Genomic DNA, 57,671 nt, shown 5'->3' with positions numbered 1-57,671 from the left:
GGACGGGCAGAAGACCGCCACGACCGACGCCGACGGCAACCGCGTCACCCAACTCCTCGACGCCCGCGGCAAGGTGGTCGAGAACCAGGTACCGCACAGCCGAAGCGGCGACGACATCAAGTACAACCGCACCCGCTTCGAGTACGACGAAGTCGGCAACCAGACCAAGGAGATCACGCCGCGCGGCGTCAACACCCCGGGGAAACCTGATGACTTCGCGTCGCAGACCGTCTACGACGAGCTGAACCGCGTCAAGGAGACCCGCACTCCCTACGACCCGGGCGACGCCACGTACAACAAGCCCGACCGCACCAGCTACAGCTATGACGAGGTCGGCAATGTCACCAAGGTGAGCGCCCCACCGTCCGAGGGGCAGAACGTCCGCAATGACACCACGTACTCGTACTTCGACAACGGCTGGACCAAAAAGTCCACCGATCCGCACGGCATCGTCAGCTCGTACGAGTACAACAAGCTGGGGCAGCAGATCCAGACGACGCTGACCAGCGCGGGCGGTTCGGTGTCCCGCACCATGGACACCGCGTTCTACCCGAGCGGAGCCATGAAGTCCCGCTCCGACGACGGCGTCCCGGTCGGCCTCGACGCCGTGCTCGTCGACAACTCCGACACCAACAACACCGCCGAACAAGGCGATTGGACGGCCTCGCGGCCCGACAAGGCGTACGGGTACAACACGCACAGCCACCCGCGCGGCGACGGCCGGGCCCGCTTCGCCTGGCAGCTCAACATCCCCAGGAACGGCACCTACGAGGTCTTCACCCGCAACCCGAAGACCGAGGGCGCCGCCACCGACGCCACGTACGAGATCGAGCACAAGGACGGCAAGGCGAAGCGTCAGGTCGACCAGAGTGCCAATCCCGGCAAGTGGCGCTCCCTCGGCTCCTACTCCTTCACCGAGGGCGGCAAGCACGCCGTCACCGTCACCGACAAGGCCAATGGCACCGTCCTCGCCGACGCCGTCCGCCTCGTGCGCGACAACTCCGGTGACACCGACCGGGAGTCCAAGGACTTCACGTACCGCTACGACGCCAACGGCAACCGCACCGAGGTCACCGACAACAGCCCCGGCGCCAGGACCGACCGGCACACCATGAGCTACGACGGCGTCAACCGGCTCACCGAGGTCCAGGAACGCGCGGGCGGCGACGTACGGGACACCACGCGGCTCACGTACGACGCCAACGGCAACACACTGACCACGAAGCACGACCTGACCTGGAGCAAGCTGGAGTACGACGCCCTCGACCGGGTCAGCGAGGTCACCAACGCCGACTCCCCGGACGCCGGGGACCAGCAGGTCACCCGCGTCTCCTACACCGACCGCGGCGAACTCGCCCGCCAGGTCAAGCCGAACGGCAACGTCGCCACCTACGACTACTACCTGGACGGCGCCACCCGGCAGCAGACCGAGAAGACCGACGACGGACGCACCGTCGCCCAGCACCGCCTGTCGTACAACGCCAACGGCCACAAGACCAAGGACGTCCTGCGACTCATGGACGCCGACGGCGGCGGCACCAAGGACAACACCTACGACTACGCCTACGACCCGCAGGACCGGATCTCCCGCGTCGACAAGAGCGGCGACTCCGACGCCGCCGAGCGCTACGAGCACGACGCGGCGGGCAACGTCGTCGAGCAGACCACGGACGGCACCACGACCCGCCACAGCTACGACCGCAACCGACTGCTCTCCTCCACGGCCGACGGCGTCTCCTCGACGTACAACTACGATCCGCTCGGCCGCCTCGACACCGTCTCCTCCGCGGGCGAGACCGTCACGAAGCACCGCTACGACGGCTTCGACCGCAAGGCCTCCACCACGACCGGCACCGGGGACGCCGCGCGCACCAAGACCTTCAGCTACGACGCCTTCGACCGCACCATCCGCGAACACACCGACGGCGACGACCCCAAGACCAAGAACTTCACCTACCTCGGCATCACCTCCAAGGAACTGCGCGAACAGACCGAGGGCGGGGACACCAACTCCTTCCAGTACGCGCCCTGGGGCCAGAAGCTCACCCAGGTGAAGAAGCCGGACGGGAAGGACGAGGAGACGGCGCAGTACGTCTACCACCCGCACGGCGACGTCGAGGCGCTGACCGAACGCGACGGCACCACCAAGTCCACGTACGGCTACACCGCCTACGGGCAGAACGACCAGGAGCAGTTCAGCGGCGCCGACAAGCCGGACGAGGACGGACAGGAGAAGGAGGACCCGTACAACTCCTACCGCTACAACTCCATGCGGTACGACACCGCGTCCGGCGACTACGACATGGGCTTCCGCAATTACGATCCGGGCCTCAACCGCTTCCTGACGCGCGACATGTACGGCGGCGCCCTCGCCGACATGAGCCTGACCACCGACCCGTTCACCGGCAACCGCTACGCCTTCGCGGGCGGCAACCCCGTCTCCTTCGTCGAGATCGACGGCCACCTCTTCGGCCTCTCGTGGTCGGACATCGGGCACGGCGCGCTCGACGTCGCCGGCCTCATCCCGGTCGTCGGCGAGGTCGCCGACCTGGGCAACTGCGCCTGGTACGGCGCCGAGGGCAACGCCACCGACGCGGCGCTCTCCTGCGCGGGGGCGATTCCCTTCGTCGGCTGGGGCGCGGCCGGAACCAAGTTCGCCAAGTACGGCGGAAAGGCCTGGGACGCCCTCTCGGGAGGCAAGAAGGCCGACAACGCGGGCGACGCGGCGGGCAACGCGGGCAAGGCCAACGGCGGCAACGGCAATGGCGGAAATGGGAATGGCGGCGGCAATAACGGGGGCGGCAACAACGGAGGTGGCAATAACGGCGGGAGCAATAACGGAGGCAATGGCAATGGGGGCGGCAATAACGGCGGTAGTAACAACGGCGGGAACAGCAACGGGGGAAGTAACAACGGAGGCGGCAACAACGGAGGCGGCAGCAACGGAGGAAGCGGCAACGGCGGTGGCAGCAGCGGTGGTTCCACGGGTGGACCGGCTGCGGCCCCTGCCCCGGCCAAGCAGGCGAAGCCGGAGGGTGACGCCCCAAGTGGCGGCGCGTGCAAGGTCAACAGCTTCGTCGGAGGCACCCGTGTCCTGATGGCGGACGGCAGCGCCGTACCCATCGAGGACGTGAAGAAGGGCGACCGGGTCGCCGCCACCGACGTGGAGACGGAACACGCGAGCACCCGCCGGGTCACCGGCACCATCACCGGCGAGGGCACCAAGAAGCTGGTCGAGATCACCGTCACCGGCGACGACCGCGGCACGGACCGGCACGGCACCGACAAGCTGACCGCCACCGAGGGACACCCGTTCTGGGTGCCGGACGTGGGCCGCTGGGTGGACGCGGGCGAACTGCGGCCGGGGCAGTGGCTGAGGACCGGCAGCGGAACCTGGACCCAGGTCGAGGCCGTCGAGCACACCGAGCGCACGGAGCGGGTCCACAACCTCACGGTCGAGGGCCAGCAGACGTACTACGTGGTGGCGGGCGACACCCCGCTCCTCGTCCACAACGCGACGCCGGCCTCCGCACCCGTCCCCTCCGCACCCGCGGGCGTCGTCTATCTGCGGACCGACATCGCCACCGGCGCCGAGTACGTCGGGCAGGCGAAGAGCTGGGGCCGCTACGTGGCGCGCATGCAGGAGCACAACCGCAAGCGAGGCGGAGCCGGTTACAACTTCGAGGTCCTGGGCAGGGCGAATCCCGGGCAGGCCCTCGATGTGCTGGAGGAGGACTGGATGCGGGCCGGCGGTGGTAAGAGTTCCGTTCCGGGAAGTGTCCTGGAGAACAAGCGAGTGCAGATGAACGACGCCCGCTACAAGGGTGCCGGAGGGTCCGTGTGCTGAGGAGATTCGAGAGCGGCGACGTCCTGACCGTGCCGGTCGGCGAGGGCCGGAAGGCCGTGGCCCAAGTCGTCGAGAAGATGCGGGGGATGGTGCTCCTGGCGGTGTTCCCCGAGCTCTACGACGCCGACGCGGCCCTCGACGTGGGAACCCTCGGACTCGACGAGCCGATCTTCCTCGTGGAGACCATGGACCAGCGCCTCAAGAAGGGCGAATGGCCCGTCATCGGGAACCGCGAGGTGTCGCCCGGCATCCGCGTCCCCGTCTACAAGGTGTGGGTCGAGCCACCGGGCGAGTTCCGCACTCAGGACATCCACGGCAACGTCGGAGACACCATCACCGCGGCGCGGGCCGAGGAGCTGAAGCGCCCGACGTCGTTCACGAACACGGCGGTCGAGGAGGCCATCCGCGGGATGCACGGACTGGCGCCGTGGTACGAGGCGTTCGAGAAGATGGTGTATCCGTGACGCCCCCGGGCGACCTCTTCGGGGCTCAAGACCGCACCGCCGTCCCGCACTTGTCGTCCCCGGCGCCCCGCATCCGCTCGTCCATCGTCGTGCTCCGGTCGTACGGATCCACGGCGGGCCCTTCGCCGGTGGCACGGTCGTCCGTGAACGGGGGCGTGAGATAGCCGTCGTAGGTGTCGCAGCCGGCGTTGGTGGTGTCCAGGCGGTTCGAGACGACGGAGAAGGTGCCCGGCTCGGTCACCACCTTCTCCGGGTCGTCCCAGTTCATGACCACTTCCCGGCGGACGATGACCCGCGTGACACGGCCGTCCGCCGACCCGGCGCGGACGACCGGATACACGTACGTGACATCGGTGGTGACCTCCAGGGCGCCCTGCCCGCCCGCGCGGAACGAGACGCGGCCACGGGTCTTCACCACGTCGCCGACCATCCGCACCCGCCCGGTGTCGAAGCGGCTGAACAGCAGGAGCGGGTTGTACTTCTCGCTCGGCGTGCTCAGCGACCGGTCAAGGAACGTCCGTTCCTTCGGCTGGTGGGGGTTGATGAGGGCGATGGCCTCGGTGGGGCGCTCGCCGCGCAGCACGCCGCGGTCCAGGCTGGACGCGACGAGGAAGTCACGGGACCGTTCGAGCGCCCGCGCCACCTGCGCCCTGGTCATCCAGCCGGTGGCACGGGCGGGCGGCAGGCCGATCCCGGCAAAACCGTCGGCCCAGCGCGCGGCGGGCGAGCCACGGAACGGGTCGTCCAGCGTGGCGCGCCCCGCCACCTCGCTCGGCGGCGGCCCCGTGGGACGCACGCTCTCCGTGGCGAGCGGCGCCCCGGAGCCTGAGTCCGCGTCGTCCCCGAACCAGTTCGCCGGATTCGTCAGCTCCGTCACCCGCGCAGGGGAGAGCGCCACGATCAGCAGGGCCAGCACCGCCACCAGACCGACCGCGTACCAGCCCGACCGCAGGGGCCGCCGGGTCCGCGGCCTGCGCACCCGCCGCACCCGCCGCAGCCGGGACCGCGAGGAGGAAGCGGCAACGGCGGCAGCGGCGTCCTCCTCCCGCAACCGGCGCGTCACCATGCGTGCACGCGCCGACGGCTCCTTCGGCGCGTCCCGGACTCCGTCCTCGGACTCGATGAGGAAGCGCTCCCACTCCTCGTCCGACGGCGACGAACCGCCCCGTATCCCGCCCGCGTCCCCACCCGAAGTCACCGGTGAACTCCCCTTTGTCCCCTACGGATTCCGCGCGTCCGGCCCCTCCCCAGGGCAGACCGCCGACGACGGATAATCGCACACCGCGCGAGCCCGCCCCCACCCACCCGCACACCCCACGCACACCCACCCCCGTCACCGCGTTACCCTGGCCGCTGTACCGGACACGGGGTGCCCCGCCGAGGGCTGAGAACACACCCGTCGAACCTGAACCAGTTCGTACTGGCGGAGGGATGTCTCATGCCTTTGACGCATGTTTCCAGCGGCCCGACCGCCGACCGCGAGGTCGGCGCCTTCGACGGGCGGATGCCCGCGGCACCCGGCGACCTCGGCATCGAGGGGCACGGCATCGAACCCGTCCCCGAGGGCAACCGCTACGGCGGCGCCGGACGCCTGTTCACCGTGTGGTTCGCCCCGAACCTGACGATGACCGGCGTCTTCACCGGCACCGTCGGCATCACGCTCGGCCTCGACTTCACCACGGCGCTCGTCGCCGTCGTGCTCGGGACGCTGATCGGCGCCGTGCCGACCGCGTACCTGGGGACCTGGGGGAGCAGGACCGGCGCGGGGCAACTGCCGCTCGCGGGGCTCGCGTTCGGGCGGGGCGTCGTGCTGCCGGGCGTGCTGCAGTGGCTGTCGTCGATCGCGTGGGACGCGCTGATCGGCCTGTTCGGCGGCGACGCGCTGGCCCGGCTGTTCGGCTGGCCGTTCTGGGCGGGCGTCGTCGTCATGCTGCTCGCCCAGGGGCTGCTCGGCGTCTTCGGGTACGAGGCGATCCACCGCTTGCAGATCGTCATGACGTTCGTGCTCGGCGCCGCGTTCCTGCTCATCGCGTGGCGGCTGCTCGACGGCGTGCACCCGGCGGCCCACGGCACCGTGCACGGCGCCGACCGCGCCGGAGCCATCGCCTTGACCAGCACCGTCGCACTGAGCCTCAGCCTGTCCTGGGCGCCGTACGCCAGCGACTTCAGCCGGTACCTGCCCGCCACCACCTCCCGTACCCGCATGTTCTGGTACACCCTGCTCGGCCTGCTGGTGTCGTTCGTGGTCGTGCAGACGCTCGGGCTTTGGGGCGCCTCCGTGCTGACCGATCAGACGGCGGCCGGGGTGGACGAGCTGCTCGGCGGGGGAGTGGTGGGTGCGTTCGGGCTGCTGGCCGTGGCGCTCGCCGCGCTGTGCAGCAACGCCATGAACGACTACAGCGGCTCCCTGGCCCTCCAGACCATCGGGGTGCGCATCCCGCGCCCGGTGGCCGCCGCACTCGCCGCCGTGCTCGGCTTCCCGCTCGTGCTGTGGATGCACGCCGCCGACACCACCGCGCGGTTCCAGAACGTGCTGCTGTTCGTCGGGTACTGGATCCCCGGTTTCGTGGCGATCGTCCTCGTCGACTGGCGGGCGCGGGCCAAGGAACGCGCGGGTGCGCCGCTCGACCTCGCCGCGGAGCGCGAGCGGCGTCAACCCGCCTGGCCCGCGCTGCTCGCCTTCGCGGCGGCCTTCGCCTCCGCGGTCCCGTTCATGGACACCAGCCTGTACGTGGGGCCGGTCGCGGAGGCCCTGCACGGCGCCGACCTGTCGTACTACGTGGCGTTCCTCGTCGCCGCCGCCGTGTATACGCCGCTGCGGCTGCGGCGGCGCGGCTGACTTCCCACTCTCGTAAGAACCACGGCACCTCCCGCGTTTGGAGTGACACCTCCCATGCCCACCGAGACACCAACCGGCAGCCCCGACCTCGCCGCCTTCGCGGCGCGGGCGCTCGACCGCGTACGGGACACCTCACCCCTGGTGCAGTGCCTGACCAACGCGGTGGTCACCGGATTCACCGCCAACGTCCTGCTGGCCGTGGGCGCCGCGCCCGCCATGGTCGACATCCCGGACGAGGCGGGTCCCTTCGCCCGCGTGGCCTCCGGGGTGCTGGTCAACCTCGGCACCCCGCGCGCCGAGCAGCGCGCCGCGATGCCGGAGGCGGCGCGGGCCGCCGCCGACGCGGGCACACCGTGGGTCCTCGACCCGGTGGCCGTCGGCGCGCTGCCCGTCCGCACGGCGCTCGCCGCGGAGCTGCTCGCGCTCCGGCCCACCGTGATCCGCGGCAACGCCTCCGAGATCATCGCGCTCGCGGGCGCGGGCGGCGGCGGCCGGGGCGTGGACGCGGCCCACGGTGTCGAGGACGCGGAAGCCGTGGCCGACGGACTCGCACGCTCGACGGGCGGCGTCGTCGCCGTGTCCGGACCCGTGGACTACGTCACCGACGGCACGCGCGCCGCCCGTGTCGCCAACGGGGACGCCCTGCTGACCCGGGTGACCGGCGGCGGCTGCGCGCTCGGCGCGGTCATGGCCGCGTTCGCGGCGGTGGACGAGGACCGGTTCGCCACGACGGTCGCCGCCGCCACCGCGTACACCGTCGCCGCCGAGTCCGCGGCCCGGAAGGCGGCGGGACCCGGCAGCTTCGCCGTCGAGTTCCTGGACGCGCTCGCCGCCCTCACCCCGGAGGAGCTCGCGCGGCGGGCGGAGGTGTCATGACGGCCGCCCGTACGAGCCGTCAACTGGCCGACACATCACCCGACTTGTCGGTGTACCTCGTCACCGATCCGGACCAGTGCGCCGCCCTCGGCCGCACCGTGGCGGACACCGTCGCGCGGGCCGTGGCCGGAGGTGTCACCGCCGTGCAGGTCAGGGAGAAGCGCGCGGGCGGACGGGAATTCCTCCGTACCGTCCTCGACGTCGCCGAGGTCCTGCCCGAACACGTCGCGCTCATCGTCAACGACCGCGTCGACGTCTTCCTGGCCGCACGGGCGAGCGGCGCGCGCGTCACCGGCGTCCACGTAGGACAGTCGGACCTGCCCGCCGCCTCCGTACGCCAACTCATCGGCGACGACGCCGTGTTGGGCCTGAGCGCGGCCACCCGCGAGGAGGTGCGCGCCGCCGCGAAGGACCCGGCGCGCGTCGACCACATCGGTATCGGCGCCCTGCACGCCACCCGCACCAAGGCCGACGCCCCGGCGCCGCTCGGCCACGAAGGCTTCGCCGAACTCGTCCGGGGAAGCCCGCTGCCCGCCGTGGCCATCGGCGGCGTCACACCCGAAGACCTGCCGCACCTGCGGGCCGCGGGCGCGGCGGGAGCCGCCGTCGTGTCCGGCATCTGCGCCGCCGACGACCCCCGCACCGCCGCGCGCACCTACGCCGACGCCTGGTCGCACGACCCCCACCCACGTACCCGTACAAGCCCCCGAAAGGATGTCTCCGCATGACCGACGAGACGCCCGCGGTCGCGCCGCCCCGCGTGCTGACCATCGCCGGATCCGACTCCGGCGGAGGCGCCGGTATCCAGGCCGACCTCAAGACGATGCTGGCCCTCGGCGCGCACGGCATGAGCGTGCTCACGGCGGTCACGGCACAGAACTCCCTTGGCGTACAAGGCGCTTGGAGCCTGCCCCTGGAGGCCGTACGCGCCCAGTACCGCAGCGTCGTCGACGACATCGGCGTCCAGGCGCTCAAGACCGGGATGCTCGCCGACCCCGACATGGTCGTGACGGTCGCCGAGCTGCTGTCCGACGCACCCGCCCCGGTGGTCGTGGACCCCGTGAGTGTGTCGAAGCACGGCGACCGGCTGCTCGCCGACGACGCGGTCGACGCGGTACGCGAGCGGCTGCTGCCGGTGGCGACGGTGGTCACGCCGAACCTCGACGAGGTCGCCGAACTCACCGGTGTCACCGTGGCCGCGCAGGCGCCGGAGCGTGACATGCGGCGCGCCGCCGAGCGGCTGCTCGGGTACGGGCCGCGCTGGGTGCTGGTCAAGGGCGGTCACCTGCCGGGCGAGGCGGTCGACCTGCTCACGGACGGCACCAGCGAGCACTGGCTGCGCTCCCCGCGCCACGACAACGCCCACACCCACGGCACCGGCTGCACCCTCGCCTCCGCCGTCGCCGTCGGCCTGGCCCAGGGTCACCCCGTACCGGAGGCGGTGCGCAGGGCGAAGGAGTACGTGACCGGGGCCATCGCGGCGGGGTTCGCGCTGGGCGCCGGGATCGGCCCGGTCGACCACGGGTGGCTGTCGCGCGGGCAGGCGTGACACCGGCGAAGGGGAGGGTCCGATGCCTCGGGCCCTCCCCACGACACACCAGTGTCAGACGCGGTCCGCCGCGATCAGCAGGTACTGGAACGAGCCGTCCCTGTACGAGTTGATGAACGCGTCCTCGATGCCCGTGACCAGCGACGACGTCGCCCGCAGCTCCCAGTAGGGCAGCGTGTCGGGGGTGAGGTCAATGACGGTCTGCGGGACGAGGCGGTTGTCGGCCATGGCGCGCAGATACTCCCGGCGGGAGTGGATATTGCACTCGAAGTGCGCGTTGATCTGGGACACCCACTTCGACGGCTGGCCGTAGCGCGGGTTCCAGCAGCCGGTGATGGTCACGTACCGGCCGCCGACCTGGAGGATGCGGGAGTGCTCCGCGAACAGGTCGTGCAGGTCGACGTACATGGTCGACTCGTTGTTCCACGACGCCGAGATCTGCCCGGTCTCGAAGGGCGTCGCCAGCATGTTGCAGACCCGGGCCCGGACGTGGTCGTCGATGCCGAGCTCCTCCGCACGGCCGTTGGCGAAGTCGGCCTGCTTGGCGGAGAGCGTGACACCCTCGACCTGACACCCGAAGCGCTGGTGTGCCATCACCATCGAGCCACCACGGCCGCAGCCGGCGTCCATCAGGGTGTCGTCGCGCCCGATGTCACCGAGGTTCCCCAGGAGGAACGAGGCCTGCGCCGACTCCAGGCGGTGCAGCTCGGCGATCAGTTTCTGCTCGTTCGCGTCGTCCGACGCGCCACCGAGCGCGCTGTGGTCGACCGCGCCGATGCCGTAGTGGTGGTGGTAGAGGCCGTCGACATCGCCGAGCCGCAGGTTCACCGGCCGGGCCTCGCCGTCCCAGTAGCGTGCGATGTCTCCCTGGTAGGGAGTGGCGGGTTCGGGAATGTAGAGCGACGTGCCGTTGGCGGTGAGTTCGGTACTGGTCACGAAGGGGTCCAATCTCTTACCAGAAGTCGGGCAGGCTGTAGCGGTAGGTGTTGTTCTGGTGCCAGTGGTGGTTGCCGTCCACCCACGCGGCCACGCCCCGCAGGAAGCGCTGGACGCTGGGCAGCGGGCAGGCGGCGGCCAGTTCGGCGGCCTCGGACTCGAAGGCGTGCATGAGGTCGTTGTGGACCTCGACCGCCTTCAAATAGGCCTCCCGCTCGGAGAGGTCCTCCCGTTCCGCGATCACGACCGGCAGATTCAAGTGCCGTCCAGGGGCGTCGAGTTCCTTCGTGTACGAGTACAGATCATTGACGATCGTCGTCGCGTTCCCGGCGAGCGCGATGACCTTCTGCATGTCCGGCCGGGCGTGCAGATCGGCCGGCAGTTCGTAGCCGCCGACGGTGTCGGTGATGGTGGGACAGGGCCGGAAGTTGTTGAACTGGCGCATCGCCAGGTACTCCCACACCTCCGGTACGTGGTCCTGCTCGGCCCAGGCGGCCTCGGCGAGGTACCCCATGTGCAGCCGGGCCATGTCGTGCCGGTACCGGTCGGCCTGCGAGGCGCTGCCCGCCTCGACGAAGTACGCCATGGCCGAGGTGTACGCGCGCCGGGGCGCGTCCGCGTGCAGCGAACTCGCCCACCGCGGCTGGTACTCCGCCGTCGTGTACAGCGGGTCGAGGGCGGTGTGCGCGAGCAGCAGGCGGGAGCCGAGGCCCACGGGCGAGCCGCCGTGGTCCTCGCAGTAGCAGTCGTCCAGCGCGTTCTCGGCCACCATGAGGCGGGTCGCGATCATCACGTGGTCGACGGTGGGCGCGTCGGGGTGGCAGCCGACCATGTAGCTGCCCACGGAGAAGCCGTCGAACTCCTCCTCCCAGTCGTCCGGGTACAGGTCGACCTCGTCGAGCGCCCACGCCTTGATCCGACGGCTGACCTCCTCGACCCGTACGGGATCGGGGTCGGGGACCTGGTGGTGGTACAGGCCGGGGACGGGCCGGCCCCGCGGGGCGTCGGCCGCCCGCTCCGCGGCGGCTTGTGTCGGGGGTTCGGCGGGCGGCGGGGCAAGCCGCAGGCCCGCCGTGCCGAGACCGGTGGGGCCGCTCAGCAGCCGGTCCAAGTCGCCGTGGGTGAACGGTACTTCGGTGTCCGTCGGAGGTGCGGCCGGTGGCGCGGCGTCGGCGAGGACCTGCGGCCCGAAGAGGGAGCCCGCATCCGGCGGGCCCGGCAGGCCGGGCGGGTCCGGCCGGCTCGGCTGCGGAGGTGTCGGCTCGGGCGGTGGCATCCGAGACTCCTTTACCTGCTGGGTTGGCTGCCGGACTACCTGCGGGACTACCTGCCGGGCCAGCGGCCGATCTGCACGTTCTCCAGCACACCGACCGCGTCGGGCACGAGGATCGCGGCGGAGTAGTACGTACTGACGAGGTACTTCGTGATCGCCTGGTCGTCGATGCCCATGAACCGGACCGAGAGCCCAGGCTCGTACTCGTCCGGCAGCCCCGTCTGGTGCAGCCCGACGACACCCTGGTTGTCCTCGCCGGTACGCATGCAGAGGATCGAGCTGGTCCGCTCCTTGGTGATCGGGATCTTGTTGCAGGGCAGGATCGGGACCCCGCGCCAGGCCGGGACGCTCTGGCCGCCGAGATCGACGTGGTCGGGGTAGAGCCCGCGCGCGTTGAACTCGCGGCCCATCGCCGCGATCGTGCGGGGGTGTGCCAGGAAGAACTTCGAGCCGCGGCGGCGGCACAGCAGCTCGTCCAGGTCGTCCGGGGTCGGCGGGCCGGAGTGCGGCTGGATGCGCTGCTTGAAGTCGGCGTTGTGGAGCAGGCCGAACTCCCGGTCGTTGACGAGCTCGTGCTCCTGCCGTTCGCGCAACGCCTCGATGGTCAGCCGGAGTTGTTCCTTGGTCTGGTTCATCGGCTGGTTGTAGAGGTCGGCGACCCTGGTGTGCACCCGCAGGATCGTCTGGGCGACCGAGAGTTCGTACTCGCGGGGCTTCGACTCGTAGTCGACGAACCCACCGGGCAGCTCCTGCTCGCCGACGTGACCGGCCGACATCGGGATCTCCGCCTCGCCCCGGTGGTTCTGGCGCCGGCTCGCGCGCGCCTTGAACTCCTCGATGTGCGCCCGTAGTTGAGGCGCGGAGTCGGCCACGGCCGCGAAGTCGGCGTGCGAGAGGGTGAGGAGGGTGCCCGAGGTCTCGGCGACCGCGGTCTGCTCCCAGCGGGCGTCGTCGGTCAGCAGGGCGTGGTCGCCGAACCGGTCGCCGTCGGCGAGCACGTCGAGCGCGACCTCGTCGCCGTACTCGCCCTCGGTGAGCTGGCTGATCCGGCCATGGGCGATCAGGTGCAGGCGGTCCGCCGGGGCCCCGCGCTCCACGAGTGTCTCGCCGGCCCGGAAGTCGCGCTGCACGCACCGGTCGGCGATGGCGGTCAGCACCTCCACGTCGTCGAAGCCGCGCAGCAGGGCCAGTTCGCCGAGTTCGCGGGGGATCACCCGGACGTCGGCGCCGTCCTGGACGAACTCCACGCTGCCGTCGCCGACGGTGTAGGCGAGGCGGCGGTTCACCCGGTAGACACCGCCCTTGGTCTCCACCCACGGCAACATCCGCAGCAGCCACCGGGAGGTGATCTCCTGCATCTGCGGGGCGGACTTGGTCGTGGTCGCGAGCTGGCGGGCGGCCGCCGTGCCGAGGCTGGTCTGCCGGGGCGGGGACTGTGGCGCTTGTGGGGCCGATTCGGTGGCGTCGGTCGAGTCAACTGTCATCGGAGGAGGGCTCCTTGGTCGGGCTATGGCACGCGCACCTGGGCATGACCGTGCAACAGGTGAAGAAATCCTGCTATCTGTAGCGAACCCCTCCGGATCCGCCCGAACCCTCCTGGATCCGTCCGGACCCGTTCGGATCCGGAGTCACCGTAGGGTCCTTCGCGCCCGCCGGGCCAAGGAAAGTCGGTGACATTAGCTCGATAAGCTGATCGGGCCCGCCCCGTGTTTGAGCGGACACCGACGGAACTTGGCCGCGTTGTGACAAGGTCGCCGATCGAACGGCTGACCTGGCGCGCCCGGTTCGAGCCCGCGCCGCCAAGGCGTCTCGCGCGCGCCGTAAGGCCAGTTCACGGTGCCCGTACGGCCCGGTGGCGGGGCCCGCCCCCGGCCACCGCCACCCCAGATGCCACGCCTGTTCGAACATCACGTGGGCGCCGACCGGCATGCCTCGGCCAGTCGGCGCCGAAGGGGCGTTGCGGACTCCGTGCCGCGCGCGATATACGCCCCGGAGCGCCCCGGTCCGCCGCCGTGCCGGGGCGCGCGTCAGCCCCCGTACACGTCCTCTACGTAGCGGCCTTGCGCCATGAGTTCCGTGAGCCACGCCTCGGCCGCGGGCTCGTCCGCGCCGGGCGTGCGCTCGCGGTACAGCGCGCGGAACGCGGCGCGTACGCCGGGAGCCATCCGGGCGCCGTCCCCGCACACGTAGACCCGAGCGCCCGCGTCGAGGAGTCGGCCGAGCTCGGTGCCCTCGGCGGCGACGCGGTGCTGCACGAAGGCGTGGCCGTCGGTGGGTGCCTCGCTGTGCACCGGCCGCAGCGAGACCGCGCCCGCGGCGTCGGCGGCGCGCAGCTCCTCGGCGTGCAGGAAGTCCCGCTCGGGGTGGTCGCAGCCGAAGTAGAGGACGGCGGGCGGCAGTTGGGTACCGCGTGCGGCGAGGGCGGCCCGTTCGGCGACCACCGCGCGGAACGGGGCGAGGCCCGTGCCCGCCGCGACCATGACGACCGGCTCGGCGGTGTCCGCGTCGATGCGGAAGGCGTCGCGGCAGGGCTGGACGCGGCCGAGTACCGTGTCGCCGGGCTTCAGGGACGCCAGGTGGTGCGAGCCCGTGCCGCGGTGCCGGCCGGTGCCGGATGCGGCGGGGGCGTCGAGCACGGACACCATCAGGTCGACGTGGCCCGGGAGTTCGGCCGCGCTGGACGACACGGAGTAGTGGCGCGGGCGCAACGGCGGCAGCAGCCCAAGGAGTCGGTCCCAGCCGAGGGCGCCGCACAGCGCAGGGTGGTCCTCCACCAGCTCCACGAACGTGCGCGGGTCGTCGGCGTCAAGGGCCCGCAGCGCGGCGGCCTCGGGCGGGCACGGGTTGGCGGCGGCGAGCACCGCGACCTCGTCAGGGCCCGGCCGGTGCTGCAACTCGACGTGGTACGTGAGCAGTTCACGCGCCGTCAGGGGCCGGTCGACGGGGAGGGCGTCGCGCCGCGGCCGGGCGTCACGGATGTCGAGGACCGCCCCGGGGTCCAGACCGAGGCCCTTCAGCGCGCGGTCGACGAGCCCGTCCTCGTGCGCGGGCAGCACCGCGAGATGGTCCCCGGTCCGGTACGACACACCGTCCGGCAGCGCGAGCCGCACGAACCGCTTGACGCGCGGGTGGCCGGGCGCGGTCAGGTCGCGAGCCTCCGTCACGGTCAGCGGCGCGAGCCCGTGACGGGCGGCCGCGGCGTCCAGCGGCCCGCCGGTGATCTCGCGGATCTCGTACGGGGATGTGGGCTCGGCGGGCGTGTTCGCGGCGGTGGCCTCCGGGTCCCCGTACCGCTCCAGGAGCGAGGTGCGCAGGTCGGCGGTGAACGCGCGGACGGTGCCGCCCAGGTCGCCGGAGGCGTCGGCGGCGGCCCGCGCGCACAGCCGCTCGGCGCCGAGTTCGGACAGGCGCTCGTCGACGCGGGTCGGCACGTGCTGGTAGGTGGCCGCCCAGTTGCGGTCGCCGACACCGAGCACCGCGTAGGTGACACCGTCGAAGGGGGTGCCGGTGGCGTCGAGTCCGGCGACGAACTCCCCGGCGTCGTCGGTGGGCCGACCGTTGTAGGAGGAGGCGACGACGACCACGGGCCGGTCGGCCGGCAGCGCCCCCGCGTAGGCGTCCAGCGGCGCCACCTCGGTCTCGCAGCCGAACGCGGCGGCCTCGTCGGAGAGTTGGGCGGCGAGCGCGGCGCAGGTGCCGTAGTTGCTGCCGTGCAGGAACAGGGCGCGGGTGCCGGGGCGTACCCGCACCGGAAGTGTGTCGCCCGACGGGCCCTGCGTGTCCTGGGCCGTGGCCCCGGGCAGGGGTGTGTGGCGGCGGTCGGCCCCGGTGCGCCGGGCGAGGGCGAGGGTGAAGCCGTCCGGCTTCAGCGTGAGGGTCTCCTTCACGGAGAGCTGGTAGTCGGTGTGGTCGACGAGCCGGTAGCGGTGCACGAGCATCGCGAGCAGCATCGTCGCCTCGTGCAGCGCGAACTGCCGCCCGATACAGGCCCGTTCACCGGTGCCGAACGGTTTGAACGCGTGCGGGGAGCGCGCCGCCTCAGCCTCCGGCGTGAACCGGTTCGGGTCGAATCGCTCGGGGTTGTCACCCCACACCGGCTGCCGGTGCAGCATCGCCGACAGCACGGTCACCCCCTGCCCCGCGCGCACGGGCACGCGCCCGCCGAGCAGGGTGTCCTCGCGGGCCTCCCGGCTGAACGCCGCGGCCGTCGGCCACAGGCGCAGCGCCTCGTTGAGCACCTGCCGGGTGTAGGTGAGCCGCCCAACCTCGTCGAAGTCCGGCTCCGGGTCGGCGGTGTCACCCCACAGGGCGTCCACCTCGCGGCGTACGAGATCGAGGACGGCCGGATTCTTGGCGAGGTAGTACAGGGCGAAGGACATGGCGCCGGACGTCGTCTCGTGCCCGGCGATCAGGAACGTGATGACCTGGTTGCGGATGTTCGCGGTGTCCAACGTGCCGCCGTCCTGCGGGTGTTCGGCGGTCAGCATCAGACCCAGCAGGTCGTCGGTGTGCCGCTCCCCGCTCTCCACCCGCGCGCTGATCACCTCGTCGACGACCTGCGCGAGATAGTCGGCGTCGGCACGGAACGCGGCGTCGGCGGCCTCGTAGTCACCACCCGGCACGCGCGCCAGGCGCGTCATGCTCCACTCCAGACAGCGCACCATCGCCTCCACGAACGGGTGCGGCTCGCTGCTCGCGAAGGAGGCGAAGTCGTAGCCGAATCCGGCGAGTCCGATGGTGTCGAGCGTCATGCGGGTCATGTCACCGGGTACGTCGACGGGGGCGCCGTCGCGGGCGGCGCGGTCCCAGGACTCGACGAGGCGGCGCGCCACCCGGTACATCACCGGGTGGTACGTACGCATCGAGCCGAGCGCGAAGGCCGGCATGAGGATGTCGTGGGCGCGCGACCAGTTCGGCTCGTCGTTGTACGCGGTGAACAGGCCGTCGGCGGCGAACTCGCGGACATTCCGCAGCGCCGGGCCGACGTTCTTGCTGAAGCGGGACTCGTCGGCGAGCTCGGTGACCAGGTCGAGGTCGGCGACGAACAGGGCGTCCCGCCCGTGGATGCGCCGCACCAGCAGCGGACCGTGCTCCCGCATCAGGCCCATGACCTGCTGCAGAGGCCCGGGTCCCAGACCGGTGCCGGTGACGTCGACGACGGGCACGCCGGCGCGGGCGTACGCGGAGTCGTCGGGGCCGTCGTGGGGTGTGGGGGAGGCGGGTACGGAGTCCGGCATGGTGGGGCGTGCCTTTCGCTCGCGGAGGCGGGAGTCTGCGGCCTCCAGCTTGATCCGCCGCCCCTGCCGGTCGGGCCCGCCGCACTACATGATTGTGTAGTGGCTGACGGTGCATCGGGACTTGTGCCCGGGTGCCGGACGTGGCAGGCCGACGGGTACGTGTGGTGGGAGGCGGGGCGCTGGTGGAGAGCGGGGACGGGGTGGTGTGGCGCAATCGCGCGATGGTGCTCTTCGACCGGATCCCGATGCCTGTCGCGGTGTGCGATCCGCACGGCACCGTACGGCTGGTGAACGCCGCCTTCGCCCTGGAGTGGGGCACCACGGCGGGCCGCCTCAAGGGCCGCGCGATCCTCGACCTGTTCCGGCCCGTCGACGCGGCGCAGGTCGACCGGATCGCGCAGGCGCAGAAGCAGCGGCGCCGCTCGCGCTACACGGTGGCGGTGGCCTGGCGCGGCGGCGACGGGGTGTGCCGCAGGGGCGAGTTGATCGTCGACACGGTCAGCGACACCTCGGACCGGACGCCCGACCTGCTGGTGACGGTACGCGTCGGCGATGTCGCGGCGCCCGTGTCCGAGCGCCCGCCGTCCGCCGCCACCGCGCCGCACCCCCAGGAGGCCCGCATCCTGGCCCTGCTCGCCGCGGGCGCCACCACCGCCCGCGCCGCCCGCGAGACCGGCCTGACGACGGACGGAGTCACGTACCACCTGCGCCAACTGTCGCGCCGCTGGGGCGCGTCGAACCGGACGGAGCTGGTCGCGCGGGCGTACGCGGAGGGGGTGCTGGTGGCGGGGGTGTGGCCGCCGAGGGTGGCGTCCGCGAGGTGACCGCGCGACACGGGGCGGCCGGGCTCTGAGCGGCGCGCGGGGCGCGGTGTGGGGGTCAGCCGGGCGTGTCCGTGAGCTGCGTGCCGACCACCGCAAGCAGCTCCAGCTTGTCCGCGCTGTCCGTGCCCAGTGCCGGTGTGAACCACAGCAGCCGCTGCCGGCCGTCCTCGCTGAACAGGTGGAGGCAGTTGACCTCCAGCGTGCCGAGCGAGGGGTGGTTGATGCGCTTGGAGTCGTTGCGGCGCACCCGCACCTCGTGCCGGTCCCACAGGTCGGCGAACTCCGGTGACCGTGTCCTCAGCTCCTCGATCAGCGTGCGGGCCTCCGGATCCTTCGCGTCACGGCGCGCCGCGGCGGCCCGCAGATCGGCGACGAACGAGCGGGACTGCGCGTCGTGGTCCTCCTCCGGATAGCGGCGGCGGGCGCCGGGGTCGGTGAACCAGCGGTGGACGAAACTCACGTTGGCGCCGCTGTGCACCGAGTCGTCGCCGAGGAGGGCGACGGCGAGCGGGTTCTGCACGAGCGTGACGTGCAGGTCGGTGATGACCTGCGCAGGCGTCGACGTGAGCCGGGTCAGCAGATCCAGCATTCCGGGGTGCACGTGCGCCTGCGGCCCGCCCTGCGACGGCAGCGGCCGGTCGGCGAGGCGGTACAGGTAGTCGCGCTCGTCCGACGTCAGGCGCAGCGCGCGGGCCAGCGCCGCGAGCATCTGCTCCGACGGCTGGGAGCCCGCGCCGCGCTCCATCTCGTTGTAGTAGTCGACCGACGCGCCCGCGAGCTGCGCCACCTCCTCGCGGCGCAGTCCCGGCACCCGGCGGCGCGGGCCCGCGACGAGGCCGACGTCCTCGGGGCGGATGCGCTCGCGGCGGGAGCGGAGGAAGGCGCCGAGTTCGGTGTATTTGAGGGAAGCCACCCCCCGATTCTGCGCGATGGCCGCCCGCCGTGGGGCCGCTGACCCAGGGGATGGCATCCCCTGGCACACGTCGCGCGGGCCACGCATCGTAGGACACATGAATCACCACACCGACAGTCCCGCAGACACCAACGCCACCCGCCGTGTCGCCGTCGTCACCGGCGGCTCGCGCGGCATCGGGCGCGCCGTGTCCGAGCGCCTCGCCCGCGACGGCCTGACCGTGGCCGTGAACTACGCGGGCGACACCGCGGCCGCCGAGGAAACGGTCAAGACGATCACCGCGGCGGGCGGCCGGGCGATCGCGGTCCGGGCCGACGTCGCCGACGAGGAAGCCGTGTCCGCCCTGTTCGACCGGGTGGAGGCCGACTTCGGCGGCGTGGACGTCGTCGTGAACTGCGCCGGGCGGATGTCGCTCTCCACCATCGCGGACCTCGACCTGAGCGTCCTCGACTCCCTGCACCGCACCAACATCCGCGGCGCGTTCGTCGTCGCGCAGCAGGCCGCGCGCCGGCTGCGGGCGGGCGGGGCCTTCGTCGGCTTCTCGACCTCCGTCGTCGCGACCCAGTTCCCCACGTACGGCGCGTACACCGCCAGCAAGGGCGCCGTCGAGGCGATGACCCTGATCCTCGCGCGCGAGCTGCGCGGCCGGGACATCACCGTCAACACGGTCGCGCCGGGACCCACGGCCACCGACCTGTTCCTCGACGGCAAGACGGACGACCAGGTCGCGGCGCTGACCAAGGCGCCGCCGCTGGAGCGCCTCGGCGCGCCGGACGACATCGCCCACGTGGTCGCCTTCCTGGCGAGCGCGGAGGGGCACTGGGTCAACGGCCAGATCCTGCGGGCGAACGGCGGCCTCGCCTGAGAGCGACCGCCCGCCGATCCACCCACCCACGTGAAGGGAACGAACCCCATGCCGTACGCCAACCTCAAGGTGCCCGCCGACACACTCACGGCGGAGTCGAAGAAAAAGCTCCAGGACGCCGTCACGGACGCGTTCGCCGACGTGTACGGCGAACGCGCCCGTGCCAATACCCTCGTGATCCTCGAAGAGGTCGCCGACGGCGGTTGGAGCCTCGGTGGCACCGTCCTCAACGCCGAGCTCCTCGGCCGCAGTTGAGGCCCATCCCGTGGTGCCCGTGGTGACGGCGGCGGCTACACCGGGCTCTCGCCCGAGCCCAGCTCCACGTCCTTCGTCTCCTTCGAGCACAGCAGCGCGACGAAGGTGAGGACGGCCATCGCCGACAGATAGACGCCGACCAGCCACGGCGAGCCGTCGCCCGCCTCCCACAGCGCCACCGCGATGAAGGGGGCGACGGCCGCGCCGAGCACGGAGCTGACGTTGTACGAGATGCCGGATCCGGTGTAGCGCACGGACGTCGGGAACATCTCCGGGAGCAGCGCGCCCATCGGGCCGAAGGTGAGGCCCATCAGCGTGAAGCCGAGGACCAGCCACAGGACGACGCCGAGCGTGCCGAGGCCGATCAGCGGCACCCACACCAGGCCGAAGACGAAGATGCAGGCCGTGATCCAGGCGAGGGTCTTGCGACGCCCGAACCTGTCCGCCAGCGGGCCGGAGACGAGCGTGAACACGGCGAAGAACAGCACACCGAAGATCAGCATCAGGACGAACGTCGTGTAGCTGTAGCCGAGTCCGGGCACGGCGGCGTCCGTGGCGGCGCGCCCGTAGCTCAGCGAGAACGTCGTCATCAGGTAGAAGAGGACGTACGTCGCCAGCATCGCGAACGTACCGAGCAGCAGCTGCTTCCAGTGGTGGCGGAAGACGGTGGCCAGCGGCAGCTTGCGGACCTGCTTCGTCTCCTGCGTCTTCGTGAAGACCTCGGCCTCGACCAGGCGCATCCGCACCCACAGGCCGATCGCGACCATCACCGCGGAGAACAGGAACGGGATCCGCCAGCCCCACGAAAGGAACGCCTCGGAGGGCTGCGAGGGGTCGGCGCCCGCGGCGGACGGCAGCAGGGCGGCGATGACGAGGAACAGGCCGTTGCCGACGATGAATCCGAGGGGCGCGCCCAACTGCGGGAACGTGCCCCACAGTGCCCGCTTGCCGGGCGGCGCGTTCTCCGTGGCGACCAGCGCCGCACCGCTCCACTCGCCGCCGAGCGCGAAGCCCTGCGCGAGCCGCATCAGGACGAGGAGCGCGGTGGCGACCCAGCCGATCGACCCGTACGTGGGCAGCACGCCGATGAGGAACGTGGCGATGCCCATCGTCAACAGCGAGACGACGAGCGTCTTCTTGCGGCCGAGCCGGTCACCGAGGTGCCCGAAGAACGCCGCGCCCACCGGCCGCGCCACCATCGCCGCGCCGAATACGGCGAACGACGACAGAAGCGCCGTCGTCGGGTCGCTGCTGGGGAAGAAGAGCGCGGGGAAGACGAGTACGGCGGCCGTCGCGTAGACGTAGAAGTCGTAGAACTCGATCGTCGTCCCGATGAGGCTGGCGATCAGGACCCGCGAGCGCGGGTTGACCGGCGCGGCCGGTGACGGGCCGGAGGCGGGGGACGGCGCGGCGGACGTGGCAGGCGCCGAACCGGTGGCAGAAGCGGACATCTCGGGTCAATCCCAGGGGTGTTGCGGTGTGTGTCCGCCGACGTTCACGCGTCGGCGACCCTCGTACCGGTCGGACGGTACGAGGATCGCCACCCTTTCACGCGTCTCACTTTCCGGTAGGTGTGTCCGCGATGTGGGACGACTGGATCGCCGCCCGGCGCCGGAACAGGTCCTCCGCCGCCTCCTGCGCCCGCACCCGCACGCTCTCCGCATCCACGCTCAACACCTCCCCGCCGGCCACCCTCGGCTCCCCGTCGACCCACACATGGGCGACGTCCGCGGCGGACGCGGAGAACACCAGGTGCGGGACGGCGTTGAAGTCGTCGCCGTGGAGGAGGGGCGTGGTGTGCAGGCGGCGCAGGTCGACGGTGACGACGTCGGCGCGCTTGCCCGGCTCCAGGGAGCCCGTGATGTCGTCGAGGCCGAGGGCGCGGGCGCCGTCGCGGGTGGCCATGTCGAGGATGTCCCACGGGTCGCCGGTCGTCGGGTCCAGGGATGTCACCTTCTGGAGGAGCGAGGCGAACTTCATCTCCTCCAGCAGGTCGAGGTTGTTGTTCTCCTTCTCGCCGTCGCTGCCGATACCGACCGCGATGCCCCGGCGGCGCATGTCGGCGACGCGGGCGGGGCCGGACGACAGCTTCATGTTCGAGCAGGGGCAGTGGGCGACGCTCGTGCCGGTCCCGGCGAGGACGTCGAGCTCGCGGTCGTCGAGCCACACGCAGTGCGCCACCACGGTGCGCGGCCCGAGGATGCCCCGGTGGTGGAACTCCTCGATGGGACGGCGGCCGAACCGCCGCAGTGACTCCTCCACCTCCCACGTCGTCTCGGAGGAGTGGGTGTGCAGGCCCGTGTCGAACTCGTCGGCCAGCGCCGCCGCCGCCCTGAACGCCTCCTCGCCGCAGTAGAAGAGGTGCTCCAACCCCACCCAGGAGCGCACCCGCCCGCCCGCGTACGTGCGGTACTCCTTCAGCAGGCGACGGTTCGTCTCCAGCGTCTCGAAGTAGTCGTAGCCGGGGAGGTCGGCGACGTACGGGACGAGTGTCGCGCGGATGCCGACCTGCTCGGCCGCGTGCGCCGAGCCCTCCATGTGACGCCACATGTCCATCACGGACGTGGTGCCCGCGCGCAGCGACTCCGTGTAGCACAGCAGCGAGGCCGCCTCGGCGATCTCGGGGGTGAGTGCCTTGTGGGCCGGGTCCACGTAGTCGCGCAGCCAGTCCCACAGCGACTTGGACTCGGCGGTGCCGCGCAACAGGCCCGAGTGCAGGTGGGTGTTGTGCAGGCCGGGGACGACGGCGTGACCGGTGGCGTCGATGACATGTGCGTCCGTGGTGGCGAAGGCCTCCGGGCGGTCGACCGCGACGATGCGCTCGCCCTCCAGGAGGACCGAACCGGGGTCCAGGACCTTCCGCGTGCCGTCGCAGGGAATGACGATGCCGTTGTGGATCAGGGTGCGGTGCCGTGTCCGCGTCATGCCCAGAACCCCGCGTGGACCGCCGCCGCTTCCTCGTGCAGGCACGGGCCCAGCACGTCGATCGCGCGCTGACCGGCCGCCAGCACTTCCCGGCACGGCAGCGCCATCGTCGGGTTCTCGGGGTTCGCGCCGGTCAGGGCGAGGAGTTCGTCCTCGCCCAGCGCGTACGCGATCCGGCCGATGCCGCTCCAGTACACGGCCCCGGCGCACATCGCGCACGGCTCCGTGGAGGTGTAGAGGGTGGCGCGGGCGAGGGTCTCGCGGTCGTACGCGCGCGTGGCGAGGCGTACGAGATTCGTCTCGGCGTGCCCCGTGGCGTCCCGCTCGGTGACCACCGTGTTGCCCGCCTCCAGGACCTGCTGCCCGTCGAGGACGAGGAGCGCGCCGAAGGGGTGGTTGCCGCCCGCGCGGGACTTGGCGGCGGAGGCGATGGCCGTACGCAGGAAGGTCTCGTCCTGGGCGGTGGGCGCGGAGGTCGTGGCGGTCGTGGGGGTGGTGTTCATGCGTCGCTCCTCGACAACTTCTCGTTCGTTTCCGGGATTTCGGTACCGGCGTCGGTACGGGTACGGGTACGGGTACGGGGGCGGGGGCACAGCACGGAGTACGCGGCCCCCGCCACCGCGAACCCGACGAACAGGCCGAACGAACCGAGCACCGGATGCACCTCGGCCAACGGCCCCGTGAACAGGGACTGGTTCATGAACGGCAGCTCGGCCGCGACCGCCAGGAGTACGCAGGGCAGACCCCACCCGAAGCGGTGCCCGGCGTCGTACGGGTCCGCGAGTACATGCCGGCCCCGGCCCCAGTACGCGACGATCATCACCGCGCTCCACGGCGCCAGCCAGTACCCCGTCATCAGCAGGAAGTCGTTGAGCTGCGAAGCGAAGTCACCGTGCCCCGCGTACCAGGCGAGCGCCGTGCCCAGGCCGCCGACCACGAGCACCGACACCCAGCGCGGGATGGTGAACCCGGCGACGAGCGCCGCCATCGCACCCGAGTACAGGTCGATGACCGTCGACGCCAGCGTGGACAGGAGCAGGCACAGCAGCACCACCGTGCCGAGCGCGTGCGGCAGCAGGCCGCTGACCATCGCGCTCGGGTCGGACAGCGCGCCCGCCGTGCCGAGCGCCGCGCCCAGCGAACCGATCCACACCCCGGCGGTCGCGCTGCCGCCGCCCGCCGCGAGGAACACCCGGCGCGGGCGGCTGCCGCGCGGCAGATAGCGGCTGTAGTCGGAGGCGTAAGCGGACCAGCCGAGGACGCGCGCCGCGGTCACGGCGACGACCAGCAGGAACGCCGCGTCGGAACCGTCCGCAGGGGCGACGGGCGCGCTCGCCCGCGCCGCGTCGAACCCGTACACCGACATCACCGCGAAGACGAGGACGAGCACCACGGCGAGGACCCGTTCCACGGTGTGGATCAGCCGGTAGCCGACGGCCGCGATGCCCAACTGCGCCACCGCCATCAGCGCCAGCGCGGGGCCGAAGCCCATGCCGGTCAGATCGCGCAGGATGAAGATGCCGAGCAGCGAGTCGACGACACACCATCCGACGCCGTTGACGACGGTGAACGCCGCCGACGGCAGATTGCCGAGCCGCCCGAACGGGCCGCGGGACTGGACGAGTTGGAGGACACCGGTCAGCGGGCCGCGCGTCGAGAACAGCCCGACGAGCGCCGAGCTGAGCAGCGTGCCCGTCACGATCGCCAGGACGGCGGGCAGCAGGTCGAGGCCGAACACCGACGTCGAAAGCGCGCCCACGCTGAGCGTCGCGAACTGCACGTTCGCGCCGAACCACAGCGTGAACAGCGACCAGGGGCGGCCGTGCCGGCTGGTGAGCGGCACGGGTTCGGCTCCCAACCGTTCGACGGTCGGCGGACGTTCGGGGGCGGCGCGCATGGCGGTCTCCTCACAGGGAGGTACAGGTGGGTGGGTGGTGGGGCGTGCATGCGGCTCTTCGCGTCCCTCAGTGAACCCCTCGCACCGGCCGTCCGGGATTGCGGATCTCTCCAGACGCGCGGCCGATTTCGCGCGGTCGGCCCGTACTATGCTCCAAACCCCCGTGCACACCGGTGTGCATGCCCGCAACACGAGGACGGTGTCCAGGAGGCCGACCGGTGCAGCTCACCGAACTTCTCGCCATGCCAAGGCTCGGACTGCGCCCCGTCGTCGGCCCCACCGCCGACGCCCCGACCGTCCGCGGCGTCTACACCACCGACCTCGGCGACCCGGGCCGCTACCTCGACGGCGGCGAACTCGTCCTCACCAGCACCACCTGGTACCGCGAACCCCGGGACGCGGACGTGTTCGTGGCGGCGCTCGCCGCGGCCGGCGTCGCGGCGCTCGCGGCCGGGACCGCCGACGTGGGCGAACTCCCGGGGGCGCTGGCCGAGGCGTGTGCGCGCCACGGTCTGACGCTGCTGAGCGTCGACGACGAGGTGTCGTTCGCCGCGCTCACCGAGACCGTGCTCGCCGCGCTCGGCGGCGGCCACCGGCGCGCGCCGTCCGTGAACCTGCACCGCGGCCTTGTCGCGGGGCTCGCGGCGGGGGCGGGCGCCGAGGGGCTCATCGACGTGTTCGCGCGCGCCACGGGTGTGTGGTGTGCGGTGCTGTCGGCGACCGGCACCCTGCGCGCTGGCGGTGTGCCGGCGGTGGGGGAGCGGCAACTCGCCCGCGCCCACCGTGAGGCGCTCGGCGCGGGTGGCTTCCCCGCTGTGCGGGCCGTGGCGGGCGGCGGCGAACTCACCCTGTTCCCCGTCCAGTCACCCGCCGCGCACCGCCCGCCCGCCGGGTACCTCGCCGCGTCCGGCGACTACCGGGACTGGGCGCCGGGCGTCGCCGACGCCGCGTGGGAGGTGTGCGCGCTGCTCACCCTCGACGGCGCCGCCGCGCAGGAACGCCGGCGCATCGAGGCCCGCTTCCTGCGCGAGGCCGTCGACCTGCTCGACGCCGGCCGGGAGGACGCCGCCGCGGCCCGGCTCACCAGCCTGGGCCTCGAACTCGACGCCCCGCTCGGCGCGTTGTACGTGAGCACCACCGGAGGCCCGTACGGGGCCGAACTCGCGGCCACCGTCCTGGAGGACGTCGCCCAGCGGCTGCCCGGCTGCTCGGTGCCGGTCCGCGCCGAGGGCGGCGGGTACCTGATGCTCGCGCCGGACGGCGAGCACGACGCGGCGGGCGCGGCCGAGCGGCTCGCCCCGCTGCTGGCGGACGGACATGCCGCGATCGGCGCCGGCGGCCCGGCGACCGGCGCCGCCGGGCTGCGCCGCAGCCTGGAGGAGGCCCGCAACGCGCACCGGGTCGCCGCCCACGGCACCGGCACCGTGCGCGCCGCGGACAACGGCGCCCTCTCCTCGTACGAACTCCTCCTCGCGGCCGTCCCCGACGATGTGCGCCGCTTCTACCGCGACCGCCTCATCGGCGCCGTCGAGCGCTACGACGCCGAACACGACAGCGACCTGCTGGCCACGCTGACCGCGTTCCTCGACGCCTCCGGCTCCTGGCAGCGCTGCGCGGACCAACTCCACGTCCACGTCAATACGTTGCGCTACCGGCTGCGGCGCGTGGAGGAACTGACCGGGCACAGTCTCGCGACGCTGCGGGACCGGGCGGACTTCTGCCTGGCGCTGAGCATTCGCTGAACTCCCGCCGGAATCAACGCTGTTCGCGCCCGGCCGCCGCCGCGCGGAAACGGATCAATTCCTCACGGAGCGGCCATCCACCGCTCCAACCCCGCCGCGTCCAACGGCAGTTCGGACGACAGCACCTCCGAACCGGCCTCCGTCACGAGGATGTCGTCCTCGATGCGCGCCCCGATGCCGCGCAGCTCCGGCGGCACCGTGGTGTCGTGGGCGTGGAAGTACAGGCCCGGCTCGACCGTGAGGACCATGCCGGGGGCGAGCCGCGCGCCCTGGTACGCCGAGTAGTCGGCGCGGGCGCAGTCGTGGACGTCGAGGCCGAGGTGGTGGCCGATGCCGCACACCAGGTAGCGGCGGTGGTGCTGGCCCTTGGGGGAGAGGGCCTCGTCGACGGAGACCGGGAGCAGGCCCCAGTCGTCCAGGCCGCGCGCCACCACTTCCATGGCCGCCGTGTGGAAGTCGGCGAAGTCCCGCCCCGGGCGCACCGCGTCGAGCCCGGCCCGGTGCGCGCGCTCCACCAGGTCGTGCACGGCGCGCTGGGTCGAGGTGAAGCGGCCGGAGGCGGGGAAGGTGCGGGTGACGTCGGCCGTGTAGTAGCTGTTCGTCTCCACGCCCATGTCCAGGAGCACGGCCGCGTCCTCGGCCACCGGCCCGTCGCAGCGCACCCAGTGCAGGGTCGCGGCGTTGCGGCCGCTGCCGACGATCGTGGCGTAGCCGGGGCCGTTGCCGTACGTGCGGGCGTAGCGGTCGAAGGTGCCTTGCAGCCAGCGTTCGCCGCCGCCGCGGATGGCGGCGGGGAACTCGCGGACCACCGCGGCGAAGCCCTCGACCGTACGGTCCACGGCCTCGCGCAGCTGGCCGATCTCCCACGCGTCCTTGACCATGCGCAGTTCGGAGAGGACGCGGGCGAGTCCGGCGTCCGGCGCGAGTCCGTGGCGGCGGCTGGTGTCCGGGTCGAGGGGGCCGGTGAGCAGCGGGTTCTGCGCGGCGCACGCGGCGAGTGTCTCGTCCAGGGCGGCCAGCGGCGCCGTCTCCAGGCGCAGTGCCGCCCGCCAGTCCTCGAGGCCGGGCGCCGGTCCCACCCACAGCTCGCCGTGCGCCGCGTCCGCGAAGAATCCGGGCTCGCCGGGCCGGGCCGGCGGCGGCAGGTGCAGCACCGTGTCGTGCCCGCCGGGCACGGGCCGCAGGACCAGCACGGCGCCCTCGACCGTGCAGCCCGTCAGCCAGTAGAAGTTGCTGTCGGGACGGAAGTCGTACGCTGTGTCGTTGCTGCGCACCGGGGCCCGGCCCGCGCCGACGACCAGCGGCCGCCCGGCGAACTCGGCGCTCAGACGCGCCCGGTGCGCGGCCGCCGCCTCCGCGACCCCCGGCACTGTCGGTGGCGTCCGGTCGGCCTCGGCCCAGCCCTGCCCCATGAACGCGGTGAAGTCCGGCAGCTCGGCCAGGCGCGGCATCCGGGGGTCCGGGGTGTCGGGCCGGGGCACGGAGGCGGCGGGGGTGGTCTCGGTCATGATGCGGACTCCACTTCGTGAGGGTTCCGGGCGGCGGCACGGCGCCGCCGGTCCCACTCCGGGTTGATGCGCGGGATGGCCCCGAGCAAGGTACGGGTGTACGCGTCCCGCGGCCGGTCGAAGACGTCCGCGGCGCGACCGGACTCGACGATACGTCCCTGGTGCATGACCGCCACACGGTGGGCGATCCGGCGCACCACGGCCAGGTCGTGGGCGATGAACAGGTAGGAGAAGCCGTGCTCGCGCTGCAGCCGCAGCAGCAGGTTCACGACCTGCGCCTGCACCGAGACATCGAGCGCCGACACCGCCTCGTCGCAGATCACCAGGCGCGGGCCGACCGCGAGCGCGCGGGCGATGCCGATGCGCTGCGCCTGCCCGCCGGAGAACTGCGCGGGATAGCGCAGCGCGTGGTCCGGGTTCAGGCCGACGCGCTCCATCAGCTCGCGGGTGAAGGCGCGGCGCCCGCCCGGGATCGGGCGGTGCTGGTAGTCGAGCGGGGCCGTCAGGATGCGTTCGACGGTGTGCCGGGGGTTGAGGGACGAGTACGGGTCCTGGAACACCACCTGTACGTCGCCTCGGAAGCGGGCGAGGTCGTCGCCGGTCGCGTGCGTGACATCCGTGCCGTCGAACTCCAGGGTCCCGGCGGTGGGTGCCATCAGCTTCGCCACCAGGCGCGCCGTCGTCGACTTGCCGCTGCCGGACTCGCCGACGACCGCGAGTGTCTCGCCTGGGTGGATGTCGAGGCTCACGTCGTCGACCGCCGTGGTCGTGGCCGAGCGGCCCAGCGAGCCATGTGTGGTGAACGTCTTGGTCAGCCCGCGGGCGCGCAGCAGCGGTGCGGGCTCGGGGTGTTGGGCGCGGGTCACCGGGCCTCCTCCTGTGCCGTGCCGAGGGGCGTGAGACCGGACAGGGCCGATGCGTCGCCGGGCTCGGCCAGCTTGTCGTCGATCCGCGGAATCGCCTCCAACAGCCGTCTCGTATACGGGTGTTGGGGCGTGCAGAACACGTCCTCCGTCGTCGCGTGCTCCACCTGCTCGCCGCCCCGCATCACCAGGACGCGGCCCGCCAGGTTGGCGATCACCGCGAGGTCGTGGGTGATGAACAGCATGCCGGTGCTGGTCTGTCGCTGCAGTTCGGTGAGGAGGGTGAGGATCTGGTCCTGCACGGTGACGTCGAGCGCGGTGGTCGGCTCGTCCGCGATCAGCAGCGCCGGTTCGCAGACGAGCGCCATGGCGATCATGACGCGTTGCCGCTGGCCCCCGGAGAACTGGTGCGGATAGTGGTCCACCCGCTCGGCGGGCTTCGGGATGCCGACCTGCCCGAGCGCCTCGACGGCGCGCCGCCGCGCCGCACGCCGCGAACCGCCGCGGTGACCGCGGTACGCCTCGGCGATCTGAAGGCCCACCGTGTAGTAGGGGTTGAGGGAGGACAGCGGGTCCTGGAACACCATCGACATCACGTCGCCGCGCAGCCGCCGCAGCTCACGGTCCGGGCGGCCGAGCAGCTCGCGGCCCTGGAGGCGGACGCTGCCGCTGGTGCGCGCGCCGCGCGGCAGCAGCCCCATCACCGCGAGCGAGGTCATGGACTTCCCGCTGCCGGACTCCCCGACGATGCCGAGGGTCTCGCCGCGCTCCACGGTGAAGGACAGCTCGCGCACGACATCGACGGGCCCGCGCCCGGTGGGAAAGGTGACGGTCAGCCCCTCGACCGCCAACAGACCCTCTGCGGAGGCGCGTTGAGTGGGTACGTGTACGTCGGTCATGACGCTGTGATCCTCACGCGCGGGTCCAGGAAGGTGTACAGGACGTCGACGACGAGATTGCCGAGCACCACGAAGAACGCCGCGAGGAGCGTGACCGCCATGATGACCGGCTGGTCGTTCTTGGCGATCGCGTCGGATGCCATCTTGCCGACGCCGTTGAGCCCGAAGACGGTCTCCGTGATGATCGCCCCGCCGAGCAGCCCCGCGAAGTCCATGCCGAAGAGCGTGGTGATGGGGGTGAGTGCGGGCCGCAGCGCGTGCCGGCGCATCAGCAGCACCGGCCGCAGACCCTTCGCGCGGGCCGTGCGCACGAAATTCTCGGAGAGCGTGTCGATGACGTTGGAGCGGGTCAACCGCGCGTACAGACAGGCGTATCCGGTGGCGAGCACGATCCACGGCATCAGATACGACTCGAACCACATCTGCGGATCGTCCGCGAACGACACCGCCGCCGGGAACGGCAGGATCCGCAGCTTGACCACGAGCACGTACTGAAGGGCGAGCGCCAGTACGTAGTTGGGGACGCTGGAGCCGCCGAGCGCGAGGCTCATCGCGCCACGGTCCCACCACGTACCCTCCTTGACACCGCTGAGCAGCCCGCAGGCCACCCCGGCGAGCAGCCACAGGACGGCCGCGCCGACCGCGACGGTCGCGCTCACCGGCAGCCGCTGGAGCACCATGTCCCAGACGGACTGGCCGCTCTGGAAGCTGTAGCCGAGGCAGGGCGCCGGGCAGTGCACGAGGTTCGCGCCGCTGCCGTAGTCGCGTCCTGTGACGATGCCGCTGAGGAAGTCCCACAGCTGCGTGGTGAACGGCAGGTCCAGGCCGAGCGACGACCTGATGGTCTCGATCCGGTCGGCGGTGCAGGTCTTGCCGCAGATCATCACGGCCGGGTCAGGGGAGAGCTGGAAGAAGATCAGATACGTGAAGACGCAGACGGCGACGAGGATGAGCGCCACCCAGCCGAGCCGTCCGGCGAGATAACGGACCATCAGACAGCCTCCCCCGCGTCGAGGGCGTGCCGGATCCGGTCGCCGAGCACGGTCAGCGACAGCACCGTTCCGAACAGGAAGCAGCCGGGGATCGCGAAGTACAGCGGATCGACCTGGTACCAGGACACGGAACTCGCGATCATCTGCCCCCACGACGGCGTCGGCGGCGTGACACCGACACCGAGGAACGAAAGACCGGCCTCCGTGCCGATGTAGCCGGGCACCGACAGCGTCGCCATCACCAGCACGGAGTTGCGCAGATTCGGCAGGATCTCCTTGAAGACCAGCGGCCACTTCGCCGCGCCGGACGCCCGCGCCGCCTCGACGAACTCCCGCTCTGCCAGCGCCAGTGTCTGCCCGCGCACCACGCGCGCCAGATACGGCCAGCCGAACACACTGAGCACGACGACGAGGAGCGGCGCCCGGCCGCTGCCGGGCAGCGCCGACAGGATCGCGATCATGAAGATGAGCGCGGGGAACGCCATCAGGAAGTCCATGAGCCGGGAGATCACCGTGTCCACCCAGCCGCGCAGGAACCCGGCGAGCACCCCGAGCACCGTGCCGATCGCGGTGGTGATCAGGGTGGCCGCGACGGCGATCAGCAGCGAGGTACGGGCCCCGTACGCGATCCGCGCGAGGATGTCGCGGCCGTTCCGCGGCTCGACGCCGAACCAGTGCTCGGCGCTGATCCCGCCGAACGAACCGCGCGGCAGGCCACCGATGTCGGTGTCGACGGCCGCACGGTCGAAGGCGTCCGGGCCGTGCCCCGTGACCATGGAGAGCAGCGGCGCGCACAGCGCCATCAGGACGATCAGGAGCAGGAACGCGGTGCCGAGCAGCGCGCCCACATCGCGGGACAGGGCGCGCAGCACCCGGCGCCCGGTGGAGCCGGGCAGTTCGGGGCCCGGCGGCGCGCCGGGCGCCGCGCCCGGCCGCGCGTCGTGAAGGACGGAAGTCGACATGGGGCGGCTACTTCTTCGGGTCGGCGAGGCCGACGGAGACGAGGTCGATGCCGCCGGAGAACGACTGGCTGAGATACGCCCCCGCGATGTTGTCGCCGACGACGGACACGGTCTTCGTGTAGTGCAGCGGCACGATCGGGGCCCGCTTCATGATCTGCCCGTCGAGCTTTCCGTACGCGGCGTTCTGCGTGTCTGGATCGCTCATCGCGTCGATGGCGTCCATCCGCTCATTGATGCGCTTGTCGTCGAGCATGAAGATGTTCTGGTTGCCGCTGGCGGCGATGTTGCGGCCGTCGAACAGCGGCGGCAGGAAGGTGGAGCCGCCCGGCCAGTCCGGGCACCAGCCGGTCAGCGCGCCGTCGTGCTGTTGCGAGGGTGTACCGATGACCTCGTAGAACGTTGACGTGTCAATGGTGTTGACCTTGACCTTGATGCCGACCCGCTTCAACGACTGTTGAATCGACACGGCCGTGGCCTGCTCCACCTCGGCGGCGCGGGTGTCGAGCGTGAACGTGAAGCCCTTCGACTTCCCCGCATCGGCAAGCAGCTCGCGGGCCTTCTTCACGTCGCCCGTGCCGTGCTTGCTCGGATACATGTCGGTCGCGTCGCGGCCCGGAACGACCGGCGGCTCGATGGACGTGGCGACGGTCGCGAGCGACGAACCACCGTGCGCGTCAACGGTTGTCTGCTTGTTGACCGCGTACTCGATGGCTTGACGGACCCGTACATCCTTGAGCGGACCCTTGCGCGTATTGATGCTCATGTACGAGGTGCAGCCCGTCATGCCCGACAGGGTGCGCTTCTTGAGCTGCGGGGTCTGGATGCGGGAGACCGTCGCGGGCTGGAGCTGGGCGGCGCCGGTGATGGCGTTCGCGTCGGCGCCCTGCCCGGCGATGAGCCGCTCGTCGATCGTCGCGTTGTCCAGACCGAAGGTCCACACGAAACTGTCCGGCTTCGCGTCGCGCACCTCGTCCGTCGACCGCTTCCACGCCTTGTTGCGTACGAGGACCAGCTTCGACCCGCGCTGATAGCTCTTCACCTTGTAAGGGCCCGAGGCGATGGGCTCGCGGTCGAAGGCGGCCTTGGCGCCGCTGCCCTTGGGGAACGGCGTGAACGTCGGCTGCGCGGCGATGTAACCGAACTGCGCCGTCGCCTTCTTCAGGTGGAAGACGATGGTGTGCTCGTCCGGTGTCTCGATGCTCGACAGACTCCCCGACTTGTACGGTCCCTGATAGTCGGCCGGCGCCTCGATGTACTGCTTCGCGTACGGAGAGCCGATCCCGGCGTCCGGGTCCCAGGCCCGCTCGACGCCGAACTTCACGTCCTCACTGCTGATCTCGGAACCGTCCTGGAAGGCGATCCCGGACTTCAGCCTGAACGTCCACGTCTTGTTGCCGTCGGAGGGCTTTCCGGCATCGGTCGCCAGGTCACCGACGACCTTCGTGCCCTTGGCGCCGGGAGCCGCCGCCTGCGTCGTGAGCGTGCGGTACATCAGCCGGTAGAAGTTGTTGACGCCGCCGTCGAACCCGCGCGCCGGGTCGAGGTGGGAGAAGTCGGCGTTCGCCAGGACGTGCACCGTGCCACCGGTGGCGGCGTCCGCACCGGGGTCGGCCTGCTGCGCGGCCGACGTGCCGCCGCCCTTGCAGCCGGAGAGCGTCAGGGCGAGCGCGGTGCCAAGTACCGCGGCGGGCAGGGCCATTGCTTTTCTTCTCATGACGTCTTCCTGAGCCTTCTGGAGGGGGGAGGGAAGTGGGGGGGAGAGGAGGAGAGTTAGAAGGGGCGGCGGGGGCGAGCGTGTTCAGGAGCGCCTGATCCAGACCCGCATGGCGGCGGCCTCGCGGTTGCCCCACAGGAAGTAGGGGACGAGCGTCAAGCCGGTGGTAGCGGTGGTAGCGGCGGTTCCGGTGTCGGTCGGCACGGCGGACAGCACGGGGTACAGCGCGGCGGACATCGGGGGTGCGACATCGGCTTCCGCGTCGAGGACGACCGCGCCCTCGAAGCGGGTGTCCGTACGGGGACGGGCGGCCGCGATCCGGGCCGCGTCGAGCGTGACGTCGTCGATGCCGACCGCGCAGTCCTGCTGCTCGACGCAGTAGACGAGCGGGCCGCGGGCGACGGCGACGGCGCCGCGCGTGGCGTCCAGGTAGGGGTGGGAGCCGTGGGCACGCACCGGCATCGGCAGCCGCAGCACCACCTCGTCCCCGGCCCGCCAGGCGCGCCGGACCCGCACCCAGCCGTCCACCACCTCCGGTACCGAGGTCTCCCCGCCCACCGTCAGCCGCACCCGGTCGGCCTCGGCCCAGCCGGGAACGCGCAGCCTCAGGGCGTACGGCCGCTCAGGCGCCGCCCGCACCGTCACCCGGACCTCACCGTCCCACGGATATCCGGTCGCCATGTCGACCGCCAACTCCCGCCCTTCGAGCCGGGCGCAGGCGTACCCCGCCACCAGCAGCTCGTCCGCCCGCTCGGCTGCCAGGTGCTCGCCGAGCTGCGACATCCACCGCACGATGTTGGGCGGGCAGCACGGACACCCGAACCACGGGCGGCGCAACAACTCCCCGTCGGCCTCGGCGCCGCTGCGCTGCTCGTGATCGGCGCGGCGCTGCAGCGGGTTGTCGTAGAAGAAGGCGCGACCATCGAGGGAAGGGCCGACGGCGAACGCGTTGTAGAGGACCGTCTCGAAGGTGTCGAGGTACGTGGCGTCGCCGGTGGCGAGGAACATCCGCCAGCCCCACTGCATGACGGCGATCGCCGCGCAGGTCTCGCTGTAGGACCGCTCGGACGGCAACTCGTAGCGGTCGCCCACCGCTTCGTCGGAGTGCCGGCTTCCCAGGCCCCCGGTGACGTACAGCTTGGTGGCGACCATGTCGTCCCACAGCCGCCGCAGCGCGTCGAGCAGCCCGCCGTCCCCGGTCTCCATCGCGACGTCCGCGGCGCCCGCCGCGAGATACGCCATCCGCACCGCGTGCCCCGTCACCGACGGCAGTTCGCGCAGCGGCACATGGTCCTGGAAGTACGAGGCCGGGAACACGCTGTGCCGCAGACCGCTGCGCCGCCCCTGCCCGCGCCGGTCGACGAAGAGCGCGGCCTGCTCCAGATAGTTGCGGTCCCCGGTCTCCCGGTACAGCTCCACCAGGGCCATCTCGACCTCGGGATGCCCGCAGACGGCCTCCTGACCGGCCGGACCGAAACGTTTCACAACGAGATCGGCGAAGCGCGTCGCGACATCGAGCAACCGCCGGTCGCCCAGGCGCCGATGGGCGGCGACCGCGGCCTGCGCGAGATGGCCGAAGGTGTAGAGCTCATGGCCCCACGCGAGATCGGACCACGGCTCCTTGGCCTGATCGGGGTCCTGATAGAAGGAGTTGAGGTAGCCGTCGGGGGCCTGGACCCGCTCCAGGAGCGCGACCATCTCTTCGTAGAGCTCACCCGCATCCTTGCTCAACGCACCCTGCGGGCGGGCGAGTTCGTACACGAGACCTTCCAACGTCTTGTACACGTCGGTGTCGAGGAACGGATACCGGCCGCGGAACGCGGAAGCCTCGGCCTCCCGCGGCGGCAGCAGCCTGCGGAGGTTGTCCACGTTGCCCGCCGCGCGGAGCTGCTGCACCGTGTGCGGCAGGGTCGCCTCGCGGTTGCGCCGTTGCCAGTCGGCGAGGAGTCCGCCGACGATGTCGACCCGCGAGGCGGGCAGCGGCTGGAGTCTTTCAGAGGGGTACCGCACGATCAGTCCTCCAAGTGCCGTGTACTTGGGTATGAGGAATCGTTCGGGTCAGTAAACGCGCTGTGCGGCATAGTGTTCGTCGAAGCGAACGCTGTCAAGGGAGTCAGGGAGAGGCTATGGACGTTCCCCAGGAGTCGGTCCGCGACATGGTGGCGGCCAATCTGCGCCGCGCCAGGACGGCGCGCGGCCTGTCCATCTCGGAGCTCTCGCGACGCTCCAAGATCGGCAAGGCGACGCTCTCCCAACTGGAGTCCGGCACCGGAAACCCCACCATCGAGACGGTGTTCAGCCTCTCCCGCGCCCTGGAGGTGCCCGTCTCCGACCTCCTGGAGACACGGACCCCCGGCGGCCTGACCGTCGTGCGCGCCAAGGAGGTCGAGGTGCTCAGGGGGCAGGGCGTCGACCTGCGGCCGCTGCGCCGGATGACCTTCGGTGACCTGGTCTTCGAGGTGTACGACCAGGTGGTGCGCGCCGACAGCAGGCAGGACTCGCTCGGGCACGTCGGCACGGAGCACACCATCGTGCAGACGGGCCGGCTCCAAGTCCGCGTCGACGGCGACGAGGTGGAGCTCGGGCCCGGCGACTACGTCGGCTTCGACGCCACGCTCCCGCACTCCTACACCGCGCTCGACGGCGACGTGCACTCCGTGCTGCTGCTCCAGTACCGGCCGCACGAGCACGCCCACTTGGGGATTCCGCACCCGAAGCCGGGCGCCGAACCCGAGGAGGGCTGAGCGCGTCGGGCGTTTCTCCGAGGAACCGTTGACACCCTCGGAAACGGCGTCCTAGCCTCCATTCGTTCGATGAAGCGAACGGAGGCGGTTCGATGCACGGAACGCGAGCGGTCATTCTCGGGGCCGGAATCGTCGGAGCCGCCTGTGCGCGGGAGTTGGCACGCGCGGGCTGCGCCACCACGATCGTCGACCGCGGCCGCCCCGCCGCCGCGACCACGGCGCACGGCGAGGGCAACATCCTCGTATCCGACAAAGGGCCGGGCCCCGAGCTGGAGTTGGCGCAACTGTCCCGGCGCCTGTGGCCCGAGATCATCGAGGAGCTGGCCCAACAGGACGACAGTGCCCGGGACTTGACCGAATGGGACCCCAAGGGCGGCATCGTCGTCGCCACCACCGAGGACGGCGCCCGCGCACTCGCCGCGTTCGCCGACACCCAACGCGCGGCCGGCGTACGGGCGGACCCCCTCGACGCCGCCGCGCTCGCCGCCGCCGAGCCGTACCTCACCCGCGCGCACACGGCGGCCGTCCACTACCCCGAGGACGCGCAGGTGCAGCCCGCCGGAGCCGCCGCCGCGCTGCTCGCCGACGCACTGCGGGCGGGCGCGACACTGCGCACCGGCACCGAGGTGGTCGGCGCGGTCACCCGCTCCGGCCGCCTGACCGCCGTACGCACATCGGACGGCGAACTCGTCGAGGCGGACGTCTTCGTCAACGCCGCCGGGCCCTGGGCGGGCGAGCTCTCGGCCCGCCTCGGCGCGCCCGTCGACGTACGCCCCCGCCGCGGCGACGTCCTCGTCACGACCCCGCTCCCGCCCACCGTCTTCCACAAGGTGTACGACGCCGACTACGTGGGCGCCGTCGGCAGCAGCGCCGAGGACCTCCAGACCTCGGCGGTCGTCGAGTCCACGCGCGCGGGCAGCGTCCTCATCGGCTCGTCCCGCCGCCGCGTCGGCTTCGACGACCGGCTCAGGGTCGACGCCCTCTCCGCCATCGCCGAGAAGGCGCTGCGCCTCTTCCCGTCGCTCACGGGCGTGCCGGTGATGCGCGCGTACGGCGGCTTCCGGCCCTACGTACCCGACCACTTGCCCGTCATCGGCCCCGACCCACGCCTCGCCGGGCTGTGGCACGCGGGCGGTCACGAAGGCGCGGGCATCGGCCTGTCGGTGGGCACCGCGCGGCTCGTGCGCGACCTGCTCCTCGACCGGCCCACCGACATCGACGCGAAGCCGTTCCGGGTGGACCGGCCGGCCGTCCTGGGGCACACCGAGGAAGAGGAGACGGCATGAGCCCACGACGCATACCCGCGGCCAGGGACGCCGTGGGGCGCCGCGAGACACCGCTCACGATCACCGTCGACGGCGAGCCCGTCGCCGGGATCGAGGGCCAGACCCTCGCGGGCGTCCTGCTCGCCTCCGGCCGCCGCGCCTGGCGCCACGGCCGCTCCGGAGCGCCCCGTGGTGTCTTCTGCGGGATCGGCGCCTGCTTCGACTGCCTGGTGACGGTGGGGGCGGAACGCGATGTCCGGGCCTGCCGCAGACGGGCCCGCGACGGTGACGAGGTGCGCACGCAGACACGGGACCAGACACGGGACCAGGCACGGGAACGGGCACGGGAGCAGGCCCGGGAAGGAGGCACGGCACTGTGACGCCTTATGCCCACCCCGTTGGGGAAACCGGTCACAGTCCCGGGTCGCCGCTGCGGCACGTCGTCATCGTGGGCGCCGGACCCGCCGGGCTCGCAGCAGCCGACGCCGCACTGAGCGCGGGGGCGGAGGTCACCCTCGTCGACGAGGCCGAACAGCCCGGTGGCCAGTACCACCGCATGCTCCCCGAGGCCTATGCCGCCGAGCGGCCACAGCACCTCCACCACGGCTGGCGCGCCTTCGACACACGCCGCCGCCGGGTCCTCGCGCATCCGCGCTGCACCTGGTGGTCCGAGACCGCCGTCTGGGCCCTGGAACGCCCCGACCCGGCCCAGCCGGGCCCGCCGCGCGTCCACGTACTGCGCGACCCCTCAGACGGTGGCGGCCGGGGTGGCCGGGTCGACGGCGGTGGCCGCACCCGGCACACTCTCGACCCCGACGCGCTCGTCCTCGCCGTCGGCGCGCACGACCGCGTACTGCCCTTCCCCGGCTGGGAGTTGCCCGGCGTGTACACCGCGGGCGCGGCGCAGGCGCTGGCGAAGGGGGAGCGGGTGGTGGTCGGGGACGAGGTGGTCGTCGCGGGCAGCGGGCCGTTCCTGCTGCCGGTCGCCGCGTCGCTGATCGAGGCCGGGGCGGGGGTGCGTGAGGTGCTGGAGGCGAACACGGCCGGCACCCTCGCCCGTGGCTGGGGCGGGCGTCCCTGGGAACTCGCCGTGCAGTCCGGGAAGGCCGCCGAACTCGCCGAGTACGGTGGGCTGTTGGCGCGGCACCGGGTGCCGTACCGCACCGGTCGTACCGTCGTCGCGGCCCGCGGTGACGGGCGCGTGGAGGAGGTTGTCACCGCCAGGCTGCGCGCCGACTGGTCGACCGTGCCCGGCAGTGAACGCACCGTCGCCGTCGACGCGGTGTGCGTCTCGCACGGCTTCAGCCCGCAGCTGGAACTGCCGCTCGCCGCCGGGTGCGCGTTGCGTGCCACCCCGGCCGGGGAGTTCGTGGAGGTCGACGGCGACCAGCGCACCACCGCCGCGCACGTGTACGCCGCCGGGGAGATCACCGGCATCGCGGGCGCGCCCGCCGCTCGCGTGGAAGGCGCCCTCGCGGGGTGGCTCGCCGCGGGCGGCGACCGGAACACCGTCCGGGTCGGCCGCCTGCGCACCAGCCGCGACCAGGGCCGCGCCTTCGCCGCACGCCTCGCCCGCGCCCACCCCATCGGAGCGGGCTGGACCGGCTGGCTGCGCCCCGAGACCGTGGTGTGCCGGTGCGAGGAGACGGACTACGCCACCGTGTGCCGGGCCGCCACCGACCCGTCCACCTCGGCGCCGCGCGCCGCCAAGCTCGCCACCCGCGCAGGACTCGGCCCCTGCCAGGCCCGGATGTGCGGGCCGACCGTCGCCGAACTCCAGGCGCGGCTGAGCGGCCCCGACGACGCGGGCACCCGCGTCGAGGGCCTGCCGCCGGCCAACGAACACCGACGTCCCATCGCCCGCCCCGTCACGCTCGGCGACCTGGCCGCACCCGCCAAGTCCCGTACACAGGAAGGCACTTCATGAGCGACAACAAGCAGCAGACGAAGAAGCAGGAGCAGGGCTCCCTCGGTCTCGGTGGCGTCGTCGTCGCCACCGCCCTCCCGTACTACGAGGACACCTCCGCCCCCGCCGGACTGGCCGTCGACTTCGACCGCTACGCCGAGCACTGCCGCTGGCTCGTCGACAACGGCTGCCGCGGCGTCGGCCCGAACGGCTCGCTCGGCGAGTACTCCTCCCTCACCGACGAGGAGCGCCGCAAGGTGGCCCGTACGGCCATCGACGCGGTCGGTGACGACGGCATCGTCGTCGTCGGTGTGCACGGTGTCGGCTCCCACCAGGCCAGGCACTGGGCCGAGGTGGCGGCCGAGGACGGCGCGGACGGAGTGCTGTGCCTGCCGCCGACCCTGTACCGGGCCAACTCCCGTGATGTCGTCGACCACTTCACCGCCGTCGCGTCCGTCGGGCTTCCGGTGATGGTCTACAACAACCCCTTCGACACGAAGGTCGACCTCACGCCCGATCTGCTCGCCGAGATCGGGCAGATCGACAACATCGTGGCCGTGAAGGAGTTCTCCGGTGATGTGCGGCGGGTGCTCGAAATCAAGGAGAAGGCGCCGGGGCTCGAAGTCATCAGTGGCGCTGATGATGTGGTCCTTGAGAGCTTGTTGATGGGGGCCACCGGGTGGTTCGCCGGGTTTCCGAACGTGTTTCCCGCCGAGTCCGCCCGCCTCTACGAGCTGGCCGTCGCAGGCAAGTTGGAGGAGGCGCGGGCCTTGTACGAGCCGCTCGTCGCGGCCTTCCGCTGGGACTCGCGGACCGAGTTCGTGCAGGCCATCAAGTTGGGCATGGAGCAGGTCGGCCGGTTCGGCGGGCCGTGCAGGCCGCCGCGCGGCGCGCTGCTGCCCGAGATGCGCGCCCAGGTCGAGGCCGACATGGCCCGTGCGATCGCCTCGCTCGACAACCGGGAGGTGTGATGCGGTCCGTCCGTACTCTTAGTGCCGTCGACTCGCACACCGAGGGCATGCCCACCCGCGTCGTCACCGGCGGCGTGGGCCCCATCCCCGGGGACACCATGGCCGACCGGCGCACATACGCCCTGGAACACCTCGACGAACTCCGCCGCTTCCTCGTCGACGAGCCGCGTGGCCACTCCGCGATGAGCGGCGCCATCCTGCAACCGCCCACCCGCCCCGACGCCGACTGGGGTGTGCTGTACGTCGAGGTCAGCGGCTTCCTGCCGATGTGCGGGCACGGCACCATCGGCGTCGCCACCGTGCTCGTGGAGACCGGCATGGTGGAGGTGAGTGAGCCCGAGACGGTCGTGCGGCTCGACACGCCCGCCGGGCTCGTCGAGGCGCGGGTCGCCGTGCGCGACGGGGTCGCCGAGCAGGTCACCCTCCGTAATGTGGACGCCTTCGCGCTCGAACTCGACGCCACCGTGAAGGTGCCCGGTTACGGCGAGGTCCGCTACGACATGGCGTACGGCGGGAACTTCTATGCCATCACCGAGCTGGAACAACTCGGTCTGCCCTTCGACCGGGCCCGCAAGGACGACATCCTCAAGGCCGGGCTCGCCATCTCCGACGCCATCAACGAGCACAACCGGCCGGCCCACCCCGTCGACCCGGTCATCGGCGGCTGCAAACACGTGCAGTTCCTCGCCCCCGACTCCACCGCACGGCACTCCCGCAACGCCATGGCGATCCAGCCGGGATGGTTCGACCGCTCGCCCTGCGGCACCGGCACCTCCGCCCGGATGGCGCAGCTGCACGCGCGCGGCGAACTCCCGCTGCACACCGAGTTCGTGAACGAGTCCTTCATCGGCACCCGCTTCACCGGACGGCTCGTGGATACGACGAAGGTCGGTGAACTGTCCGCCGTCGTGCCGGAGTTCTCCGGTCGCGCCTGGATCACCGCGACGGCCAACTACCTCCTCGACCCACGCGACCCGTTCCCGCACGGCTTCGTGCTCTGACCCCCGTAGAGCGGTCGAAGACCTCACAGGAGTCACCGTGTCCCGTACGACCACCAACCCACCCCGTGACCCGGCCGGGCCCGACGGCGGACTCCTCTCCCGCGCCGGCGTCTTCCGCCTCAAGCCCGTCGACGACTCCGAGGAGGTGACCAGCGGAGGGCTCCAACGCACCATGGGGCTGTGGCAGTTGGTCGCGCTCAGCCTCGGCGGTCTGGTCGGTGCGGGGGTCTTCTCGCTCGCCGGAGTCGTGGCCCATCAGGACGCCGGGCCCGGAGTGATGATCTCGTTCCTCATCGCGATCGTGGCCAGCGGTGCGGCCGCGCTCTGTTACGCCGAGTTCGCCGGCTCCATCCCGAAGGCGGGCTCCGCCTACACCTACTCGTACGCCGCGCTCGGCGAGTTCGTCGGCTGGGCGATCGGCTGGGACCTGCTGCTCGAATACACCGCGATCGTGGCCGTCGTCGCCATCGCGGTGTCCGGGTACTTCTCGTACATCCTGGAGCATGTCGGCATTGATGTGCCCACGTGGATGCTGGGTGCCCCCGGTACCGGCTCCGGGCATCGCGTCGACCTGTTCGCGCTGCTGCTGTGTCTGCTTCTCGCGTTCGTGCTGTCCCGTGGCACCAAGGAGTCGGCGCGCTTCGAGACGATCCTCGTGGTCGTGAAGCTGGGCATCGTCGCGCTCGTCGTGGTCGCCGGTGCCTTTCACATCAAGTCGGGGAACTACACGCCGTTCCTGCCGTACGGGGTTGGCGGCGCTTTCACCGGAGCCGCGACCGCCTTCTTCGCCGTCTACGGATACGACGCCATGAGCGCGGCGGCCGAGGAGAGCGCCGAGGCGAAGAAGGTGCTGCCGAAGGCCATCGTGATCTCGCTCGGCATCGCCGCGTTCATCTATCTCGGTGTGTGTGTTGTTCTGCTCGGGATGCAGGACTATCGGGACATCGATGTGGCGAGTCCGTTCTCCAGCGCCCTGACGGCCGTCGGGCTCGGTGGGCTCGGGCTCGTCGTGGCCGTGGGCGCGGTCATCGGCATCACCACGTCCGCGTTCGCCAACATGCTGGCGGTGTCACGTGTCTGGTACTCGATGAGCCGCGACGGGCTGCTGCCGCGCTACTTCGCCCGCAACCACCCGCGCAGGCACGTGCCCACGCGCGTCATCTGGCCGGTCGGCATCGGCTCCGCGCTGATCGCCGGGTTCCTGCCCATCCGGGAGGCCGCCGACCTCACCAACATCGGCATCCTGATGGCGTTCATCGTCGTCGCCATCGCCGTCGTCGTGCTGCGGAAGACGCGCCCCGACCTGCCGCGTTCCTTCCGTACGCCGCTGGTGCCGCTGGTCCCGGCGATCGGTGTCGCCTTCTCCGTGTGGCTGATCAGCAACCTGGACTGGGTGACCTGGGTGCGGTTCGCCGTGTGGATGCTCATCGGGGTGGGGGTCTACGCGGCGTACGGGTACCGGAATTCGGCCGAGCACCGTCAGCGGAGGTAGCCGAGCCCCGGATGCGCCGAGCGGTACGCGTCGACGAGGCGCCGCGCCACGTTCACCGAGTCCACCAGCGGGTGCAGCGCGAACGCCTGCACCGCCGTCGCCCGCGAGCCGGAGCGGGCGGCGGCCAGCACCTCGCGCTCGACCGCCTTCACCGACGTCACGAGCCCCGTCGCATGACCCGGCAGCGGATCCACGGCGACGGGGTGCGCGCCGTTCCCGTCGACCAGGCACGGCACCTCGATCACGGCGTCCGCGTCGAGGGCCGAAAGGGTCGTGCGGTTGCGGACGTTGAGGATCAGCGTGGCGCGCTCGTCGCGGGCGATGGCACGCATCAGGTCCAGCGCCACCTTCTCGTAGCCGCCGGACTCGGTCAGCGACGCCTCGTCGCGCTCGCCCGCGCCCGCCGCCTCCCGGTTCTCCGCCATGTACGTGGCCTCGCGCTCGGCCCGCGTCGCGTCCCACGTCTTCAGGGGCGGCGCCGCCGGGTCGCGCATCCGGTCGTAGAACCGGGACTGCTGCACGTGCAGGAACGCGCCGCGCGTGGCCTCCGCCTCCTGATAGGCGCGCACCGCCTCGCGGTTGAAGTAGTAGTAGTGCAGGTACTCGTTGGGGATCGAGCCCAACTCGCGCAGCCACTCCGTACCGAACAGCTTGCCCTCCTCGAAGGAGCCGAGGAGTGTGTCGTCGGCGAGGAGGCGGGGCAGTTCGTCGCGGCCGTGGACGCGAAGGCCGCGCAGCCAGCCCAGGTGGTTGAGCCCGACGTAGTCGACCCACGCGTCCTTCGGATCGGCGCCGAGCGCCCGCGCCACCCGCTTCCCGAGGCCCACGGGGGAGTCGCAGATGCCGATGACACGGTCACCGAGGTGCTGCGCCAGCGCCTCCGTGACGAGGCCAGCCGGGTTGGTGAAGTTGATGAACCAGGCGTCCGGGGCGACTTCGGCCACGCGGCGCGCAATCTCCTCGACGACCGGCAGCGTCCGAAGCCCGTACGCGAGCCCGCCCGCCCCGACCGTCTCCTGCCCCAGCACATCCTCGGCGAGCGCGATCCGCTCGTCCGCCGCCCGCCCTTCGAGCCCGCCCACCCGGATCGCCGAGAACACGAAGTCCGTGCCGCGCAGCGCCTCGTCGAGGTCGGTGGTGACGGTGACCGTAGGCGCGTCCGGCACCCCTTCGGCCTGCTCGGCGAGGACCCGCGCGATCGCGTCGAGGCGGCCGGCGTCCAGGTCGTACAGGGCGACCTCGGTGACACGGCCCTCCGCGTGGTCCGTGAGCAGCGCTCCGTACACCAGCGGAACCCGGAAACCGCCGCCACCGAGAAGGGTCAATTTCATGCGGCGCACCCTACTCGTCAAGATCAAGCAATTCCACGTTCGTCCTTGTCCAGAGGTTGATTGTGTGGTGCCGACATGAGTTCATCCAGTGCTCACCGTCCGTACCGTCCATCCTCGTAGCGTCTCTGCGTACCGATATTCGTCCCCCCACTGACCCACTGACCCACTGACCCACTGACCCACTGACCCACTGATCCACTGATCCACCGAATTCAGGAGCCGCAGACATGACCGACCCCCTCTCGCATCCCGTGTCCCGGCGCCGCGCCCTCGCCCTCGGCGCGGGAGCGGTCGGCGCCGCCGCGGCGGGTTCGCTGCTGCCGCCCTCTCTCCAGCGGGCGCTGGCCGCCGAGCCGCCGGCCGGCGGGCTCGACGCCATCGAGCACGTGGTGATCCTGATGCAGGAGAACCGGTCGTTCGACCACTACTTCGGCACGCTGCGCGGCGTCCGTGGCTTCGCCGACCGTAACGCGGTCCGGCTGCCCGACGGGAAGCCCGTGTTCGAGCAGCCCGACGGCGCGAAGAGAGTCCTGCCGTTCTCCGTGCGCGCCGCCGCCGAGGAGCAGCAGCGCGACCTCCAGTACATCGACGCCCTCAACCACGACTGGGGCGGCGGCCACAAGGCGTGGAACAACGGCTGGATGAACCAGTGGGTCTCCGCCAAGACCGCCGCCACGATGGCGTATTACGACCGCTCCGACATACCCCTGCAGTACGAACTCGCCGACACCTTCACGGTCTGCGACGCCTACCACTCCTCCATGCACAGCTCCACCAGCCCGAACCGCAACTACCTGTGGAGCGGCAACTCCGGCGACGAGCCGGCCGGCGGACGCGCCATCGGCAACGACGCCTACGAGGAGGGGGTGCACAAGGGGTACGACTGGCCCACGTTCGCCGAGCTCCTCGAAAAGGAGGGGCGCAGCTGGCAGACGTACACCGAGTGGGAGAACTTCACCGACAACCAGATCGAGTTCTACGCCACCTTCAAGGCGGTCGCCCGCAAGGCCCTCGCCAAGACCGGTGGACACACGTACATGGAGTCCTTCTACGCCGTCGTCCGCGACGCCGACACCGCCGCCGAGCGGGAGCGGCTGCTCGGGCTCCTCGACGAGGGGGTCGCTGCGCTCATCAAGGAGGAGCGCAGCCTGTTCGAGCGGGCGCTGCGCCGCGTGCCCACCGGCACCCTCGCCGAGCACTTCGCCGCCGACGTCGCCGCGGGAAAGCTGCCCGCGGTCTCGTACCTCGTGCCCTCCGCCGTCGACTCCGAGCACCCCAGCGTCTCCGTCCCGGCCGCGAGCGCCAGCGTCCCGTACAAGGTGCTCGACGCCCTCGCCTCGCATCCGGACGTGTGGCGCAAGACCGTCGTGTTCATCAACTACGACGAGAACGACGGCTTCTTCGACCACGTGCCGCCGCCCGTGCCGGAGGCCGACGACCCCGACGAGTGGTGGCAGGGGCAGCCGACCGGGCTCGGCATGCGCGTGCCGATGCTCGTCATCTCGCCCTGGTCGGTGGGCGGTTACGTGTGCTCCGAGCTGTTCGACCACACCTCCGTCAACCGCTTCCTGGAGAAGTGGACCGGCATCGACGACCCCAACATCACACCGTGGCGCCGCCGGGTGTGCGGCGACCTGACCTCGGCCTTCGACTTCGACACCGCGCAGCAGCAGCCCACCGTGAAGTACCCGGGCCCGGTGCCGCCCGCCACCGACCGCTGGAAGCCGGTGCCGCCCGCCGAGCAGAAGATGCCCGAGCAGGAGACCGGCACCCGGCCCGCGCGCCCGCTGCCGTACCAGCCGGACGCGTACGCGCGCGGCTACGACGGCCGCATCGAGGTCACCCTCACCAACTCCGGGTCGTCCAGCGCCCACTTCGCGCTCTACCCGTACGCGGGCGAGTTCGACGTGCCGCAGCACCGCGACGTCTCCGGCAGCCGCGCGCTGACCGTGTCGCCGCCGAAGGACCGCTACGAGTTCACCGTGACCGGGCCCAACGGCTTCCGCCGCGAGTTCGCCGGACTCACCGCGTCCACCGTCGAGGTCACGTCGTCGATCCGCGCCAAGACCCGCGAAGTCCGCCTCACCCTCGCCAACCACGGCAGCGCGGCGAAGGTGTTCACCGTCCGCCCGCAGTCGTACGTCAGCGGCTCCGACGCCCCCGCCCTCACCCGGCAGGTCCGCGTCGCGCCCGGCGACAGGACCACCGTCACGCACCCGGCGGCGAAGGCCCACGGCTGGTACGACCTGGCCGTCACCTGCGCCGACGAACCCGACTTCGCCCGCCGCCTGATGGGGCACATCGAGAACGGGCGGCCTTCCGTGTCCGGGTGACCGGAGGAGGCCTCAGGCGCCGTCACACGGGCGGCGCCACCGGCGTCTGCGGCACGTCCTTCGCGTCCCGCTGATGCGGGATCACCAGCGAGGCGCTGCCCGGCGCGAGCGCCACCGTCCGCGCGGGCGACGGGATCCGGATGCCCTCGGCGCGGAAGCGGGAGTGCAGCCGCTTGATGAACTCGTGCTTGATCCGGTACTGGTCGCTGAACTCGCCGACCCCGAGGATCACGTTGAAGCTGATCCGTGAGTCCCCGAACGTGTGGAAGCGGACGAGCGGTTCGTGCTCGGGGACCGCGCCCTCGACGTCCTTCATGACCTCCGTGACCACCTCGGCCGTCACCCGCTCCACCTCCTCCAGGTCGACGTCGTAGCCGACCCCGGCGAGCACCGTCAGGGTCATCTCCTGCTCCGGGCGGCTGAAGTTGGTCATGTTCGTGCCGGACAGCTGCGTGTTCGGGATGATCACGAGGTTGTTGGAGAGCTGCCGCACCACTGTGTTGCGCCAGTTGATGTCGACGACATAGCCCTCCTCACCGCTGCTCAGCCGGATGTAGTCGCCGGGCTGCACGGTCTTCGAGGCGAGGATGTGCACGCCCGCGAAGAGATTCGCGAGGGTGTCCTGGAGGGCGAGCGCCACGGCGAGGCCCCCGACGCCGAGCGCGGTGAGCAGCGGTGCGATGGAGATGCCGAGCGTCTGGAGGACGACCAGGAAGCCCATCGCGAGCACCACGACCCGCGTGATGTTCACAAAGATGGTCGCCGAACCCGCCACCGCCGCACGGGACTGCGCGACCGTCCGCACGAGCCCCGTGATCACCCGGGCCGCCGTGAGCGTCGCCACGACGATGAGCAGCGCCGTGAGCGCCATGTTCACATTCCGCCCGGTGCGCGGCGTCAGCGGCAGCACCTCCGCGGCCACCGCCGCGCCCGCGGCGACCGCGGCCCACGGCACCAGCGTGCGCAGCGCGTCGACGATCACATCGTCCCCGCCCCACCGCGTCTGCCCGGCGCGCACCCCGAGCCAGCGCAGCAGGGTCCGCAGCAGCAGCCCCGCCAACAGGCCGCCGACCAGGGCGACTCCGGCGAAGATCAGGTCGTGGAGCTCGACGCCGCGGCTCATCGGACACCTCCGGCGAAGGGGCCGAACGCTGCCGACGAGGCTTCGGGGGCGGATATGTGATGTTTCGTCACGTGGTACCTGCTCGGTAGGGGACAGGGGCGGCGGGCCGGAGCCTCACCCATTCTGCACAAGCCTCTCGCACCCTGTCCCCAAGTCCGTCGCCACCCCCTTACGTGAGTTCGACGACCCTTCCGGTACGCGCCGACTCGTACGCCGCCGCCACGATCCGCACCGCCCGCAGCCCGGACGCGCCGTCGGTGACCGCCACGGGACCCTCGCCGAACAGGAAGGACCGCAGCATCAGCGCGTCCAGGTCGACGCCGTACGCGAGTTCCACGCCCGACCGCGACGTCTCGACGAACCCGCGCACCTTCTGGTCGAACGCGTCCATCTCCAACGCCGCCCGCGCCCCGACCACCTGCATCGAGAGGCCGCCCCACGCCGGATGGTGCCGCGGCTGACTCCAGCTGCAGTCGAGCGTGAGGACGGCCCCGTTCGCGTACGTCACGGTGAGCAGCCCCGCCGTCTCGACCGCGACCTCGTCCCCGTACAGCAGACGGTTGGTCTGCGCGTAGACGGACCGTGCGGGGGAGCCGTCGAAGAGGTCGTCGAGGAGGTCCACGACGTGCACGGTGTGGTCCATGACCGCGCCGCCGCCGGCCAGTTCGGGATCGGTGAACCAGCGCCTCCTGGAGCCGGGCATATAGCCGTTGTTGGCGCCCGCAACCGTGAGCACCTCGCCCGTCGTGCCCGCTCGCACCGCGTCGCGCACCGCGAGGTAGGCGGGGCTGAACCGCACCGGGTGCGCCACCGCGAGCCGCACCCCCGCCGCCCGGCACGCCTCGACCATCGCGGCGGCGTCCTCGGGCGTCGTCGCGAGCGGCTTCTCGCACAGCACGTCGACGCCGTGCGCGGCGGCCAGCAGGACCAGCGTCCGGTGCCGCACGTTCTCCGCGCAGACGACGACCTTGTCCGGGCCCCAGGCGAACAACTCCTCGTACGTGTCGACGTGATCGACACCGATGCGCATCGCCAAGTGCTTCCCGCGGGACTCGTTCGGCGCGGCCGGATCCCGGTCCGGATCGGCCGCGAGCACCTCCACGCCGTCCATCGCGGCGAGCTTGCGCGCGAAACCGGTCGCGTGGACGTGCGCGAACGACAGCACGCCGACCTTGATGTCCCGTCGGTCCGTCATCGCCGGGCCTCCTCGGTCGCATCGAGTTCGACACTCGCTCCGGTGCGCGCGGACTCGGCGGCGGCGCACGCGATGCGGACGGCCTCGACGCCGTCGCGCGCCGAGACGCGCGGGGCGGGGCCGCCCTCGAAGGCCGCGGCGAACTCCCGCAGTTCCGTCAGATACGGGCTCTCCGTCATCGGGCTGCCCGGAATGCCCTCGCCGGGTTGCCGCGTCCCCTGTGCCAGAACCCGGAAGCCCGGGTCGGCGGTCGAGTCGTGCTCCAGGATTCCGTCCGTCCCCGCGAACCGGTACGTCGTACGGAACGGCAGATCCGGCGGCCCCCACACACCGAGTACGTGGCTGATCGCGCCGGAGGCGTGCGTGAGGACCGCGGTGCCGGTCACCACCGCGTCACCGTCGCTCTCCCGCGCCCCCTGGTTGTCGCGCACCTGCGCGTGCACCCGCACCACCTCACCCGCGAGCAGCCGCGCGAAGTCGAAGTCGTGGATCATCTGGTCGATCAGGATGCCGCCCGAAAGCGCCGGGTCCGCGAACCACGGCGCCCACCCCGGAAAGCGCCCGGAGCGCGTGAACCGCAGCACGGCGGGGCTGCCAAGGCCCCCGCGCGCCACCGCGTCGGCGAGCGCCGCGTACGCCGGGAAGTAGCGCACGACATGGGCCGGGAACAGCCGCACCCCCGCCGCCCGCGCCGCTTCGGCCATCTCCCGGGCCTCGGTGACATCGAGCGAGAGCGGCTTCTCGCACACCACGTGCCGGCCCGCGGCGATCGCGTCCAGGACGATCCGCCGGTGCGTGTACGTGGGGGTGCACACGTCGACGACGGTGCAGCGGTCGAGGAGTTCGGGCGGGCTGTGCGTTGCCGTGACGCCGAACTCGGCGTATCTGGTGGCCAGTTGCTCCGCGCGGCCGTCGGTGGACAGGACCGTGACGCGTGCGCCGAGGGCGGTCCATGCGGGCAGGTGGGCGCGGGCGATGAGGCCCGCGCCGATCAGTCCCACGTCGAGGCGTGCCATGAAGCTCCTTTCGGGTGGGGGCGGTTCCACCATGCGGCAGGAGGGGTCAGAGGCGTTCCACCGCGCGGAACCCGGCGAGCCGCGCCACCAGTCTGCGCGCCGAAGGGGTCAGTTCGCCCACGGGCAGTGGCTCGCCGCCGTTCAACCGGCCCACCAGGGCGGACAGTTCGCGTGCCGTCAGACCGGTCCGGGTGACATGGCCGCAGGCCGCCACGAGGCGGTGCCGGTCGACGGGCGCCCACAGCACCCGCTCCGTGGCCCGTACCGCGTCGTCGTCGGTGAAGTAGCCGGGCCTGGTGGGCGGCGGCACTGGACGCAGGCCGCCGTCGGTGGCGTGCCGGAGCGCCTCGCGGGCCAGGCGGCGGTGCAGCCGTTCGGGGCCGGACTCCTGGCGCAGGTGGGCGAGGGCCGCGGACAGGACGGGAGGCAGGGTGGCGGGCAGGTCGTCGGTCGGGTCGCCGTCGGGCACAAGGGTGTCGGCCGGGGCCAAGGCGGACGCCCGATACGGCGGGTCGAACGCGTAGGACGGCTCGCGCGGCACGCTGATGTGCACGGCCGTGCCGGGGGAGCGGGCGGTGTACGGGGCGGGCACCGTGTACGCGTGGTCGGCGGGCCAGTACAGCAGGTCGCCGGGGACCGTGGTGGCCGCCCAGCGCCGGTCGCCTGGGCCCGTGAGGTGGATGCGGTGGCGGCCGTGCAGTGTGTAGAGGAACGTGGCGGCCCGGTGGTGGGAGGCCGTGGTCCTCGGCGGCGCGGACGTGCCGTGGCAGAGCGTCGTGCCGATGGCCGCGAGCGGCTGCCCGACCTCGTCCCAGAGGCCCGCGAGGAAGTCGCGTTCCCTGATCCACAGCGGGTGGTGCCCCGCGTGCAGCTCCCGCACCACGAGCGCGAAGTCCGTGTCGCCCAACCGCGTTTCCAGGCGCCGGTCGTAGGCGGCGAACGAGCCGTCCTCGGGCCGTGGCAGCAGATCACCGGGCTCCGTCAGGCGGCGCGGCCCCACGGTGAACAGGACCCGGTCATCGGCGCCCGCCGTGGCGTGCTGGGCGGCGGCGACGGCCCCCTCGAAGACCTCGTTGGGGTCGAAGGGGGCGGCGCCGCGGCCGGGACCGGCGCCGCGGCCGGGGCGCAGCAGCACGGGTCTTCGGTCCCAGTGCTCGGCCGCGAGGCGCGGCCAGTCCACGGACCGGTCGAGGGGGCCGAGGACGTCGATGGGGGTGGCGGCGCTCGTGGTCACGGACGCGGCTCCGGAGGCGTGACGCGGACGGCCCGCGACCGGCACAGTTCACGCAGCAGCGCGTGCAGCCGGGGCGAGTGCGCGTGGTGTCCCGACGACGCGGCGAGGTCGGCGACGGTGGCGCCGCCGCGCGCCGTGCGCAGATGGGCGAGGAGCCGGTCGGCGGCGCGGCCCGGCGCGGGCCACACATGTCCGTTCGCCGCCCACAGCGCGTCGTCGTGGCCGTCGGCGACCCGGATGATCTCCGAGACACGTTGTAATCGGTGCCGTGAGGTGAGCGGGACGGCGGGGCACGGCTCGGGCGCCGGGTTCAGGCCCGCGGCGGAGCGCAGCCCGGCCCAGCGCACCAGGAGGTCCCGCTCGATGTCCGGCTCGGTGAGGGCCTCGGTCAGGCGGCGGGCGGCGGCCCTGAGCGGGGCGGGTGGTGTCACCCGGCCGTCGGGCCGCGCGGGCAGCGGGTGGGGGTGCGCCGCAGGGGCCTGCGCGTGCGCGCGCCGCCTGCGCGTCAGCGCGCGGACGCCGTCCGCGACCATCGGCAGGGCGGCGGCCGTCCGGGCGGGCACGCTCAACCGGAGCGTCGTGCACGGCCGCGTACGGTGGTCGAGGTGCCGGCTGCCCGCGGGCCAGTGCAGCAAGTCGCCCGCCGAGGCCCTCAGTTCGTACTCGGTTCCGGTGTGCTCGGGTCGTACGCGCACGGTCAGTTCGCCGTCGATGACCCAGGTGAGGGACGCGGCGTCGGGGTCGCCCGCCTCGGTGACGGTGTGGTGCCGGTCGCCGACGGCCAGTTCCGCCGTCACCGGCACCGCGGGCCAGCCGACGTGCCGCCAGAGCCCCGCCAACGCGTCCCGCACCCGCGACCACAGCGCGAAGTCCCCGCTCAGCGGGTCATCGACGGTCAACAGCCAGCCGTCATTGCCCAGTTGCGGCGCCTCGGCCAGCCGTGCGACGTACCCGGCGAGATCCCGGTCGGCCGGCCCCGGCAGCAGCGTCCCCGGCTCCCGGAGCACCCCGTCCGCGGTGGACAGGCGCAGTGGCGCGGGGGCGGGGCGGGCGGCCGCGGCGAGGAGGAGGGTGTGCGCGTCGGCCGCGGTGATGCCCAGTGGGGTGTCGCCGACGACGACCGGCTCCCGGCCCCAGTGCGCGTCGGCGAAGCGGCGCAGGGCGGGGGCGTCGGGCACGGTCCTACGGGCGGGGGCGGGCCTTGGATTCATCGGGCAGGGGGTCTCCTCGGGTCCCGCTTCGGGGGGTGGCGCCGGGGTTCGTGACCTTGCCAGAGCGCTTCCGGCTTCGTCAACGCTTTACGGAGAACACGTGAACGTACGCGGGGGAGGAGGAGAAGGCGGGAAACGTCGAGGCGACGGAGCGGCCCCAGAGGTGTGGATCTTGTGAAATGGCGGGTTCACGCCTGCCGGAATACCAGACTCCGCCCCATTTGGTAGGGCGCGGAGCATGGCAAAGTGTGCACGCTCGTTCGGATGCACAAGAAAGGCCCATTCATGCCCCTCGCATTGTTCCGCCGGAAGCGCGCCGGATCCGGGCGGGGAGCCGGACCCGTTCACTCCCTGCCGCAGGGCGCGGGTGGTGTGCACTGCGAGGTGACCGACCCGTTCGGCCAGCCCATGCCGGGCGCCGAGGTCACGCTCACACACTCGGACACCGGCCGGGTCACCGCCAAGGCCACGACCGACCCCTTCGGCCTCGTCTTCGTCACACTGCAACCGGGCCGTTACAGCGTGCTCATCGCGGCCGAGGGCCTCCAGCCGTTCCAGCAGACGGTCGACGTCGTCGAGGGCGAGGCGCTGCCGCTCACCGGCATCCAGCTGCACGTGGGCCGCTCGCCCGAGCTGCCGCAGCCCGGCACCTGGCTGTTCGACCCGCCGCACACCGCGATCCGCTTCATCGCCAAGCACGTCGGCATGGCCCATGTGCACGGCCGCTTCACGCGCTTCGAGGGCGGCATCCAGATCGCGCCCGACATGGCGGACTCGCGGGTCGAGGTCCGTATCGACGCCTCGTCGATCACCACGGGCAACAACACCCGCGACAACCACCTGCGCTCCGCCGACTTCCTCGACGTCGAGCGCTACCCCTACATCCACTTCTCCTCGGACCGCTTCATCTACCGGGGTGGCTCGAAGTGGACGGTGCAGGGCGCCCTCACCATGCACGGCGTGAGTCGCACCGTCGACCTCGACACCGGTTACCTCGGTGTCGTCAACGGCGGCTACGCGGAGGAGCTGCGCTGCGCGGCCCTCGCCACGGCGGAGCTGCACCGCGAGGACTACACGCTGAACTGGCGGACCATGCTCGCCAAGGGCATCGCGGTCGTCGGCCCGACCGTCAAGCTCGAAATGGACGTACAGGCGATGTACCGCAGCGAGGACACGCCGACCCCGCCGGAGTAGCCGGCGGGGGTCACCGTGCGGAGGGGGTCATGCGCGCTGCGCGACCCCTCCGCCGATGGCGGACGCCCACTCCGTGACCAGGGACTCGTACTCCGCACGGTCCTCGGCGCTCAGGCGTCCGCGCGTGCGCGCCCACAGGTCACGAATCTGCTCGTTGACCACGTCGGCGGACCGTTCGGTTCGTGGGGCTGGGGTGGCGGACATGTGAACGAGCGTAGGGGATCCGTACGCGTATTCGCTGCGGTCCGTCACGTGGCTATCGCCATGTGTGAGTTTCGTCATGCCCTTCGGCATGATGACTCCTGTCCCGCTCAAGTGCCCTGACCCCGTACGCCACTTCAGTTCTTGCGGCCCACGGCCCCGTACATCGGCACGGGGGAACCGTCCCGGTCCTCGTCGACGGCCAACTCCGGGCGCCAGTCGGGCAGCCAGACCACACCGGGGTCGACGAGTTCGAGACCGGACCCTGTGAAGAACTTCGTCACTTCCTCGTGCGTGCGCGGCACGAGCGTGACCCCACCGGCCGCGTACATGTCGATGGCCTGCTGTGTGCGCGAAGGGTCGTAGTCCGAGGCCACTTGGGACAGGACGAGGTGGCTGCCCGAGGGCAGCGCGTCCACGAAGGTGCGCACGATGTCGTACGCGCCCTGGTCGTCCGGGATGAAGTGCAGCAGCGCGATCAGCGACACCGCGATCGGCTTGTCGAAGTCCAGGATCTCCCGGGCCTGTTCGAGGATCTTCCCCGGTTCCCTTGCGTCGGCCTGGACGTAGCGCGTGATGCCCTCCGGGGTGCCGCGCAGCAGCGCCTCCGCGTGCCGCAGCACGATCGGGTCGTTGTCGACGTACACGACGCTCGCCTCGGGCACGGCGCGCTGCGCGATGCGGTGCAGGTTCGGCTCGGTCGGGATGCCGGTGCCGATGTCCAGGAACTGCGTCACGTCGCCGCGCGCGGCCAGCATCCGGGTCGCGCGGTGCATGAACCAACGGTTGTGCCGCGCCGCGTACTTGGCCAACGGCTCCAGCGTCATGATCTGCCGGCCGAGCTCCTCGTCCACCGGATAGTTGTCCTTGCCGCCGAGGTACCAGTCGTAGACCCGCGCCGGGTGCGGCTTGCTGGTGTCGATACGGGACGGGGTGGGCGAGGTCTCGGGCGTGGACGGCATCGGTGCTTGCAACTCCCTGTCGGACGTCGGCTGTTCACGCACGTGTCCTGAGGTGAACGTGCGTACGTGTGTGAGCATCCTGCCGTACGTCAGGCGCCCGCGCCGCCCGATTCCTCGAACGTCCCGTGCCGCCCGGCCCCCGCCGCGAACCGCCCAGCGCCCTCGACCGCCCCGCCCAACACGCCCATGCCGTGCCGGAGTTCCGCGCGCATCGCCGCCTCCTCGTCCTGCCCGTGCTGTTCGCGCAGGGAGGCGCGGTCGCTGCGCAGGCAGTCCTGCGGGAAGGCGGCAAGGCTCGCGGCGAGCGCCTCCGCCTCTGCGCGGGAGCGGCCGGGCGGGACGAGGCGGTTCGCGAGGCCGATCTCGTACGCCTCCCGCGCCTCGACCGCGCGGCCGGTGAGGATCAGATCGCTCGCGCGGCTCTCGCCGATGAGGCGGGGGAGTCGGACCGTGCCGCCGTCGATGAGCGGGACGCCCCAGCGGCGGCAGAAGACGCCGAACACCGCGTCCTCCTCGGCGACCCGCAGATCGCACCAGAGGGCGAGTTCGAGCCCGCCCGCCACCGCGTGCCCCGCGACCGCCGCGACGACCGGCTTTGTGAGCCGCAGCCGGGTCGGGCCCATCGGACCGTCCCCGCCCTCCTCGACCCGGTTCCCGCGCTCCGTGCCGATCGCCTTGAGGTCGGCGCCCGCGCAGAACGTGCCGCCCTCGCCCCACAGCACGGCGGCCCGCGCCGCGTCGTCCGCCTCGAACGCGCGGAAGGCGTCGGCCAGTTGCCGCGCCGTCGGCCCGTCGACCGCGTTGCGGGCCTCGGGCCGGGACAGCACGACCGTGGTGACATGACCTTCGCGTTCGACGCGGACGGACGGCGGCATGAGGGATTCCCTCCGGTCGGGGTGCTAGCTGACGGTGAGCTTCAGCTTGGCATCCGCCGTCGAGCTGTCGCCCACGTACAGCTCGAACGCGCCCTCCTCGACCCGGAATTCGCCGCTCGGGTCGTTCGTCCAGAACCCGAGGTCCTCCGCGCCCAACTGGAACCGGACCGTCGTCGCCGCCCCCGCGTCCAGCGTGACCCGCTTGAACCCCCGCAGCCTGCGCACCGGTTGAGTCAGCGAGGCCGCCACATCACGCACGTACAGCTGCGCGACCTCGTCCCCGGAGCGCGAGCCGGTGTTGCGTACCTCGACGGACACCTCAAGGGTGTCGCCCTTGCCAAGGGCTGCCGCCGAGATCGAGGACCGGCTCAACTTCGGTGTGCCGAAGGCGAACTTCGTATAGCTGAGCCCGTACCCGAAGGGGAACTGCGGGGTCGGCGGCAGGTCCAGGTACTTCGACGTGTACTTGTTGTCCTTGTCGTACGGGCGGCCCGTCGACTCGTGGTTGTAGTGGATCGGGATCTGGCCGGTGGTCCGCGGGAAGGACACCGGCAGCTTGCCGCCGGGGTTCACGGCCCCGAACAGGACGTCCGCGATCGCGTTGCCCGCCTCGATGCCCGGGTGCCAGGCCTCCAGGACGGCAGGGGCGCTGTCCAGCCAGTCACCGACGGTCAGCGGGCGGCCGCCGACAAGCACCACCACGAACGGCTTCCCGGTCTCCGCGACCGCCGCGATCAGCTTCTCCTGCGCGCCCGGCAGCGAGATGTCGCTGCGCGCCGCGGCCTCACCGCTCATCGACGGCGGCTCGCCGACGACCACGACGGTGACGTCCGCGGCCTTCGCGGCGGCCACCGCGTCCGCGATGCCGCCCGTGTCCTTGCCCTCCGGGTCGACGCCGCGCGCGTACGTGACCTCGGCGCTGGGAGCCGCTTTCTTCACGGCGTCGAGCACCTTCACCGAAGGGAACTTCTCGGCCGACGCGGGCACCACCCACGTACCGAGAAGATCGGAGGAGTCCGCGAACGGGCCAACGACGGCAAGGGACTTGACCGACTTCTTCAGCGGCAGCGCGTCCCGCTCGTTCTTCAGAAGAACCATCGAGCGGGAGGCGGCGGCGCGCGCCGCCTTGCGCGCGTCGGCCGACGGCTCGTCGATCGCCTTCGACTCCTCCACGTACGGGTCGTCGAACAGGCCGAGTTCGTACTTCAGGCGCAGCAGGCACGCCACGGCGTCGTCGATCCGGCGCTCCTCGATCTTCCCGGCGCGCACCAGCTTCTTGCCGTTGGTGAGGAGGTTCGTGCTGGTCATCTCCATGTCGACGCCGGCGTTGAGGGCGAGCCGTGCCGCGTCCGCGCCGTCCTCGGCGAAGCCGTGCGGGATCAGTTCCTCGACGCCGTTGTAGTCGCTGACGACGAGCCCATCGAACCCCCACTCCTTCTTGAGGATGTCGGTGAGCGTGTGCGGATTGCCGTGCGCCGGAACGCCGCTGAGGGTGTTGAAGGAGGCCATCACGGTGGCGACACCGGCGTCCAACGCCGCCTTGAACGGCGGGAGATAGAGATTCCGCAGCCGCGACTCGGACACGTCGACCGTGTTGTAGTCCCGGCCGCCCTCCGCGCCGCCGTACGCCACGAAGTGCTTCGCGCACGCCGCGACGGTCTCCTTCGAGCCGTACCCGGAGCCCTGGTATCCCTTCACCTTGGCCGCCGCGAACCGCGCGGTCAGATACGGGTCCTCGCCGTTGCCCTCGGCGATCCGGCCCCAGCGCGGCTCGTGCGTGACGTCCATCATCGGGGAGAACGTCCAGTGCACGCCGTTTGACCTGGCCTCCTTCGCCGACACCTCGGCGTCCGAGCGGGCCACGTCCGGGTCGAAGCTGGCGGCCTGGGCGAGCGGGATCGGGAAGTTGGTCCACATCCCGTGGATCACGTCGAGGCCGAGCAGCAGCGGGATGCCGAGCCGGGACTCATCGACGGCGATGCGCTGCAGTGCGTTGGTGGTCTTCGCGCCGAAGATGCTGAACACGGAGCCGACGCGGCCGGTGCGCGCGGCGTCCTCGACCGCCTTCGTGGTCCCCGAACCCGGATTGAGGTCGTACGACCAGGGGAGCTGCTGCAACTGCCCCAGCTTCTCTTCGAGAGTCATACGGGCGAGGAGGCTCCGGACCTTGCCCTCGTAGCTCTCGCGCGGGGCGGCGGGGGCCGCCGTGGCCGCGTGTGCGACGGCGGACTGGCTGG

The 57,671-nt window shown here is 71.8% G+C and carries 46 protein-coding genes and 1 riboswitch (2 of these 47 running past the window's edge); of the genes, 19 read left to right on the top strand and 27 right to left on the bottom strand.

All coding sequences use genetic code 11. The annotated features are described in order from the left end of the window. Together RBJ65_RS31355 and RBJ65_RS31350 are read left to right on the top strand one after the other, a co-directional pair. Positions 1-3,847: the 3' portion of a polymorphic toxin-type HINT domain-containing protein gene (locus RBJ65_RS31355; protein WP_306319994.1), read on the top strand. It extends 3,212 nt beyond the left edge of the window; only the last 3,847 of its 7,059 coding nucleotides appear in the window; the start codon falls outside the window, past its left edge; it ends in the stop codon at positions 3,845-3,847. Further along, the gene (locus RBJ65_RS31350; RefSeq protein ID WP_306319993.1) at positions 3,841-4,311 is read left to right on the top strand and encodes an Imm26 family immunity protein; all 471 of its coding nucleotides are present in this window, start codon (positions 3,841-3,843) and stop codon (positions 4,309-4,311) included. The genes RBJ65_RS31355 and RBJ65_RS31350 overlap by 7 nt, the downstream gene beginning before the upstream one ends. 25 nt (positions 4,312-4,336) lie before the next feature. Here the strand turns inward: RBJ65_RS31350 and RBJ65_RS31345 are convergent, their stop codons facing one another. Then, on the bottom strand, positions 4,337-5,509 hold the full coding sequence (locus RBJ65_RS31345; RefSeq protein WP_306319992.1) for a hypothetical protein: 1,173 nt from the start codon (positions 5,507-5,509) through the stop codon (positions 4,337-4,339). Positions 5,510-5,666: 157 nt separating this feature from the next. Further along, positions 5,667-5,760, top strand: a riboswitch (TPP riboswitch). Between RBJ65_RS31345 and RBJ65_RS31340 the strand changes: the two genes are divergently transcribed. The 4 genes from RBJ65_RS31340 to thiD all read left to right on the top strand — a co-directional run bounded on the left by RBJ65_RS31340 (position 5,750) and on the right by thiD (position 9,575). Then, entirely contained in the window at positions 5,750-7,150 is a 1,401-nt protein-coding gene (locus RBJ65_RS31340) for a cytosine permease (protein ID WP_306319991.1), read from the top strand. Its footprint overlaps the riboswitch before it by 11 nt. A 54-nt stretch (positions 7,151-7,204) precedes the next feature. Next, a complete protein-coding gene (gene thiM / locus RBJ65_RS31335) occupies positions 7,205-8,026 on the top strand; it encodes a hydroxyethylthiazole kinase (protein ID WP_306319990.1) in 822 nt (273 codons plus the stop codon). Continuing rightward, entirely contained in the window at positions 8,023-8,754 is a 732-nt protein-coding gene (gene thiE, locus RBJ65_RS31330; protein WP_306319989.1) for a thiamine phosphate synthase, read from the top strand. Before thiM ends, thiE begins: the two co-directional genes overlap by 4 nt. Next, positions 8,751-9,575 (top strand): bifunctional hydroxymethylpyrimidine kinase/phosphomethylpyrimidine kinase, encoded by an 825-nt coding sequence (gene thiD, locus RBJ65_RS31325; protein WP_306319988.1) that lies wholly within the window; start codon positions 8,751-8,753, stop codon positions 9,573-9,575. The genes thiE and thiD overlap by 4 nt, the downstream gene beginning before the upstream one ends. Positions 9,576-9,629: 54 nt before the next feature. Here the strand turns inward: thiD and RBJ65_RS31320 are convergent, their stop codons facing one another. The 4 genes from RBJ65_RS31320 to RBJ65_RS31305 all read right to left on the bottom strand — a co-directional run bounded on the left by RBJ65_RS31320 (position 9,630) and on the right by RBJ65_RS31305 (position 17,021). Continuing rightward, positions 9,630-10,511, bottom strand: coding sequence for a geranyl diphosphate 2-C-methyltransferase (locus RBJ65_RS31320; RefSeq protein ID WP_306319987.1), 882 nt, complete (start codon positions 10,509-10,511; stop codon positions 9,630-9,632). Positions 10,512-10,527: 16 nt separating this feature from the next. Further along, positions 10,528-11,787, bottom strand: coding sequence for a family 2 encapsulin nanocompartment cargo protein terpene cyclase (locus RBJ65_RS31315; RefSeq protein WP_306319986.1), 1,260 nt, complete (start codon positions 11,785-11,787; stop codon positions 10,528-10,530). 47 nt (positions 11,788-11,834) lie between these two features. Further along, positions 11,835-13,268 (bottom strand): family 2B encapsulin nanocompartment shell protein, encoded by a 1,434-nt coding sequence (locus RBJ65_RS31310; protein WP_306319985.1) that lies wholly within the window; start codon positions 13,266-13,268, stop codon positions 11,835-11,837. A 543-nt stretch (positions 13,269-13,811) separates the two neighbouring features. Continuing rightward, on the bottom strand, positions 13,812-17,021 hold the full coding sequence (locus RBJ65_RS31305; RefSeq protein WP_306319984.1) for a cytochrome P450: 3,210 nt from the start codon (positions 17,019-17,021) through the stop codon (positions 13,812-13,814). Between the two features lie 221 nt (positions 17,022-17,242). On the opposite strand from RBJ65_RS31305, the gene RBJ65_RS31300 reads away from it, so the two are divergent. Beyond that, positions 17,243-17,845: a PAS domain-containing protein gene (locus RBJ65_RS31300; RefSeq protein WP_306320140.1), complete on the top strand. Its 603-nt coding sequence runs from the start codon at positions 17,243-17,245 to the stop codon at positions 17,843-17,845. A gap of 55 nt (positions 17,846-17,900) precedes the next feature. Here the strand turns inward: RBJ65_RS31300 and RBJ65_RS31295 are convergent, their stop codons facing one another. Further along, positions 17,901-18,815 carry a helix-turn-helix transcriptional regulator gene (locus RBJ65_RS31295; RefSeq protein WP_372341307.1) on the bottom strand — a complete coding sequence of 305 codons (915 nt, stop codon included), beginning with the start codon at positions 18,813-18,815 and terminating at the stop codon, positions 17,901-17,903. Positions 18,816-18,855: 40 nt separating this feature from the next. Between RBJ65_RS31295 and RBJ65_RS31290 the strand changes: the two genes are divergently transcribed. Further along, a complete protein-coding gene (locus RBJ65_RS31290) occupies positions 18,856-19,623 on the top strand; it encodes an SDR family oxidoreductase (RefSeq protein WP_306319982.1) in 768 nt (255 codons plus the stop codon). Between the two features lie 48 nt (positions 19,624-19,671). Then, positions 19,672-19,878, top strand: coding sequence for a tautomerase family protein (locus tag RBJ65_RS31285; protein ID WP_306319981.1), 207 nt, complete (start codon positions 19,672-19,674; stop codon positions 19,876-19,878). Between the two features lie 35 nt (positions 19,879-19,913). Here the strand turns inward: RBJ65_RS31285 and RBJ65_RS31280 are convergent, their stop codons facing one another. From RBJ65_RS31280 to RBJ65_RS31265, 4 genes are all read right to left on the bottom strand, one after another. Beyond that, positions 19,914-21,329 (bottom strand): MFS transporter, encoded by a 1,416-nt coding sequence (locus tag RBJ65_RS31280; protein WP_306319980.1) that lies wholly within the window; start codon positions 21,327-21,329, stop codon positions 19,914-19,916. Positions 21,330-21,435: 106 nt separating this feature from the next. Then, positions 21,436-22,803, bottom strand: coding sequence for an amidohydrolase (locus RBJ65_RS31275; protein WP_306319979.1), 1,368 nt, complete (start codon positions 22,801-22,803; stop codon positions 21,436-21,438). Beyond that, positions 22,800-23,306: a nucleoside deaminase gene (locus RBJ65_RS31270; RefSeq protein ID WP_306319978.1), complete on the bottom strand. Its 507-nt coding sequence runs from the start codon at positions 23,304-23,306 to the stop codon at positions 22,800-22,802. Before RBJ65_RS31270 ends, RBJ65_RS31275 begins: the two co-directional genes overlap by 4 nt. After that, positions 23,303-24,700, bottom strand: a complete 1,398-nt coding sequence (locus RBJ65_RS31265; protein WP_306319977.1) for a cytosine permease — start codon at positions 24,698-24,700, stop codon at positions 23,303-23,305. The genes RBJ65_RS31270 and RBJ65_RS31265 overlap by 4 nt, the downstream gene beginning before the upstream one ends. A 218-nt stretch (positions 24,701-24,918) precedes the next feature. On the opposite strand from RBJ65_RS31265, the gene RBJ65_RS31260 reads away from it, so the two are divergent. Next, the gene (locus tag RBJ65_RS31260; RefSeq protein WP_306319976.1) at positions 24,919-26,442 is read left to right on the top strand and encodes a helix-turn-helix domain-containing protein; all 1,524 of its coding nucleotides are present in this window, start codon (positions 24,919-24,921) and stop codon (positions 26,440-26,442) included. A gap of 62 nt (positions 26,443-26,504) precedes the next feature. On the opposite strand, the gene RBJ65_RS31255 is transcribed toward RBJ65_RS31260, so the two are convergent. From RBJ65_RS31255 to RBJ65_RS31225, 7 genes are all read right to left on the bottom strand, one after another. After that, complete coding sequence (locus tag RBJ65_RS31255; protein WP_306319975.1) at positions 26,505-27,950, bottom strand: aminopeptidase P family protein; 1,446 nt, start codon at positions 27,948-27,950, stop codon at positions 26,505-26,507. Continuing rightward, positions 27,947-28,816, bottom strand: a complete 870-nt coding sequence (locus tag RBJ65_RS31250; RefSeq protein WP_306319974.1) for an ATP-binding cassette domain-containing protein — start codon at positions 28,814-28,816, stop codon at positions 27,947-27,949. The genes RBJ65_RS31255 and RBJ65_RS31250 overlap by 4 nt, the downstream gene beginning before the upstream one ends. Then, positions 28,813-29,712, bottom strand: coding sequence for an ABC transporter ATP-binding protein (locus tag RBJ65_RS31245; RefSeq protein WP_306319973.1), 900 nt, complete (start codon positions 29,710-29,712; stop codon positions 28,813-28,815). The genes RBJ65_RS31250 and RBJ65_RS31245 overlap by 4 nt, the downstream gene beginning before the upstream one ends. Continuing rightward, positions 29,709-30,704 (bottom strand): ABC transporter permease, encoded by a 996-nt coding sequence (locus RBJ65_RS31240; protein ID WP_306319972.1) that lies wholly within the window; start codon positions 30,702-30,704, stop codon positions 29,709-29,711. Before RBJ65_RS31240 ends, RBJ65_RS31245 begins: the two co-directional genes overlap by 4 nt. Then, on the bottom strand, positions 30,704-31,666 hold the full coding sequence (locus RBJ65_RS31235; protein WP_306319971.1) for an ABC transporter permease: 963 nt from the start codon (positions 31,664-31,666) through the stop codon (positions 30,704-30,706). The genes RBJ65_RS31240 and RBJ65_RS31235 overlap by 1 nt, the downstream gene beginning before the upstream one ends. A gap of 7 nt (positions 31,667-31,673) precedes the next feature. Then, positions 31,674-33,380 (bottom strand): ABC transporter substrate-binding protein, encoded by a 1,707-nt coding sequence (locus RBJ65_RS31230; protein ID WP_306319970.1) that lies wholly within the window; start codon positions 33,378-33,380, stop codon positions 31,674-31,676. Between the two features lie 84 nt (positions 33,381-33,464). Further along, complete coding sequence (locus tag RBJ65_RS31225) at positions 33,465-35,390, bottom strand: glycoside hydrolase family 127 protein (RefSeq protein ID WP_306319969.1); 1,926 nt, start codon at positions 35,388-35,390, stop codon at positions 33,465-33,467. Positions 35,391-35,506: 116 nt separating this feature from the next. Between RBJ65_RS31225 and RBJ65_RS31220 the strand changes: the two genes are divergently transcribed. The 7 genes from RBJ65_RS31220 (at position 35,507) to RBJ65_RS31190 (ending at position 42,759) form a co-directional block, all read left to right on the top strand. Then, the gene (locus RBJ65_RS31220; RefSeq protein WP_306319968.1) at positions 35,507-36,124 is read left to right on the top strand and encodes a helix-turn-helix domain-containing protein; all 618 of its coding nucleotides are present in this window, start codon (positions 35,507-35,509) and stop codon (positions 36,122-36,124) included. Positions 36,125-36,216: 92 nt separating this feature from the next. Further along, a complete protein-coding gene (locus RBJ65_RS31215) occupies positions 36,217-37,410 on the top strand; it encodes an FAD-binding oxidoreductase (protein WP_306319967.1) in 1,194 nt (397 codons plus the stop codon). Further along, entirely contained in the window at positions 37,407-37,769 is a 363-nt protein-coding gene (locus tag RBJ65_RS31210; RefSeq protein ID WP_306319966.1) for a (2Fe-2S)-binding protein, read from the top strand. Before RBJ65_RS31215 ends, RBJ65_RS31210 begins: the two co-directional genes overlap by 4 nt. Further along, a complete protein-coding gene (locus tag RBJ65_RS31205; protein WP_372341306.1) occupies positions 37,766-39,316 on the top strand; it encodes an NAD(P)/FAD-dependent oxidoreductase in 1,551 nt (516 codons plus the stop codon). The genes RBJ65_RS31210 and RBJ65_RS31205 overlap by 4 nt, the downstream gene beginning before the upstream one ends. Then, entirely contained in the window at positions 39,313-40,266 is a 954-nt protein-coding gene (locus tag RBJ65_RS31200; protein ID WP_306319964.1) for a dihydrodipicolinate synthase family protein, read from the top strand. Before RBJ65_RS31205 ends, RBJ65_RS31200 begins: the two co-directional genes overlap by 4 nt. Continuing rightward, complete coding sequence (locus tag RBJ65_RS31195; protein ID WP_306319963.1) at positions 40,266-41,267, top strand: proline racemase family protein; 1,002 nt, start codon at positions 40,266-40,268, stop codon at positions 41,265-41,267. Before RBJ65_RS31200 ends, RBJ65_RS31195 begins: the two co-directional genes overlap by 1 nt. Before the next feature lie 37 nt (positions 41,268-41,304). Further along, entirely contained in the window at positions 41,305-42,759 is a 1,455-nt protein-coding gene (locus tag RBJ65_RS31190) for an amino acid permease (RefSeq protein WP_306319962.1), read from the top strand. Here the strand turns inward: RBJ65_RS31190 and RBJ65_RS31185 are convergent. Next, entirely contained in the window at positions 42,747-44,090 is a 1,344-nt protein-coding gene (locus tag RBJ65_RS31185; RefSeq protein WP_306319961.1) for a 6-phospho-beta-glucosidase, read from the bottom strand. The two genes, RBJ65_RS31190 and RBJ65_RS31185, sit on opposite strands and share 13 nt — an antisense overlap. A 227-nt stretch (positions 44,091-44,317) precedes the next feature. On the opposite strand from RBJ65_RS31185, the gene RBJ65_RS31180 reads away from it, so the two are divergent. Continuing rightward, the gene (locus RBJ65_RS31180) at positions 44,318-46,423 is read left to right on the top strand and encodes a phosphocholine-specific phospholipase C (RefSeq protein WP_306319960.1); all 2,106 of its coding nucleotides are present in this window, start codon (positions 44,318-44,320) and stop codon (positions 46,421-46,423) included. A 22-nt stretch (positions 46,424-46,445) separates the two neighbouring features. On the opposite strand, the gene RBJ65_RS31175 is transcribed toward RBJ65_RS31180, so the two are convergent. The 5 genes from RBJ65_RS31175 to RBJ65_RS31155 form a co-directional block, all read right to left on the bottom strand. Continuing rightward, positions 46,446-47,546 (bottom strand): mechanosensitive ion channel family protein, encoded by a 1,101-nt coding sequence (locus tag RBJ65_RS31175; protein ID WP_306319959.1) that lies wholly within the window; start codon positions 47,544-47,546, stop codon positions 46,446-46,448. Between the two features lie 169 nt (positions 47,547-47,715). Beyond that, complete coding sequence (locus tag RBJ65_RS31170; protein WP_306319958.1) at positions 47,716-48,741, bottom strand: Gfo/Idh/MocA family protein; 1,026 nt, start codon at positions 48,739-48,741, stop codon at positions 47,716-47,718. Then, positions 48,738-49,757 (bottom strand): Gfo/Idh/MocA family protein, encoded by a 1,020-nt coding sequence (locus RBJ65_RS31165; protein WP_306319957.1) that lies wholly within the window; start codon positions 49,755-49,757, stop codon positions 48,738-48,740. The genes RBJ65_RS31170 and RBJ65_RS31165 overlap by 4 nt, the downstream gene beginning before the upstream one ends. A gap of 46 nt (positions 49,758-49,803) precedes the next feature. Next, positions 49,804-50,991 (bottom strand): hypothetical protein, encoded by a 1,188-nt coding sequence (locus tag RBJ65_RS31160; protein ID WP_306319956.1) that lies wholly within the window; start codon positions 50,989-50,991, stop codon positions 49,804-49,806. Then, the gene (locus RBJ65_RS31155; protein ID WP_306319955.1) at positions 50,988-52,202 is read right to left on the bottom strand and encodes a hypothetical protein; all 1,215 of its coding nucleotides are present in this window, start codon (positions 52,200-52,202) and stop codon (positions 50,988-50,990) included. Before RBJ65_RS31155 ends, RBJ65_RS31160 begins: the two co-directional genes overlap by 4 nt. A 285-nt stretch (positions 52,203-52,487) precedes the next feature. On the opposite strand from RBJ65_RS31155, the gene RBJ65_RS31150 reads away from it, so the two are divergent. Then, positions 52,488-53,396: a YceI family protein gene (locus tag RBJ65_RS31150; protein ID WP_306319954.1), complete on the top strand. Its 909-nt coding sequence runs from the start codon at positions 52,488-52,490 to the stop codon at positions 53,394-53,396. A 27-nt stretch (positions 53,397-53,423) separates the two neighbouring features. Here RBJ65_RS31150 and RBJ65_RS31145 read toward each other — a convergent pair whose 3' ends face one another. From RBJ65_RS31145 to RBJ65_RS31130, 4 genes are all read right to left on the bottom strand, one after another. Continuing rightward, positions 53,424-53,600, bottom strand: coding sequence for a hypothetical protein (locus RBJ65_RS31145; RefSeq protein ID WP_306319953.1), 177 nt, complete (start codon positions 53,598-53,600; stop codon positions 53,424-53,426). Between the two features lie 134 nt (positions 53,601-53,734). Continuing rightward, positions 53,735-54,559 carry an SAM-dependent methyltransferase gene (locus RBJ65_RS31140; RefSeq protein ID WP_306319952.1) on the bottom strand — a complete coding sequence of 275 codons (825 nt, stop codon included), beginning with the start codon at positions 54,557-54,559 and terminating at the stop codon, positions 53,735-53,737. Positions 54,560-54,648: 89 nt separating this feature from the next. Further along, positions 54,649-55,434, bottom strand: a complete 786-nt coding sequence (locus RBJ65_RS31135) for a crotonase/enoyl-CoA hydratase family protein (RefSeq protein ID WP_306319951.1) — start codon at positions 55,432-55,434, stop codon at positions 54,649-54,651. A gap of 24 nt (positions 55,435-55,458) precedes the next feature. After that, positions 55,459-57,671, bottom strand: partial view of a glycoside hydrolase family 3 N-terminal domain-containing protein gene (locus RBJ65_RS31130; protein ID WP_306319950.1) — the 3' portion only. The gene runs 73 nt beyond the window's last position; the window shows 2,213 of its 2,286 coding nt (coding positions 74-2,286); the start codon falls outside the window, past its right edge; its stop codon occupies positions 55,459-55,461.

Source organism: Streptomyces sp. KL109B (genome assembly GCF_030766935.1).
Classification (GTDB): Bacteria; Actinomycetota; Actinomycetes; order Streptomycetales; family Streptomycetaceae; genus Streptomyces.
The sequence above is the reverse complement of the archived record's forward strand: the minus strand, read 5'-3'. Positions and strand labels throughout refer to the sequence as shown.

Bases quoted from the DNA above. Each gene is read 5' to 3' on its own strand.
- RBJ65_RS31255 (WP_306319975.1), bottom strand. From the start codon at position 27,950: ATGACCGAGACCACCCCCGCCGCCTCCGTGCCCCGGCCCGACACCCCG.
- RBJ65_RS31200 (WP_306319964.1), top strand. From the start codon at position 39,313: ATGAGCGACAACAAGCAGCAGACGAAGAAGCAGGAGCAGGGCTCCCTC.
- RBJ65_RS31180 (WP_306319960.1), top strand. From the start codon at position 44,318: ATGACCGACCCCCTCTCGCATCCCGTGTCCCGGCGCCGCGCCCTCGCC.
- RBJ65_RS31220 (WP_306319968.1), top strand. From the start codon at position 35,507: ATGGACGTTCCCCAGGAGTCGGTCCGCGACATGGTGGCGGCCAATCTG.
- RBJ65_RS31300 (WP_306320140.1), top strand. From the start codon at position 17,243: ATGGTGCTCTTCGACCGGATCCCGATGCCTGTCGCGGTGTGCGATCCG.
- RBJ65_RS31165 (WP_306319957.1), bottom strand. From the start codon at position 49,757: ATGGCACGCCTCGACGTGGGACTGATCGGCGCGGGCCTCATCGCCCGC.
- thiE (WP_306319989.1), top strand. From the start codon at position 8,023: ATGACGGCCGCCCGTACGAGCCGTCAACTGGCCGACACATCACCCGAC.
- RBJ65_RS31305 (WP_306319984.1), bottom strand. From the start codon at position 17,021: ATGCCGGACTCCGTACCCGCCTCCCCCACACCCCACGACGGCCCCGAC.
- RBJ65_RS31215 (WP_306319967.1), top strand. From the start codon at position 36,217: ATGCACGGAACGCGAGCGGTCATTCTCGGGGCCGGAATCGTCGGAGCC.
- RBJ65_RS31195 (WP_306319963.1), top strand. From the start codon at position 40,266: ATGCGGTCCGTCCGTACTCTTAGTGCCGTCGACTCGCACACCGAGGGC.
- RBJ65_RS31210 (WP_306319966.1), top strand. From the start codon at position 37,407: ATGAGCCCACGACGCATACCCGCGGCCAGGGACGCCGTGGGGCGCCGC.
- RBJ65_RS31140 (WP_306319952.1), bottom strand. From the start codon at position 54,559: ATGCCGTCCACGCCCGAGACCTCGCCCACCCCGTCCCGTATCGACACC.
- RBJ65_RS31235 (WP_306319971.1), bottom strand. From the start codon at position 31,666: ATGTCGACTTCCGTCCTTCACGACGCGCGGCCGGGCGCGGCGCCCGGC.
- RBJ65_RS31295 (WP_372341307.1), bottom strand. From the start codon at position 18,815: ATGCCATCCCCTGGGTCAGCGGCCCCACGGCGGGCGGCCATCGCGCAG.
- RBJ65_RS31155 (WP_306319955.1), bottom strand. From the start codon at position 52,202: ATGAATCCAAGGCCCGCCCCCGCCCGTAGGACCGTGCCCGACGCCCCC.
- RBJ65_RS31285 (WP_306319981.1), top strand. From the start codon at position 19,672: ATGCCGTACGCCAACCTCAAGGTGCCCGCCGACACACTCACGGCGGAG.
- RBJ65_RS31265 (WP_306319977.1), bottom strand. From the start codon at position 24,700: ATGCGCGCCGCCCCCGAACGTCCGCCGACCGTCGAACGGTTGGGAGCC.
- RBJ65_RS31290 (WP_306319982.1), top strand. From the start codon at position 18,856: ATGAATCACCACACCGACAGTCCCGCAGACACCAACGCCACCCGCCGT.
- RBJ65_RS31230 (WP_306319970.1), bottom strand. From the start codon at position 33,380: ATGAGAAGAAAAGCAATGGCCCTGCCCGCCGCGGTACTTGGCACCGCG.
- RBJ65_RS31170 (WP_306319958.1), bottom strand. From the start codon at position 48,741: ATGACGGACCGACGGGACATCAAGGTCGGCGTGCTGTCGTTCGCGCAC.
- RBJ65_RS31280 (WP_306319980.1), bottom strand. From the start codon at position 21,329: ATGTCCGCTTCTGCCACCGGTTCGGCGCCTGCCACGTCCGCCGCGCCG.
- RBJ65_RS31175 (WP_306319959.1), bottom strand. From the start codon at position 47,546: ATGAGCCGCGGCGTCGAGCTCCACGACCTGATCTTCGCCGGAGTCGCC.
- RBJ65_RS31240 (WP_306319972.1), bottom strand. From the start codon at position 30,704: ATGGTCCGTTATCTCGCCGGACGGCTCGGCTGGGTGGCGCTCATCCTC.
- RBJ65_RS31145 (WP_306319953.1), bottom strand. From the start codon at position 53,600: ATGTCCGCCACCCCAGCCCCACGAACCGAACGGTCCGCCGACGTGGTC.
- RBJ65_RS31135 (WP_306319951.1), bottom strand. From the start codon at position 55,434: ATGCCGCCGTCCGTCCGCGTCGAACGCGAAGGTCATGTCACCACGGTC.
- RBJ65_RS31270 (WP_306319978.1), bottom strand. From the start codon at position 23,306: ATGAACACCACCCCCACGACCGCCACGACCTCCGCGCCCACCGCCCAG.
- RBJ65_RS31245 (WP_306319973.1), bottom strand. From the start codon at position 29,712: ATGACCGACGTACACGTACCCACTCAACGCGCCTCCGCAGAGGGTCTG.
- thiM (WP_306319990.1), top strand. From the start codon at position 7,205: ATGCCCACCGAGACACCAACCGGCAGCCCCGACCTCGCCGCCTTCGCG.
- RBJ65_RS31340 (WP_306319991.1), top strand. From the start codon at position 5,750: ATGCCTTTGACGCATGTTTCCAGCGGCCCGACCGCCGACCGCGAGGTC.
- RBJ65_RS31310 (WP_306319985.1), bottom strand. From the start codon at position 13,268: ATGACAGTTGACTCGACCGACGCCACCGAATCGGCCCCACAAGCGCCA.
- RBJ65_RS31275 (WP_306319979.1), bottom strand. From the start codon at position 22,803: ATGACGCGGACACGGCACCGCACCCTGATCCACAACGGCATCGTCATT.
- RBJ65_RS31150 (WP_306319954.1), top strand. From the start codon at position 52,488: ATGCCCCTCGCATTGTTCCGCCGGAAGCGCGCCGGATCCGGGCGGGGA.
- RBJ65_RS31315 (WP_306319986.1), bottom strand. From the start codon at position 11,787: ATGCCACCGCCCGAGCCGACACCTCCGCAGCCGAGCCGGCCGGACCCG.
- thiD (WP_306319988.1), top strand. From the start codon at position 8,751: ATGACCGACGAGACGCCCGCGGTCGCGCCGCCCCGCGTGCTGACCATC.
- RBJ65_RS31185 (WP_306319961.1), bottom strand. From the start codon at position 44,090: ATGAAATTGACCCTTCTCGGTGGCGGCGGTTTCCGGGTTCCGCTGGTG.